General features: G+C 66.3%; 44 protein-coding genes and 1 other RNA gene (1 of these 45 cut by a window edge). 17 read left to right on the forward strand and 28 right to left on the reverse strand.

The window, feature by feature from the left end; genetic code table 11:
• From ftsW to mraZ, 9 genes are all read right to left on the reverse strand, one after another.
• Positions 1 to 563, reverse strand: partial view of a putative lipid II flippase FtsW gene (gene ftsW, locus AWJ14_RS05570; RefSeq protein WP_066176091.1) — the start only. It extends 592 nt beyond the left edge of the window; only the first 563 of its 1,155 coding nucleotides appear in the window; it begins with the start codon at positions 561 to 563; its stop codon lies off the left edge, out of view.
• On the reverse strand, positions 556 to 1,977 hold the full coding sequence (gene murD, locus AWJ14_RS05575) for a UDP-N-acetylmuramoyl-L-alanine--D-glutamate ligase (protein WP_066176093.1): 1,422 nt from the start codon (positions 1,975 to 1,977) through the stop codon (positions 556 to 558). Before murD ends, ftsW begins: the two co-directional genes overlap by 8 nt.
• Before the next feature lie 3 nt (positions 1,978 to 1,980).
• The gene (mraY, locus tag AWJ14_RS05580) at positions 1,981 to 3,084 is read right to left on the reverse strand and encodes a phospho-N-acetylmuramoyl-pentapeptide-transferase (protein WP_066176096.1); all 1,104 of its coding nucleotides are present in this window, start codon (positions 3,082 to 3,084) and stop codon (positions 1,981 to 1,983) included.
• A 23-nt stretch (positions 3,085 to 3,107) separates the two neighbouring features.
• Positions 3,108 to 4,544 (reverse strand): UDP-N-acetylmuramoylalanyl-D-glutamyl-2,6-diaminopimelate--D-alanyl-D-alanine ligase, encoded by a 1,437-nt coding sequence (locus tag AWJ14_RS05585; RefSeq protein WP_066176099.1) that lies wholly within the window; start codon positions 4,542 to 4,544, stop codon positions 3,108 to 3,110.
• A complete protein-coding gene (locus tag AWJ14_RS05590; protein ID WP_083220056.1) occupies positions 4,541 to 6,010 on the reverse strand; it encodes a UDP-N-acetylmuramoyl-L-alanyl-D-glutamate--2,6-diaminopimelate ligase in 1,470 nt (489 codons plus the stop codon). The genes AWJ14_RS05585 and AWJ14_RS05590 overlap by 4 nt, the downstream gene beginning before the upstream one ends.
• A 94-nt stretch (positions 6,011 to 6,104) precedes the next feature.
• Positions 6,105 to 7,850 (reverse strand): peptidoglycan D,D-transpeptidase FtsI family protein, encoded by a 1,746-nt coding sequence (locus AWJ14_RS05595; protein ID WP_066176101.1) that lies wholly within the window; start codon positions 7,848 to 7,850, stop codon positions 6,105 to 6,107.
• Positions 7,847 to 8,203 carry a cell division protein FtsL gene (gene ftsL / locus AWJ14_RS05600; RefSeq protein ID WP_066176103.1) on the reverse strand — a complete coding sequence of 119 codons (357 nt, stop codon included), beginning with the start codon at positions 8,201 to 8,203 and terminating at the stop codon, positions 7,847 to 7,849. The genes AWJ14_RS05595 and ftsL overlap by 4 nt, the downstream gene beginning before the upstream one ends.
• Before the next feature lie 3 nt (positions 8,204 to 8,206).
• Positions 8,207 to 9,232 (reverse strand): 16S rRNA (cytosine(1402)-N(4))-methyltransferase RsmH, encoded by a 1,026-nt coding sequence (rsmH, locus tag AWJ14_RS05605; protein ID WP_066176105.1) that lies wholly within the window; start codon positions 9,230 to 9,232, stop codon positions 8,207 to 8,209.
• A 26-nt stretch (positions 9,233 to 9,258) separates the two neighbouring features.
• Positions 9,259 to 9,687: a division/cell wall cluster transcriptional repressor MraZ gene (gene mraZ / locus AWJ14_RS05610; protein ID WP_066176108.1), complete on the reverse strand. Its 429-nt coding sequence runs from the start codon at positions 9,685 to 9,687 to the stop codon at positions 9,259 to 9,261.
• 364 nt (positions 9,688 to 10,051) lie between these two features.
• Between mraZ and AWJ14_RS05615 the strand changes: the two genes are divergently transcribed.
• Both AWJ14_RS05615 and AWJ14_RS05620 read left to right on the forward strand, forming a co-directional pair.
• Positions 10,052 to 11,098: a threonine aldolase family protein gene (locus AWJ14_RS05615; protein ID WP_066176111.1), complete on the forward strand. Its 1,047-nt coding sequence runs from the start codon at positions 10,052 to 10,054 to the stop codon at positions 11,096 to 11,098.
• A gap of 204 nt (positions 11,099 to 11,302) precedes the next feature.
• Complete coding sequence (locus AWJ14_RS05620) at positions 11,303 to 11,878, forward strand: DUF2087 domain-containing protein (RefSeq protein ID WP_066176113.1); 576 nt, start codon at positions 11,303 to 11,305, stop codon at positions 11,876 to 11,878.
• A gap of 12 nt (positions 11,879 to 11,890) precedes the next feature.
• On the opposite strand, the gene AWJ14_RS05625 is transcribed toward AWJ14_RS05620, so the two are convergent.
• On the reverse strand, positions 11,891 to 12,463 hold the full coding sequence (locus AWJ14_RS05625; RefSeq protein WP_066176117.1) for a TetR/AcrR family transcriptional regulator: 573 nt from the start codon (positions 12,461 to 12,463) through the stop codon (positions 11,891 to 11,893).
• Between the two features lie 138 nt (positions 12,464 to 12,601).
• Between AWJ14_RS05625 and AWJ14_RS05630 the strand changes: the two genes are divergently transcribed.
• Genes AWJ14_RS05630 through AWJ14_RS05645 form a run of 4 tightly spaced genes read left to right on the forward strand, consistent with a single transcriptional unit; the run spans position 12,602 to position 16,320 of the window.
• Positions 12,602 to 13,060, forward strand: a complete 459-nt coding sequence (locus AWJ14_RS05630; protein ID WP_066176119.1) for a (2Fe-2S)-binding protein — start codon at positions 12,602 to 12,604, stop codon at positions 13,058 to 13,060.
• A gap of 1 nt (position 13,061) precedes the next feature.
• On the forward strand, positions 13,062 to 15,305 hold the full coding sequence (locus tag AWJ14_RS05635; protein WP_066176121.1) for a xanthine dehydrogenase family protein molybdopterin-binding subunit: 2,244 nt from the start codon (positions 13,062 to 13,064) through the stop codon (positions 15,303 to 15,305).
• Between the two features lie 10 nt (positions 15,306 to 15,315).
• Positions 15,316 to 15,954, forward strand: a complete 639-nt coding sequence (locus tag AWJ14_RS05640) for a hypothetical protein (RefSeq protein ID WP_066176124.1) — start codon at positions 15,316 to 15,318, stop codon at positions 15,952 to 15,954.
• 9 nt (positions 15,955 to 15,963) lie between these two features.
• Positions 15,964 to 16,320, forward strand: a complete 357-nt coding sequence (locus AWJ14_RS05645; RefSeq protein ID WP_066176127.1) for a hypothetical protein — start codon at positions 15,964 to 15,966, stop codon at positions 16,318 to 16,320.
• Here AWJ14_RS05645 and AWJ14_RS05650 read toward each other — a convergent pair.
• Together AWJ14_RS05650 and rnpB are read right to left on the reverse strand one after the other, a co-directional pair.
• Positions 16,317 to 17,015: an SH3 domain-containing protein gene (locus tag AWJ14_RS05650; RefSeq protein ID WP_139112541.1), complete on the reverse strand. Its 699-nt coding sequence runs from the start codon at positions 17,013 to 17,015 to the stop codon at positions 16,317 to 16,319. The two genes, AWJ14_RS05645 and AWJ14_RS05650, sit on opposite strands and share 4 nt — an antisense overlap.
• Before the next feature lie 161 nt (positions 17,016 to 17,176).
• Positions 17,177 to 17,612: RNase P RNA component class A (gene rnpB / locus AWJ14_RS05655), an RNA gene on the reverse strand.
• 240 nt (positions 17,613 to 17,852) lie between these two features.
• Between rnpB and AWJ14_RS05660 the strand changes: the two genes are divergently transcribed.
• Together AWJ14_RS05660 and AWJ14_RS05665 are read left to right on the forward strand one after the other, a co-directional pair.
• The gene (locus AWJ14_RS05660) at positions 17,853 to 19,238 is read left to right on the forward strand and encodes an MATE family efflux transporter (RefSeq protein WP_066176136.1); all 1,386 of its coding nucleotides are present in this window, start codon (positions 17,853 to 17,855) and stop codon (positions 19,236 to 19,238) included.
• A 182-nt stretch (positions 19,239 to 19,420) separates the two neighbouring features.
• On the forward strand, positions 19,421 to 20,683 hold the full coding sequence (locus AWJ14_RS05665) for a pilus assembly protein TadG-related protein (protein WP_066176139.1): 1,263 nt from the start codon (positions 19,421 to 19,423) through the stop codon (positions 20,681 to 20,683).
• A gap of 21 nt (positions 20,684 to 20,704) precedes the next feature.
• On the opposite strand, the gene AWJ14_RS05670 is transcribed toward AWJ14_RS05665, so the two are convergent.
• The 3 genes from AWJ14_RS05670 to AWJ14_RS05680 form a co-directional block, all read right to left on the reverse strand.
• On the reverse strand, positions 20,705 to 21,217 hold the full coding sequence (locus tag AWJ14_RS05670) for a lytic transglycosylase domain-containing protein (protein ID WP_066176142.1): 513 nt from the start codon (positions 21,215 to 21,217) through the stop codon (positions 20,705 to 20,707).
• Between the two features lie 332 nt (positions 21,218 to 21,549).
• A complete protein-coding gene (locus AWJ14_RS05675; RefSeq protein ID WP_066176146.1) occupies positions 21,550 to 22,323 on the reverse strand; it encodes an N-acetylmuramoyl-L-alanine amidase in 774 nt (257 codons plus the stop codon).
• Positions 22,320 to 23,030 carry a J domain-containing protein gene (locus tag AWJ14_RS05680; RefSeq protein WP_066176149.1) on the reverse strand — a complete coding sequence of 237 codons (711 nt, stop codon included), beginning with the start codon at positions 23,028 to 23,030 and terminating at the stop codon, positions 22,320 to 22,322. Before AWJ14_RS05680 ends, AWJ14_RS05675 begins: the two co-directional genes overlap by 4 nt.
• Positions 23,031 to 23,169: 139 nt before the next feature.
• On the opposite strand from AWJ14_RS05680, the gene AWJ14_RS05685 reads away from it, so the two are divergent.
• Positions 23,170 to 24,108 carry a DMT family transporter gene (locus AWJ14_RS05685; protein WP_083220057.1) on the forward strand — a complete coding sequence of 313 codons (939 nt, stop codon included), beginning with the start codon at positions 23,170 to 23,172 and terminating at the stop codon, positions 24,106 to 24,108.
• A gap of 8 nt (positions 24,109 to 24,116) precedes the next feature.
• On the opposite strand, the gene AWJ14_RS05690 is transcribed toward AWJ14_RS05685, so the two are convergent.
• Positions 24,117 to 25,103: an aldo/keto reductase gene (locus AWJ14_RS05690; RefSeq protein WP_066176152.1), complete on the reverse strand. Its 987-nt coding sequence runs from the start codon at positions 25,101 to 25,103 to the stop codon at positions 24,117 to 24,119.
• Between the two features lie 58 nt (positions 25,104 to 25,161).
• On the reverse strand, positions 25,162 to 25,695 hold the full coding sequence (locus AWJ14_RS05695) for a winged helix DNA-binding protein (protein ID WP_066176155.1): 534 nt from the start codon (positions 25,693 to 25,695) through the stop codon (positions 25,162 to 25,164).
• A gap of 121 nt (positions 25,696 to 25,816) precedes the next feature.
• Between AWJ14_RS05695 and AWJ14_RS05700 the strand changes: the two genes are divergently transcribed.
• Positions 25,817 to 29,443, forward strand: a complete 3,627-nt coding sequence (locus tag AWJ14_RS05700; RefSeq protein ID WP_066176158.1) for a hydantoinase B/oxoprolinase family protein — start codon at positions 25,817 to 25,819, stop codon at positions 29,441 to 29,443.
• A gap of 20 nt (positions 29,444 to 29,463) precedes the next feature.
• Here the strand turns inward: AWJ14_RS05700 and AWJ14_RS05705 are convergent, their stop codons facing one another.
• Complete coding sequence (locus tag AWJ14_RS05705) at positions 29,464 to 30,993, reverse strand: putative bifunctional diguanylate cyclase/phosphodiesterase (protein WP_245304143.1); 1,530 nt, start codon at positions 30,991 to 30,993, stop codon at positions 29,464 to 29,466.
• A 331-nt stretch (positions 30,994 to 31,324) separates the two neighbouring features.
• Between AWJ14_RS05705 and AWJ14_RS05710 the strand changes: the two genes are divergently transcribed.
• Together AWJ14_RS05710 and AWJ14_RS05715 are read left to right on the forward strand one after the other, a co-directional pair.
• The gene (locus AWJ14_RS05710) at positions 31,325 to 32,266 is read left to right on the forward strand and encodes a glycoside hydrolase family 25 protein (protein ID WP_083220065.1); all 942 of its coding nucleotides are present in this window, start codon (positions 31,325 to 31,327) and stop codon (positions 32,264 to 32,266) included.
• Between the two features lie 171 nt (positions 32,267 to 32,437).
• On the forward strand, positions 32,438 to 33,625 hold the full coding sequence (locus tag AWJ14_RS05715; protein ID WP_066176163.1) for a lytic murein transglycosylase: 1,188 nt from the start codon (positions 32,438 to 32,440) through the stop codon (positions 33,623 to 33,625).
• Here the strand turns inward: AWJ14_RS05715 and AWJ14_RS05720 are convergent.
• Positions 33,612 to 35,222, reverse strand: coding sequence for a cation:proton antiporter (locus tag AWJ14_RS05720; protein ID WP_066176166.1), 1,611 nt, complete (start codon positions 35,220 to 35,222; stop codon positions 33,612 to 33,614). The genes AWJ14_RS05715 and AWJ14_RS05720 overlap by 14 nt on opposite strands.
• A gap of 401 nt (positions 35,223 to 35,623) precedes the next feature.
• Here AWJ14_RS05720 and AWJ14_RS05725 point away from each other — a divergent pair, with 401 nt between their 5' ends.
• From AWJ14_RS05725 to AWJ14_RS05735, 3 genes are all read left to right on the forward strand, one after another.
• Positions 35,624 to 36,604, forward strand: coding sequence for a sialic acid TRAP transporter substrate-binding protein SiaP (locus AWJ14_RS05725; protein ID WP_066176168.1), 981 nt, complete (start codon positions 35,624 to 35,626; stop codon positions 36,602 to 36,604).
• A gap of 74 nt (positions 36,605 to 36,678) precedes the next feature.
• Positions 36,679 to 37,245: a TRAP transporter small permease gene (locus AWJ14_RS05730; protein WP_066176173.1), complete on the forward strand. Its 567-nt coding sequence runs from the start codon at positions 36,679 to 36,681 to the stop codon at positions 37,243 to 37,245.
• Positions 37,246 to 37,258: 13 nt separating this feature from the next.
• Entirely contained in the window at positions 37,259 to 38,539 is a 1,281-nt protein-coding gene (locus tag AWJ14_RS05735; protein WP_066176176.1) for a TRAP transporter large permease, read from the forward strand.
• Positions 38,540 to 38,561: 22 nt separating this feature from the next.
• On the opposite strand, the gene AWJ14_RS05740 is transcribed toward AWJ14_RS05735, so the two are convergent.
• Both AWJ14_RS05740 and AWJ14_RS05745 read right to left on the reverse strand, forming a co-directional pair.
• The gene (locus tag AWJ14_RS05740) at positions 38,562 to 38,807 is read right to left on the reverse strand and encodes a hypothetical protein (RefSeq protein WP_066176178.1); all 246 of its coding nucleotides are present in this window, start codon (positions 38,805 to 38,807) and stop codon (positions 38,562 to 38,564) included.
• A 152-nt stretch (positions 38,808 to 38,959) separates the two neighbouring features.
• Complete coding sequence (locus AWJ14_RS05745) at positions 38,960 to 40,180, reverse strand: alanine racemase (RefSeq protein ID WP_066176180.1); 1,221 nt, start codon at positions 40,178 to 40,180, stop codon at positions 38,960 to 38,962.
• Positions 40,181 to 40,324: 144 nt separating this feature from the next.
• Here AWJ14_RS05745 and AWJ14_RS05750 point away from each other — a divergent pair, with 144 nt between their 5' ends.
• Positions 40,325 to 41,272: a DMT family transporter gene (locus tag AWJ14_RS05750; protein ID WP_245304140.1), complete on the forward strand. Its 948-nt coding sequence runs from the start codon at positions 40,325 to 40,327 to the stop codon at positions 41,270 to 41,272.
• A 507-nt stretch (positions 41,273 to 41,779) separates the two neighbouring features.
• Here the strand turns inward: AWJ14_RS05750 and metF are convergent.
• From metF to AWJ14_RS05775, 5 genes are all read right to left on the reverse strand, one after another.
• Complete coding sequence (metF, locus tag AWJ14_RS05755; protein WP_066176183.1) at positions 41,780 to 42,694, reverse strand: methylenetetrahydrofolate reductase [NAD(P)H]; 915 nt, start codon at positions 42,692 to 42,694, stop codon at positions 41,780 to 41,782.
• Position 42,695: 1 nt separating this feature from the next.
• Complete coding sequence (locus AWJ14_RS05760; protein ID WP_066176187.1) at positions 42,696 to 43,709, reverse strand: ArsR/SmtB family transcription factor; 1,014 nt, start codon at positions 43,707 to 43,709, stop codon at positions 42,696 to 42,698.
• Positions 43,710 to 43,902: 193 nt separating this feature from the next.
• On the reverse strand, positions 43,903 to 44,529 hold the full coding sequence (locus tag AWJ14_RS05765) for an MOSC domain-containing protein (protein ID WP_066176191.1): 627 nt from the start codon (positions 44,527 to 44,529) through the stop codon (positions 43,903 to 43,905).
• Positions 44,530 to 44,609: 80 nt separating this feature from the next.
• Complete coding sequence (locus AWJ14_RS05770; protein WP_083220066.1) at positions 44,610 to 46,367, reverse strand: ABC transporter permease; 1,758 nt, start codon at positions 46,365 to 46,367, stop codon at positions 44,610 to 44,612.
• 9 nt (positions 46,368 to 46,376) lie between these two features.
• The gene (locus tag AWJ14_RS05775; protein ID WP_066176196.1) at positions 46,377 to 47,363 is read right to left on the reverse strand and encodes an ABC transporter substrate-binding protein; all 987 of its coding nucleotides are present in this window, start codon (positions 47,361 to 47,363) and stop codon (positions 46,377 to 46,379) included.
• A gap of 183 nt (positions 47,364 to 47,546) precedes the next feature.
• Here AWJ14_RS05775 and AWJ14_RS05780 point away from each other — a divergent pair, with 183 nt between their 5' ends.
• Complete coding sequence (locus AWJ14_RS05780; RefSeq protein WP_245304141.1) at positions 47,547 to 47,981, forward strand: hypothetical protein; 435 nt, start codon at positions 47,547 to 47,549, stop codon at positions 47,979 to 47,981.
• A 7-nt stretch (positions 47,982 to 47,988) separates the two neighbouring features.
• On the opposite strand, the gene AWJ14_RS05785 is transcribed toward AWJ14_RS05780, so the two are convergent.
• Both AWJ14_RS05785 and AWJ14_RS05790 read right to left on the reverse strand, forming a co-directional pair.
• Positions 47,989 to 48,360, reverse strand: a complete 372-nt coding sequence (locus AWJ14_RS05785) for a response regulator (protein ID WP_083220067.1) — start codon at positions 48,358 to 48,360, stop codon at positions 47,989 to 47,991.
• Positions 48,357 to 49,191, reverse strand: an 835-nt coding sequence (locus AWJ14_RS05790; RefSeq protein ID WP_171904823.1) for a sensor histidine kinase, incomplete at its 5' end; no start/stop codon positions are given. The genes AWJ14_RS05790 and AWJ14_RS05785, both read right to left, overlap by 4 nt.

Here is a 49,191-nt window from a genome sequence, read left to right on the forward strand (position 1 = left end):
ATGCCGGCCATGAAGAACATTCCGCCCCAGATCGCGGTGGTCAGCATGGTCTGCCCGAAGTCGGGCTGCGCCACGAGAAGGGCTGCGACGATGCCGAACAGGATGATCGCGAACAGGTTTCCGGGGATTTCGGGATGCCGGGAGCGTTCCGAGAACAGCCAGGCGCAGATCACCACGAAAGCGGGCTTCATGAATTCCGACGGCTGGATCGAAATCCCGAGGATCGAGACCCAGCGCCGCGAGCCCTTGATCTCGACGCCGAAGAACAGCGCCAGCACCATCAGGAGGATCGATCCGGCGAGCAGCAGCAACGCCATCCGCCGCACCTGCCGCGGGCTCAGGAACGAAACCGCGAACATCACCACCAGCGCCGGAATGAGGAAGATGCCGTGGCGCGTGACGAAGTGGAAGCTGTCGAGACCGAGACGCTCGGCCACGGCCGGGCTGGCCGCGAACGAGAGCATCAGCCCGATGCCCATCAAGCCGATAAAGGCCGCCAGAAACAGGCGGTCGATGGTCCAGAACCAGTCGGCGACCGGTCCGCGCTCGACGCGGCTAACCATGCTGTTCTCCCTTGGGTTCGACATCGATGAGCATATCAATATCGTCTAAAGCAGACACCAGGCTTACGAAGGCGTCGCCGCGGACCTCGAAATTGCGGAACTGGTCGAAGCTTGCGCAGGCCGGCGACAACAGCACCACCGGCATGGCGTCGCCGTCGTGGGCCGCGTCCGCCGCCGCAGCAGTCACTGCGTTCTCGAGCGTGCCCGAGATCTCGTAGGGCAAATGCGTGCCGATGGTGGCCGCAAACCCCGCCGCCGCCTCGCCGATCAGATAGGCCTTGGCGATGCGTCCGAATTCCGGCTCGAGCGCGGTGATCCCGCCGTCCTTCGGCAGGCCGCCGGCGATCCAGTAGATGCGCTGGTAGCTCTTGAGCGCGGGCAGCGCGGCCTCGGCATTGGTGGCCTTGGAATCATTGACGAACACCACCCTGCCCCGGCGCGCGACCGGCTGCATCCGGTGCTTGAGGCCGGGAAAGCTCTCAAGCCCGGCGCGGATCTCCGCGTCGCTCAATCCGACGCTGCGGCAGGCGGCGATGGCGGCGGCCGCGTTCTGCGCATTGTGCGCGCCGCGCAGCGTGGCAACGCCCGAAAGGTCGGCGATATCCGTGACCACGCCATCGCGCGCCTCGCGGATCATCGCGCCGTCGGCGAACACCCCGTCCGCGAGCGCATGGTCCTTGGAGACCCGGACGACCCGGCGCCCGCCCGCCTCGATGCGTCGGGCGATGGTCCGGCAGAAGTCGTCGTCGTCGCCGACGATGGCGGTTTCGCTGCGGGCCACCAGCCGCGCCTTGACGTCGGCATAGTGCTCGAACGAGCCGTGCCGGTCGAGATGGTCCGGCGTCAGGTTGAGCAACAGGCCCGCACTCGGGTTGAGCGAGGGGGCGAGGTCGATCTGGTAGGACGAGCATTCGACCACATAGACACGGTCCGGCGCCGGGGGCGCGAGCGTGAGCACGGCGATGCCGATATTGCCGCCCAGCTGGGCGTCGCGGCCCGCATGGGCGACGAGATGGGCAATCAGCGCGGTGGTGGTCGACTTGCCGTTGGTGCCGGTAATCGCGATGAAGGGCGCATCCGGCGCCAGCGCCCGCCGCTCGCGCGCGAAAATCTCGACATCGCCGATGATCTCGACGCCGTTGGCGGTGGCAAGCTCCGCCGTCCAGTGCGGCTTGGGATGGGTCAGGGGAACGCCCGGCGAGAGCACCAGCGTGTCAATCGCGGTCCAGTCGAGCGCGCGCAGGTCGCCCACGGCGAGCCCTTCCGCGCGCGCCGCCTCCACCTGCGCGGGATTGTCGTCCCAGGAGACCACATCGGCGCCGCCGGCCGCCAGCGATCGGGCGGTGGCGAGCCCCGAACCGCCCAGACCGAACAAGGCCACGCGCTTGCCGCGAAAGGTGGATGCCGCGATCATGATTTACCTCAGCTTGAGCGTCGCGAGCCCGATCATCGCGAGGCCCACGGAAATGATCCAGAACCGCACCACGACCTGGCTTTCGGTCCAGCCCAGTTTTTCGAAATGGTGGTGGATCGGCGCCATCAGGAACACGCGCTTGCCGGTCAGCTTGAACGAGGCGACCTGGATGATCACCGACAGCGCTTCCATCACGAACAACCCGCCGATGATCGCCATGACGATCTCGTGCTTGGTGGCGACCGCCACCGTGCCGATCAGCCCGCCGAGCGCGAGCGACCCGGTGTCGCCCATGAAGATTGCCGCCGGCGGCGCGTTGAACCACAGGAAGCCGAGGCCGGCGCCGATCACCGCGCCCAGGATCACCGCGAGTTCACCGGTGCCGGGGACGAAATGGATCTGCAGGTAATTGGCGAAGACCGCGTTGCCGGCGAGATAGGCAATGGCGCCGAAGGAGGCGGCCGCGATCATCACCGGCACGATGGCGAGACCGTCGAGACCGTCGGTGAGATTGACCGCATTGCCCGCGGCCACGATCACGAAGGCGCCGAAGACGATGAAGAACCAGCCGAGATCGAGGAGCAGGTCCTTGAAGAACGGAAACGCCAGCGACGAGCCGAAGCTCGCGCCATTGGCGGGCGAGGCCGCCATCGAGGCCTGCATGATGAAGAACACGGCGATTCCGGCGATCAGGAATTCGAAGCCGAGCCGGGCGCGGCCGGAAAAGCCCTTGTGGCTCTGCTTGGTGACCTTGAGATAGTCGTCATAGAAACCGATCGCGCCGAAGCCGAGCGTGACCAACAGCGTGGTGACCACATAGACGCTCGACAGGTCCGCCCACAGCAGCGAGGAGCCGACAATGCCCGCCAGGATCATCAGCCCGCCCATGGTCGGCGTGCCGGCCTTGAGAAAATGGGTCTGCGGTCCATCGGCGCGGATCGGCTGTCCGCGCCCCTGGCGCACCCGAAGGGAGGCGATGATTCGTGGCCCGAACAGAAACACAATCAGCGCCGAGGTAAACATAGCTGCCCCGGTCCGGAAGGTTATATATCTGAAAAGATTGAAAAACTGGACTTGATCCGCCAGATCCACCAACCAGATGAGCATATTATGCGACCTCTTAGCGTCGTTTATTCTTGCGTGCTGCTGTCAGACACAGCCCGATACTTGTCAAGAAACGCCTTGACGATGCGCCCGAAGCCGATGCCGAGCGACGATTTGATCATGACGACGTCGCCGTCCTGGATGACGGTTGCGAGATGGCCGGCAAGCGCATCCGCATCGTCGCGGTGGACGGTTTCGATCTCCGAGCCGACCGCGGTGCGCAGCGCCTGCATCTCGGGACCGGCCAGGCACAGAAGATCCACCTTGGCCTCGCGCACCGGCGCGGCCAGGTCGCGATGCACGCGCTCGGAGAAGGCGCCCATCTCCAGCATGTCGCCGAGCACGGCGATGCGCCGTCCGCCGGGCCCCACCGGCGTGTCGCGCAGCATCTCCAGCGCGGCCCGCATCGAGACCGGGTTGGCATTGTAGCTTTCATCGATCAGCAGGAAGCTGCCGCCGTGGTCGAGCGCCAGCCGGTGGCGGGCGCCACGGCCCTTTTCTGCGGAGATGCCGGCAAGCGCATGCACCGCCTTGTCGAGGTCGGCGCCCAGCAGGTGCACGGCCCCCAGCACCGCCAGCGCGTTCTGCACCAGATGCCGCCCCGGTGCGCCGATCCTGACGGCCAGGTCGTTGCCACCGACGCGGGCGGTGATGGTCGAGCCATCGGGCTCCAGCTCGCAGTTGAGCAGCCGGTAACCGGATTTGGCGTTCTCGCCGAAGGAATGGACGTTTTTGATGCCGAGCTCGCCGGCGCGCTTCTTGAGCCAGGCGAATTTCTCGTTGTCGCGGTTCAGCAGCACATGGCCGCCCGCATCAAGCCCTTCCATGATTTCGGCCTTGGCCGCGGCGATCTCGCCCAGATTCTTGAAATTGCCCAGATGCGCGGCGGCAATGGTGGTGATGATCGCCACATGCGGACGCACCATCTTGACCAGCGGCCGGATCTCGTCGGGATGGTTCATGCCGATCTCGAACACGCCAAAGGCAGCGCTCTGCGGCATCCGGCCGAGCGTGAGCGGAACGCCCCAGTGATTGTTGAAGGAGGCCACCGAGGCATGCACCTCGCCGCTGCCTTCGAGCGCATGGCGCAGCATTTCCTTGGAGGAAGTCTTGCCCACCGACCCGGTGACCGCGACGATCCGGGCCTCGGAGCGGGCACGCGCGGCGCGGCCGAGGTCCTCGAGCGCGGCGAGCACGTCGTTGACCACGATCATCGGCGAGGTGACGCGGCCGAGCGCGGGCAGTTTGGCTTCCGAGACGACCAGCAGGCTTGCGCCATTGGCCACGGCGACGCTGGCGAAATCATGGCCGTCGAAGCGGTCGCCCTTGATGGCGAAGAAGGCGTCGCCTTCGCTCACGCTGCGGCTGTCGATCGAGATGCCTGTGACGCCCTCGGGCAGCATGCCCAGCGGACGCCCGTCCATGGCCTCGACCATGTCTTGAGAGGTCCACAGCAGGCTCATGCCGTGCGTTCCTTGAGAGCCTTGCGGATTTCCGCATGATCGGAAAACGGCAGCACGGTGGCGCCCACGGTCTGGCCCTGCTCGTGCCCCTTGCCGGCCACGATCAGCGTGTCGCCCGGCTTGAGCATCCCCACCGCGGTGGCGATCGCCTCGGCGCGGTCGCCGATTTCGGTGGCGCCGGGGGCCGCGGCAAGGATTTCGGCGCGGATCGCCGCGGGGTCTTCCGAGCGCGGATTGTCGTCGGTGACGATCGCCACATCGGCGAGGTCCGTCGCGATCGCGCCCATGATCGGCCGCTTGCCGCGATCGCGGTCGCCGCCGCAGCCGAACACCACGATCACGCGTCCGGTGGTGAACGGCCGCACCGCTTCGAGCACGTTGCGCAGCGCATCGGGCTTGTGGGCGTAATCGACATAGGCGGGCGCACCGTCGGGCGTCGAGCCGACCAGTTCGAGACGGCCCGAGGCGCCGGTGAGGCGGTCAAGCGCCGCCATCGCCTGGTCGGGCGAGGTGCCGGTGGCAATCGCCATGCCGGCGGCGACCAGCGCGTTGGCGATCTGGAAATCGCCGGCCAGCGGCAGCTCCACCTCGAAGATGCGACCGTCCAGATGCACTTCGGCGATCTGCTTGTGACGCAGGTGCTCGACCCGCTTGAGGCTCAGGAACCCGCCCTTGCGGCCGACGGTCATCACTTCCGCGCCGGCCCGCTCCGCCACCTCGACGGCGCGGCCTGACCAGGCGTCGTCGGCATAAATCACCGCCGGCGCGCCGCGGGGCAACAGCGTGTCGAACAGCCGCATCTTGGCGGCCATGTAGTCATCCATGTCGGGGTGGTAGTCGAGATGATCGCGACCGAGGTTGGTGAAGCCGGCGACGCTGAGCGCCACGCCATCGAGCCGGCGCTGGATCAGCCCGTGGCTCGAGGCTTCCATGGCCGCGTGGGTGACGCCGGAACTCGCGAGATCGGCGAGCAACTGGTGCAGCGCGACCGGATCGGGCGTGGTCAGCGAGCCGTAATCGACGCGCCCCGGAGCCACCACCCCGGTGGTGCCGATCATCGCCGCCTGCTCGCCGCTCGAAGCCCAGATCTGGCGCAGGAACGAGGCCACGGAGGTCTTGCCGGCGGTGCCGGTGACGGCGCCGATCACCCGCGGCTGCGGCCCGAAAAAGGCCGCCGCCATGCGCGCCAGCGCAAGCCGCGGATCGTCGGCCGTGATCACCGGAACCGACAGCCCGTGAAGACCGGCACCGGCGCCGGCCACAACCGCGCCGGCCCCGCGCGAAATCGCCTGCTCGACGAAAAGCGCGCCGTCCGTCTTCACACCCGCAAGCGCGAAGAACACATTGCCCGGCTCCACGATGCGGCTGTCGGCGGTCAGTCCGGTCACCGGCATGTCGAATTCGGTCGGCGCCGGCGTGACGATGGTCTTGGGCGGAAGAGCGGCAATCAACGCGGACAGTTTCATGAATTTCCCGGGTGTTTGGTTGTCTGAGCAAAGGCGAAATCAGGTGTGCGTGACGATCCCCTGCCTGTCACTTGTGTTATCAGTATGGCTCACGTCAGTAGGTCAATGACAATTCCTGTGTACCATTTCCGAATTCCGGCTTGACCCCAAGGAAGCCCGCCGAGCGACGAATGATCGCACCGACCGTGGGCGCGGCGTTGAGGCCGGCGGTGGCCGAGGATTTCCCTTCCTCGGGCTTCGGCTCGTCAATCACCACCAGCACCACATAGTCGGGATGATCGATCGGGAAGGAGGCCAGGAAGGCGTTGAAGCGCACCGACGAATTGTAGCGGCCGTTGACCACCTTTTCGGCCGTGCCGGTCTTGCCGCCGACACGGAAACCCTCGACTGCCGCGCGCGAACCGGAACCTCCGGTGCCCTTGGTGGCGTTGAGCTTCATCAGGTAGCGCATGCTGTCGCTGGTCGACGGCTCGATGACCCTGACCGCCAGCTTGTCGGCCTCTTCGGCGGTCCTCGGCAGGAAAGTGGGCTCGATCAGCTTGCCGCCGTTCATCAGTGCCGCCGCGGCGACCGCGGTCTGCAGCGGCGTGGTGGCAACGCCGTGGCCGAAGGAGATGGTGATCGAGTTGATCTTCTTCCATTCCGCCGGCTGGCTCGGCATGGCCACTTCCGGCAGTTCGGTCTGCATGCGCGTGAGCAGGCCGAGCCGCGTCAGGAACTCCTTGTGGCCTTCGATGCCGACGAGGTCGGCCATCCGGGCGGTACCGATATTGGACGAGTAGATGAAGATCTCGGGAACGGTGAGGACCCGGTTCTTGCCGTGGAAATCGCGGATGGTGAAGCCGCCGATGCGGATCGAGCCGCGCGCGTCGAACGAGTCGGTCATCTTCACCTTGCCCGAGTCGAGCGCCATCGCGGTGGTGAAAGCCTTGAAGGTCGAGCCCATTTCATAGGTGCCCGCCGACATCCGGTTGAGCCGGTCCTTCTGCAGCGCTTCGACCGGGTTGTTGGGGTCGTAATCCGGAAGCGAGGACATGCCGACGACCTCGCCGGTATGCACGTTGAGCACCACGCCGGCGGCCGCGATCGCCTTGTAGCGGTCCATGGCGGCGGCAAGCTCGTCGCGCAGCACATGCTGGACGCGAAGGTCGAGCGACAGCCGCACCGGCTTCAAATCCTCGTTGACGGTCATGCCCGCCGCGGCGAGATCGCCGAGCCCCTGGCCGTCGACATATTTTTCCATGCCGGCGATGCCGCGGTTGTCGATATTGACGTGGCCGACCACATGCGAGGCGGTGGGGCCGCCGGGATAGAACCGCCGGGTTTCCGGCCGGAAGCCGATGCCCGGGATGCCGAGCGCCAGGATCTGGCTCTGCTGCTTGGGGGTCAACTGGCGGCGGAGCCATTGGAATTTCGATTTCGACGACAGCTTGCGGTGGATGCCGCGCATGTCGAGATCGGGCAGCACGGTGGCGAGCAGCTCGACCGCCTCGTCGGCATCGATGATCTTGTTGGGCTCGGCAAACAGCGAGACGGTACGGATGTCGGTCGCCAGCACCTCGCCGTTGCGGTCGAGCAGGTCGGGACGCGAGACCAGCAACTGGTCGGGGCGCCCGATCGACGACACGGTTTCGGGCGAGCGCAGCCCGTATTCCACCAGCCGTCCGCCGAGCAGGGCGTAGAACACCCCGAAACAGGCGATGGCGATCACCATGCGGTTCTTGGCCTGGGCGTCCTGTGCCTTGCGCAGCCCTTCGAATTCACGCGGCCCCGGACCATAGCCGCCGCTGGGACGGGAAGTGGCGTGCCGACCGGGCAGGATGCGTCTCAACAGGCTCATGGCTGCACCGATCCCGTGGTGAGGGTGGCGTCGGTCTCGCCTTCGGCGATCTTCGGCGCGAAATCGCTGGCAAAGCCCGGCAATTCATCGGGCTGGGCCATCTGCGTGGCGTCGATCGGCTTCAATCCCAGCTCCGCCTCGAAGGCGGTCGACAGGCGCTGCAGCCGCGAGGGCTGGTTCAGGAGGCTCCAGTCGGCCTCCAGCAGATCGATGGTTTCTTCCTGCAGCTTGATCTTGGCCTGCAGGTCGGCGACTTCCTCAAGCTTGATCTCGGCGGCATGCTTGATCTGGTAGGTGACGGTGGCGGCTGCGATCATCGCGCCGACAAGCACCAAATCGAGTGTTCGCAGCATGGCTTAGCCTCCTAGCGCCGACAGCGCGGCAAGCGTGGGAACGGGAAGGATATCGTCGTCGGCCTTGCCGGCGGGGGCCGCGGTGCGCAGGCCGGCCCGGAGCTTGGCCGAGCGGGCGCGCGGATTGGCGGCGCATTCGGCCTCGCCCGCCGTCACCGGCTGCTTGCCGATCGGCGTGAAGCCGGCCGCGCGCTCCTCTGCCATCGGCAGGTGCCGCGAGCCGGTGGCCTTGCCGGCACGATCCTGGAAGAAGCGCTTGACGATGCGGTCCTCGAGCGAATGGAAGCTCACCACCACCAGCCGGCCGCCGGGCTTGAGCGCGCGCTCGGCTGAGAACAGCGTGCGCGCCAGCTCGCCCAGCTCGTCGTTGACATAGGTTCTGAGCGCCTGGAACACGCGCGTGGCCGGATGGATCTTGTCCTGCGGCCGGCGCGGCGAGACCTTCTCGATCAGGCCCGCCAGTTGCCGGGTGGTGGAGAACGGGGCCTTGGCGCGCTCGGCCTCGATCGCGCGGGCGATGCGGCCGGCATGGCGCTCCTCGCCGAGAATGCCGAAAATCCGCGTCAGGTCCGAGGCCTTGGCGCGGTTGACGACATCGGCGGCGCTGACGCCGGATTGCGCCATGCGCATGTCGAGCGGGCCGTCGCGCATGAAGGAGAAGCCGCGTTCGGCCTCGTCGATCTGCATCGAGGAGACGCCGATATCGAGCACCACGCCGTCGAGGCTCGCCTCCTCGACATGGTCGAGCAGTTGCGAAAAACGGGCATGGATCAGCGTGAGCTTGCCGCCGGAGGCGTCGACGAGTGCGGCGCCGGCGGCGATGGCGTCGGGATCGCGGTCGAAGGCGATGACGCGGGCCCCTGCACCGAGGATGGCCGTCGTGTAGCCGCCGGCTCCGAAGGTGCCGTCAACGATCGTCTCGCCCGGGGCGGGCGCAAGCGCATCGATGACCTCATGGAGAAGAACCGGAATGTGGCGGACAGGTCCGCCTTGGGCGTCAGTCGCACCGTCGCCCATGTCCGCCGCCATTCCGTTTCTCCATCCATTGCGAACGGTCAGGAAGCGGCCGTTCGTTCCTTCCGGGCCTGCGACTGCATTTCCTCGAATGCCGTCGGCTCCCAGAGCTGAAAATGATCCCCCCGCCCCGCGAACGTCACCCGGTCGGTGATGCCCGTGAAATCGCGGATGAAATCCGTCACCAGAAGCCGGCCCTCGCCATCCAGCTTCATGAACACGCCGCCGCCGTGAATGAGCAGCGACATCTTGTTGGCCTCGGGCGAAAACGGATCCTGCGACCCGATCATCCGCTCGAAGCGGTCGAGCACGTCCGGACCGGCCATCGAGACCGCCGGAAACACGAAATCCTGCCAGGCATAGAGCTCGTCCACCGCCGCGCGCGCCAGCACCGTGCGAAACATCGAGGGCACGGACACGCGCCCCTTCGCATCGATCCTGTTTGTCGCATGCGACAGGAACCGGTTCATCACGCTCTACCGCCGTTTCCGCCCGCTGACGCCATGCCATCCCTTCCCCGTCCTGCCGCCACATTTTCGCGCAAGGGCTCCCAAAGGCAGCGACAACCGCCTTTGCGGGTCCGGCGCGGAACCGCGGTCCAAAAGAAGATGAAACGGCGGATGCCCGCCTGCTGTTCTTGGGCATTTGGGATATCATGGGCCAATATGGGCGTCAATGGGAACAGCTCCCATCTCGACCGCGAGAATGCTCCGTTAATACCTCGTCAAGATTAACGAAGGGTTAGGAATGATGGATGAAAACTGAAGCTCTGGCGGTTGCGGCGCCCGGCCGGCGCATCCCAAACTCGGCCCGACGAATCGGAGCGCACCGCCCATGCAGAAGCTTTCCTTTGACGACGACCCCTCGCCCGCCGAGACCTTGCGCGCGCTTGCGGCCTTCGCGGGATCGTCCCCGGCCGACAAATACATGTCCGGAGAGCTGTTCGACCGGCTCCACGGAAGGCTCCGCGACCTGCTCGGCAAACCGGCCGCGCTGTTTGTTCCGAGCGGCAAGATGGCGCAGATGATGGCGTTGAAAACCCATGCCGAACGCGCCGGCTGCAGCCGCATCGCACTGCATCCGCGCTCCCACATGGAGGAATACGAGGCCCGCGCCTACCATGAGCTGTGGGGCCTGGGCGCGGTCCAGCTCGGCGGCTACGACCGGCTGCCGACCGCCGCCGATCTCGACGCGATCCGCGAGCCTCTGGGCGCGATCGTGGTGGAACTGCCGCTGCGGCGGCTCGGCTGCCTGCTGCCAGAATGGGAGGACCTGCGCGCGCTGGCCGGGCTTGCGCGCGAGCGCGGCATCGCGGTTCATCTCGACGGCGCGCGGATCTGGGAAAGCCAGCCCTTCTATGGGCGGCCGCTCGCCGAGATCGCGGCCCTGTTCGACAGCGTCTATGTGGCTTTCGACAAGGGCCTCGGCGGGCTTTCGGGCGGCGCGCTCTTGGGCGAAGCATCGGTCCTTGACCAGGCGACGATCTGGCAGCGGCGCGCGGGCGGCCGGGCGCTGCGCAGCTTCCCCACCCTGCTCTCGGCATTGAAGGGGCTTGAGGAGCGGCTGCCGCTGATGCCGGATTTTCACGGCAAGGCGGCTGAATTGGCCAACCGCTTCGCGGGCCTGCCCGGCGTCAGCGTCTCGCCGAACCCGCCGCATGCCAATGCGTTTTACGTGAGCGTCAATGGCGACCGCAGCAAGGCTTCCGGGGCCCGGGACGCGGCCGCCGCAGAGACCGGGCTCTGGCTGTTCGACGAGCTGATCGACAGCGTCGACCAGTCGGTCACCCGCTTCGAGGTGACCATCCGCGGTGCGGGCCTTGCGGTCTCTTCGGATCTGGCCGAGGCGGCCCTGCGCCGCTTTTTGGCGGGGCTGCGCTGACCGGTCGCTCGCCGCGCCGATTGCCGCGCGCGCCAGGCCGTGGTAAATCCCGCGTCACGGTCGGCAGTCACCGAGGCGTCGCTGTCCCTTCAAGGGAAGCTAAACCTGCCATCTGATCGGAACCCCTGGTTTGTTTTCATCCAGTGTCCGCATCGCCAAGCCAGCGACCAGCGATCTGTTTCGCGGACACGCCATGGATGTGACATGTCCAATGAAATGATTCCGCTTGTGGTGGAGGATGTCTCCCCCTTTGCCCGCGCGCTTGCCCGCCAGATCGGGTCGAGCAGCGAACCGCCGTCCCACCTCGCCCTCATGAACATGGTCTCCCGCGCCGCGGGTTTCCGCAATTTCCAGCACCTGCGCGCAGCCCGGCGCGCGGGCGAGCGGCTGGCCAACCAGCCGGAGGCCGCCCCCGTCGATCACCTCTTGGTCGAGCGCACGCTCCACCAGTTCGACAGTGACGGAAGGCTCAGGCAATGGCCGTCGCGCCGCACTGTCCAGGACCTGTGCCTGTGGGCGCTCTGGGCGGCGCTGCCGGCGCGGAAGCTGATGAATGAGCGCGAGGTCAACACGAGGCTGCGCGCGGCCCACCTGTTCGACGATCCCGCGATCCTGCGCCGGACCATGGTCACGCTCGGGATGCTCACCCGCAACCCCGACGGCACGGATTATTGCCGGCGCGAGCTCACCCCGCCGGCAGAGGCCCGGGCACTGATCGCCCTCATCGGAAAGCGCTGGCGCAGCCGCGACGCGGCTTCCGGCACCGGGGCGCCAGCCTGACGGCGGTCGTTCTCACGCCTCGCCGAGCATCTTCAGTGTGGCCTGTTTCAGCACCGCAAGCAGGCGACCCAAATGGTCGGAATCAAGGGCGGTGAACTTGAACCCGGTCGAGCTTCGATAGACGAACTCGGCCAGGTCCCGGGGCGTGGCTCCGGACGCGGACAGAACCTTTTCGTAGGGCGCGAACAGCCCCGCGAGAAGGTCGATCTTGCCTTGCTCGGCCGTCCCGCCACCGGCCTCCCCCGTCGCCGGGTTGCCGCCGAGCACTGCCATCAACTCTCCGGAATCGGGCATCTGCCGGGTCTGCTCGAAAAACTGCACGATGGCCCGGTCGAAAAAGATGTCGAGCCGGTCGCCGGTCGAGTCCGCCTTCTTCCAGGCCGCACTGACCTCGCCGACAACCTTTTCGGTGACCAGCCTGAGCGCAGCATCGATGATCTCCCCCTTGCCGGAATAGCGCGCATAGAGCGTCTGCCGGGAGACCCCTGCATGGTCGGCGATATCGCCCATGGTCGCCTTGCGCACGCCATAGCGGGCAAACACCGCGATGGCGGCCTCGAGAATGCGGTGGTCCTTGTCATCCATGTATGACAACTTGACAAATTATGTCATTTTGTCAATTCTTGAATTGCGCCCCGTGCGCGGTAGATGTCGTCGTCACGGCTCCGGCCAGGGACGGACGCCCATCCGGACGAACCCCGGAAATGCGGAAGAGGTATTTGCATGAGACTGACGGTCAACGGACAGACCCATGAGGTCGATGTCGAGCCCGAGATGCCGCTTCTCTGGGTGCTCCGCGACGAACTCGGCATCACCGGCGTCAAATATGGCTGCGGCATCGCCCAGTGCGGCGCCTGCACGGTGCATGTCGATGGCGCCGCGGTGCGCTCTTGCCAGCTTCCCGTGGGCGAACTGACCGGTGAGGTCACCACCATCGAGGGGCTCGGCCAGCCCGGTGCGCTGCATGCGGTGCAACAGGCCTGGATCGAGCACCAGGTGGCCCAGTGCGGCTATTGCCAGTCGGGCCAGATCATGGCGGCGGCTGCCTTTCTCGCTCTCAACCCCGAGCCCACCGACCAGGACATCGACGCCGTCATGAGCGCGAACCTCTGCCGCTGCGGCACCTATCCGCGCATCCGCGCGGCCATCAAGTCGGCCGCGGCAACGATGCGGAGCGCATGACATGGGACGTCTGAAAACCATCACCCGCCGCACCTTCCTGATCGGCTCGGTCGCGGTCGCCGGCGGCGTCGCCTTCGGCGCCTACACGGTCGCCAAGCCGCATGACAACCCTCTGCTCACAGGGCTCGGCGACGGCGAGGCGGCGATCACGCCCTATGTGCGCATCGACGCCGAGGGCGTGACGCTGATCACGCCGCGCGCCGATCTCGGCCAGGGCGCCTATTCGGTGCAGGCGGCGCTGATCGCCGAAGAACTCGATGTCGAACTCGACCAGATCCGCGTCGATCCCGGCCCGCCCTCGCCCGCCTACTGGAACACCGCCTTCGCCGACGAGGCCGCGGCCTTCATGGCGCCCGGCGGCGGGCTTGGCGAGTCGCTCGCCTATGGCGCGATCTCGGCGGCCATCAAGACCTTCGGCGTGCAGATCACCGGCGGTTCGACCACCGTGCCCGACGGCTTCGTCAAGCTGCGCGAGGCAGGCGCGGTGGCGCGCGAGACGCTGAAACTGGCGGCGGCGGAAAAATCCGGCATTGCGATAACTGACCTCAGGACCGAAGCCGGCCGGGTGCTGCTGCCAGACGGCACCGAGCTGAGCTACGCGGAACTGGCCCCGCTCGCAGCGCGCATCACCCCGCCGCAGGATGTGCCCTTGCGCGACCCGTCCGGGTGGCGGCTGATCGGCAAGCCGATGCAGCGCATCGACATCGTCGCCAAGTCGACCGGGGCGATGAAATACGGCATCGACATCGCCGTCGAGGGCATGCTGCATGCGGCGATCGTGCTCAACCCCGCGCAAGGCGGTGCCCTCAACGGCTTTGACGCCACGGAGGCGCTGAAGATGCGCGGCGTTAGCGACGTGGTCGAAGTCACCGGCGGCGTCGCCGTCGTCGCCGACAACACCTGGCGCGCCTTCGAGGCGGCCCGCAAGATCAGCTTCGACTGGGGGCCGGCGGCGTTTCCCGCGACCATGGACGAGCACTGGCAGGCGCTTGCCGACAGCTTTACCGAGGAGTTGCGCGACAGCCGCGTGCGCGACGACGGCAATGTCGAATTCGCCTTCGCGGAGATGCCGGGCCTGATCAAGGCGGAGTACCGCGCGCCCTATCTCGCGCATGCGCCGCTTGAGCCGATCAGCGCCATCGTCCGCGTCGATGACGACCGGGCCGAGGTGTGGACCGGAACCCAGATCCCGCGCTTCGTCCAGTCCAATGTCGCGCGGCTCGCGGGCCTCGACACCGAACGGGTCAAGGTCAATGTGCTCGTCATGGGCGGCAGCTTCGGCCACCGGCTCGAGGACGAGGTGGTCAAGCGCGCGACCGAGGTGGCGCTCCTGTTCAGGGGCACGCCGATAAAGCTCACCTATTCGCGCGAGCAGGACATGACCCATGATTTCCCGCGCCAGATCGCCATGGCGCGGATGCGCGGCACGGTCCGCAATGGCCAGGTCGACAGCTACGAGCTTGGCATCGCCATGCCGTCCGTGATCGCCTCGCAGATGGGACGCCAGAGCCTGCCCGGCACCGGTCCCGACAGCCAGATCGTCGCCGGCGCCTGGGACCAGCCCTTCGCCATCCCCAACCACCGCGTCACCGGCTACCGGGCGCGGGAACTGGCGCCGATCAGCTCCTGGCGCTCCGTCGGTGCCTCCTCGAACGGCTTCTTCTACAATCTCGGCCTCGACGAACTGATCCATGCCGCCGGCGCCGATCCGATGGCCGAACGCATCCGGCTCTGCAGCAACGACGAGGCGCGCAAGGTGCTCGAGACGGTGGCGGAGATGTCGAACTGGGGCAGCGATGCGGGCGAAGGCCGCGGCCGCGGCGTGGCCTTCACCCGCTCCTTCGGGGTGGAGTGCGCGATGGTGGTGGAAGTGGCCGCCACCGAGGGCGGTATCCGCATCGAGAAAGTGTTCGTCGCCGCCGAAGTCGGCACCGTGATCGACCCGGTCAATTTCGACAATCTGGTCAAGGGCGGCGTGATCTTCGGCCTCGGCCACGCCATGAATTGCGAGATCACCTACACCGACGGCATTGCCGACCAGGACAATTACCACGCCTTCGAGGGCATGCGGATGTACCAGTGCCCGGAGATAGAGGTGCGCGGGCTCGAAAACGGCGAGCGCGTGCGCGGCATCGGCGAACCGCCGGTGCCACCGACCGCACCCGCGCTTGCCGGCGCGATCTTTGCCGCAACCGGCAAGCGCCTGCGCGAGATGCCGTTCAACAAGCACGTCGATTTCGTCTGAGGAGCGCCCCATGATCCGATCACGCCTCATCGCAGCGGCCTTCCTTCTGGGCGTGGTGACCGCCGGACCGGTAGTGGCCCAAGACGTGGCGACAGGTGAAGCGGAAGCTCCGCCCGCCCCGCCCCCGTCGGTCGAGGAAGGGCTCGCGGGCTGGCAGCTGTTCTACGAGGTCGCGAGCCACCCGCGCTGCGCCAACTGCCACACCGGCGCCGACAACTGGCCGATGTGGTCCGGCCCGAGCTATGGCAAGCCACAGCGGCACGGCATGAACATCAATGCCGGCGACAGCCGCGTCGGCGCCGAGGCGCTGGTGTGCTCGACCTGCCATGTCACGCTGAGCGCGGCGGACGGCGGACCCGATCCGCTGCCGCATGCCGCCCCGCGCGCGGCCACGCCCTGGATGCTGGCGCCGGTCGAGACCGAATGGTTCGGTAAGTCCTCGGCCGAAATCTGCGCGCAGGTGAAGGATCCCGCGCGCAATGGCGAACGCACCATCGAGGAAGTGATCGCCCATGTCGAGGAAGGCGCGTTCCAGACCTGGGCCTGGAACCCGGGCGGCGGACGCGAGCCCGCGCCGCATTCGAAGCAGGAAGCGATCGACGCGCTGTCGACCTGGGCGGCGGCGGGCACGCCCTGCCCCGAGGAGTGAGGTATCCCGATGTTCAAGGCTTCGAAATCGCTGGGCTTTGCCGCATTGCTGATCTGGATCTCCGCGATCCTGCACATGTCCACCCCGGCGATCGCCGGCTTTTCGGAAGAGACCTTCCGGCTGGTGCCGCCGGCGCTGGTGCTGGCGGTGATGGGCTATCTGATGCTGCCCAACCGCCGCTTCATGGCCTGGCTCACCTTCTACGCGCTGCTTGCCGCGGCGATTGCCACACTGGCCCTTTCGGTGGGGCCGAGCAGCATCCGGCACGACTGGTGGATGCTGCTGCTGGCGGCTGACCTCTCGGCCGCGTTCTTCGTGTTCGTCTATCTTTGGTATCCGAAGCCGGTGATCAGGCGGGCCGCCTAGCCACCCGACAATGTGGCGGCACAGTCGCCGAACATGCCGTCGATCGGAACGCCGTCCCAGCATAGGATGCCGCCCCACTGGAAGGCCGTGCTCCCGGATTGCATGACCTCGAACCAGTCGTAACCGTTGAAGCGCATGCCGGCATTGCGGATCACCTTGACCGGCGTGCCTTCCGCGAGGCTGCCCGCGGCCGGATACTCCGTGCCCGGTCCGCTGCGCAACCGGCCGCCGAGCGAGCGCCCGGCCTGGTTGATCTCCGCGCCCTCCCCGGCCGCAACCTTTCGCGTGCAGCGAAACGGTGCACCATCGGGATAATCGCGAAAGCCGAGCTGGACATCCTCGCCCTTGCCGGAAAAGGTGAAGCCGGGGCTTGAGAAGCGGAAACCGCTCGCCACCGGCTCGGCCCGCGCGGTCTGCGTTTCCGCCGCCGACCGGGCGGCGGTGTGATAGGCGCTTTGCGGCACGATCCGGGCAATGGAACTGCCGTCTTCGGCCCGCTCGACCGTGACGCTGTAATGGACGTCGCTTTCGGACTCGCAGGTATAGACCGTGCTTTCCGCAGCGGCTGCCGCCGACACGCCACCCGCAAGCGGGGCGAGCGCCAGGAGGACGCGCGCTGCGGGGGCCGCCCGGCACATCTTCTTCATGCCGCGGCGCGGGTTTCTGGACGGGATGCCGGGAACGGGCTGGGACATGGTGCTGATCCGTCGCTTGCGTCAGAAGCGCCCAGTCTAGCGGTCCTGCATGCAGGACCGCAAGTCGGGCGGGTCCCGCGGCCCGACAGACGCCGCCATCGGCGCACCGCCAACCAGGACCGGAGACCGGGCCGCACCCGGCGGCCTGCACCGGGAAAACAATCGCCAGCCGGCCTGTAAGCCGGGTTCTGTATGGCCTTCGCCCGAGGACGAAAACGTGGCAGCCATTCCTCTGGGTCACGCGTTGCCGCGCGCCTCAAGCAACCTACCCGGATGACAACCCCGGAAAAGGGCCGGGCTTGCGCCCTGCGTCATCCCTATTCGGTTTTGCTCCCGGCGGGGTTTACCTTGCCGCTTCCGTTGCCGGTCGCGCGGTGGGCTCTTACCCCACCCTTTCACCCTTACCCCGCCGCCTCATGGCCGACAGACCCGTCATCGGGCGCCGGCAATCAGGTGGCGGGGCGGTTTGCTTTCTGTGGCACTTTCCCTGGGGTCGCCCCCGCCGGACGTTATCCGGCGCCGTTTTTCCGTGGAGCCCGGACTTTCCTCCCCCTGCTGTCTTTCGACGGTGCAAGGCGCGGCTGCCCGGCCGACTGGCGCGCCCTCCTTAGACCACCCGCCGAAAGATTACCAGCGCGCCGGGCGGCACAATCCGGTTGACACCGACAAGCGGCGCGCAGTAGCAAGCGCCCAGGGTGAAGGCCCCTGCCGCTCGCTGGCTCGTCCATGGTGAAGCCCTTCACGATTTTCTCTCATCCACCGATTTCAGTCGAATGCGGTCCGATGGCAATGCGAGCACCTTCCTGATCCGCATCCGAACGCTGAAAGAGGTTTGTGATGAGCGGAGTCTCCTCGCCCAATATCTATCTGAGCGGCTCGCTGCCGCGCCTGTTCGTCCGCACCGCCACACCGATCATCGCCGTCATGGGCGTGAGCGGCCTGTTCACGGTGGTCGATGCCTGGTTCCTTGGCGCCTATGTCGGTGCCGAGGCCCTGACCGCAGTCACCCTGATGTTTCCGCTCTACATGCTGCTGGTCGCGCTTTCGACGCTCGTGTCGAACGGGTTTGCCAGCATCTACGCCCGGTTCCTGGGCGGCGGGGAGCGTGAGCAGGCGCGCACGGTCCATCTCCAGGCAATGCAGCTCGCCCTTGTCGTTTCGGTCGCGCTGATGGCGCTGTTCCTGGCGTTCGGCCAGCGCCTGAGCCTGATGGCCGCCAATGGCGAGGCCGGGCTTGCAGCACTCGGCGACCGCTACATCTCGATCCTGGTCTTCTGCTCACCGGTGGTTTTCGTGCTCGCCATCGCCACAGCGGCGCTGCGCAGCGAGGGCCTGCTGGCGGCGCTGACGGCGATCTCGCTGCTCACGACGCTCCTCAATATCGGTTTCGACTACCTGTTCATCGTCCGGTTTGGTGCAGGCGTCGCGGGATCGGCCTGGGGTACCGTGCTGGCCCAGGTGCTGGCGCTTGCGGTGGTGGGGCTCCATCGCCGCCGCCACAAACACGCGGGTCCCGCCGGGGCCGGGTTCTGGTGCGGCGCCAACCATTGGCGCACGCTGATCGCACTCGGCCTGCCCTCGAGCCTGGGCTATATCGGGCTGTCGCTGTCGGCGGGACTGACGCTGGTCTGCCTGCAGATCTGGGCCGGCGAGAGCTATGCCACGACCGCGGGCGCCTATGGCATCATCACCCGGCTGATGACCTTTACCTTCCTGCCGCTGTTGGGGCTGAGCATGGCGTTCCAGACCATCGCCGGCAACAATTTCGGCGCGCGGCTCGGCGCCCGCACCGATCAGGCCACGCGCCTTGCGGTGCTTCTCGCGCTCGGCTATTGCGCCGCGGTCGAACTCACGCTCCTGCTCGCGCGCGACCGGATCGGTTTCGTCTTTGTCGAGGATCCCGCGATCGCGGCCGACATCGGCCGGATCCTGCCCTATGCGGTCATCGCCATGGTCCTGCTCGGTCCGCTGATGATGATCGGGGCCTATTTCCAGGCGATCGGCGACCCCGGGAGGGCGGCGCTGCTGGGGCTGTCGCGTACCTATCTGTTCGCACTGCCGCTGACCGCGTTGCTGCCGTTTCTCTTCGGCGAGCCGGGCATCTGGTATGCGGGCGCGGTCGCAGAACTGCTGATGCTGGGCCTCACCGTGGCGGTGCTGAGCCAACGGCGCATCTCAACCGGCCGGGCATGGGGGCTTTTCGAAACCCGCGCCGGGGCGTGATGCCGGCCCGCGCCGCCGCAAGCCTGGCGGCGCGGGCTCACGCCATCGCTTGCCCCGGATGCCGGAGAGCCAAACATTAAGAAAGAATGAGCCGGCATCGGCTGAATCTGACCGACCGCTTCACGGAAAATTTCGAAATATGCGCTAAAGCTCGCTTGGAATTGCGCCAGGAGCAGATGCGAATGACTTTCCGGCTTCAACCAGGCCTGCCCAGGGCTGTGATCACCCATCTTGCCGGCAATCGCTCCGGCAATTTCGGCATCATCATGGCACTATTGATCCCGCTCCTGCTCCTGGTGGCCGGAGGTGCGGTCGATGTGGTTCATGCGCTCGGCCAGAGGAGCATGTACCAGGACCAGCTCGATGCCGCAGTGCTTGCCGCGGTGCACGAGAGCGACGCCGAGGCGCAGCTCAGCACCGCGAGATCCTATATTCGCAGCCTGTCCGATTCCGGTCTCTCCGCCGCCCAGTTGCAGCAGGCCGGCATCTCGCTGGAACTCGCCACCAATCCCGACGGCAGCCTGACGGGGACGCTGCACATGCCGCATCCGACGGCGTTCCTGAAGCTCGTGCATCTCAACGCCATCCCGATCAGCGTGTCTGCGACCGCGATCAAGGCCGGCGGCGCCGCGCCGGCACCGGACTGCATCTACGTGCTCGGCAACAAGAGCCAGGCGGTGCTGATCAACTCGGGCGCCAGGCTCGACGCCAAAGCCTGCGAGGTCAATGTCCATTCGACCGCCTCGCCCGCCTTCATCATGAATGCAGGGGCTTCGATCGAGACGGCGAAATTCTGCGTCAAGGGCGGCAGCTATATCCAGAACGGCGGTGCGCTGAGCAACCTGAAGACCAATTGCGCGGCGGAGGCCGACCCCTATGCCGGCAAGATCCCGGAACCGGCGGTGAGTTCAAGCTGCACCACCCAGGGCGCGCTCAGCGGCTCAAGCTTCACGCTCGAGCCCGGGGTGCACTGCGCCACCACCTTCAACGGCAACCCGAAGGTCACCTTCAAGCCGGGCCTGCACATCATCAAGGGCCGCATGATCCTCAATTCGGGCTCGACCGTGATCGCCGAGGGCGTGACCTTCTATTTTCCGGATGTCGACAGCGAGATCCGCGCCAATGGCGGCCTCAGGTTCACCGCCTCCGCACCCGCCACCGGCGCCTATGCCGGCGTGCTGATGTTCGAGAAGACCTCGGATCCGGCCAACAACGCCCGCAAGCAGCAATATGTCTTCAACGGCTCGGTGGGCGAGACCCTGACCGGTATCATCCACCTGCCCAACCGCGACGCCGTCTACAATTCGACCACCAACCAGACGAACCGTCTGTCGCTCGTGGTCAACACCCTGATCATGAATTCGGCCAACTGGAAGCTCGACCCCTATCAGGGTCCGGGTCCCGGCGGCAGCGGGGCTACCGGCGATGTCCGCCTGGTCGATTGACCCCCGGCAGCGGCAGCCCCCCTATTTCATCAGCCGCGTGACCTTGCCGCAATAGCGCTTGGATACCGGGTTCATGCGCTTGGCGGCATGGCCGGCATTGTATTTCAGGATCGTGCCGCAGGTCGAACCGCCACCGAGCTTGTGCGCCATGGCGAGATATTTCATGCCGTATTTGATATTGGTTTCGGGATCGTAGAGCCCCTTGGTCGAGCCGCTATAGCCCATCATCCGTGCGGTCCCGGGCTTGATCTGCATCAGGCCGATCTCGCCTGCCGAGCCGCGGGCATTGGGTCGATAGTTGCTCTCGACCGAAATCACCGCATGGGCAAGCGACTCCGGCACGCCCTGCTGCTTGGCGTAGGACGAGATCAGCTTGCCATAGGGGCGGGCCGCATAGCCCATGTTCAGACTGGATGGTTTGATCGTGCTGGAGGAAATGGAACCGGTGGTTTCGCCGGATACGCCGGTGGTTTCGCATCCCGAGAGCGCAAAGCACAGCAGGGCCGCCGCGGCAGCCGTAAAAGTCAAACGCATATTGTGGTCGTCTCCAATGGCGCCATGTCCATCCGCAAGAAGGATGGAACCGGATCGTTGCTGGCGCGTTTCAAGTCGGTACGGGTTGCGGTGAACTGTGCGCTCTTCCGCTCTGCCCGTACGTTGGAGCCGTCTCAATCAGGGCTCAGGCTGGCAGTTTTGTGACCCGGCAAGAAAAAAATGCCGCGCCGCAATAAACTTCCATGTCAAACTGTAACATTTCGTCCGCGCCCGGCCCGTGCTGCACCCTGTCCAGCCCCGCATGCAGCCAGGTCGGCACGGGCGTCCGGTCCAGCCAGATCCTCCGGCCAGACCAACATCAACGGGCAAGATCAAACGGCGGGAGGCAGGTCGGTCAGCAACCGGTGCAGGGTGCCGATGGTCGATGCATCGGCAATGCCGTCGATCCGCTCCGGCCGGAAATGGCGCTGGAAGGCGGCGATCACGGCGGTGGTCTGCGCATCATAGGAGCCATCCACCCGCACACCGTAGCCATAGAGCGCGAGCATGGTCTGCAAGGCCTCGACCGGCTGGCCGGCATCGCCCTCTTGGAAGAAGCGCCCGCCGCCGACCGGCAGCGGCGCGACCCAGTGGCCGATCCCGGCGCGATGCAGCCGCTCCCAGGGAAAGGCCTCGCCCGGGTCCTGCTTGCGCATCGGCGCGATATCGGAATGCGCAAGCACCCGCTCGGGCAAGAGCGCGTGGCGGGCGACGATGTCGCGGCACAGCCCGATCACCGCCTCGATCTGCGCCTCATGGAACGGCGGCGAGCCCGCCGCATGGCCGGGATTGGCGATCTCGATGCCGATCGAGGCCGAATTGAGGTCGGTCTCGCCCTTCCATTCACTCTGGCCGGCATGCCAGGCGCGCCGGCTTTCGGGCACCATCTGCACGATCCGACCGTCCTCATGGACGAAATAATGCGAGGAAACCTGGCTTTCCTCCGCACACAGCCAGTCGAGCGCCGCCTCGCCGCTCGGCATGCCGGTATAGTGCAGGATCAGCATGTCGGGCTTGCGCCCCTCGCGGCGTTCGCCGTGATTGGGCGAAGGGCGCACGGAGGCTCCAGCGAAGTCGGGCGAAAAACCGGCGCACAAATCGGTCATGCGGCGACGCGGGCCTTCTCGATCACAGAATAGGCCTCGTTGAGCGCGGCCATCCGGTCATTGGCCAGCCTCAGGAACTCCTCGGGCACGCCGCGGGCGCGCAGCCGGTCGGGATGGCTTTCCGAGGCAAGCTCGCGATAGCGCTTCTTGACTTCGTCGAACGGCGTCGCCGGGGCAAGGCCCAGCACCGCGTAGGGGTCGATCCCGTCGGGATGGACATGGCGCGCGAGAATGCGGGCGAAATGGGTTTCGTCGATGCGGAAGATCTCCGCCACATGGGCGATGAAATCGAGTTCCTTCTCGTGAATGACACCATCGGCCTTGGCGATATGGAACAGCCCGTCGAGCACGTCCTCGAGCATGGCGCAATTGGCATGGCCCGAGCCGCACATGCCGGCCACCCGCTGCGCATAGACGTCGTAGCCCGCGACGTCCTGCTTGGCGAGATTGTAGAGCCGGGCGACATTCTGCGCCTCGGCCTCGGGAATCGTGAAGATATCCTGGAAGGCGCGCACCTCTTCGGGCGCGACGATGCCGTCTGCTTTCGCCATCTTCGCGCTGAGCGCGATCACGGCCACCGAAAACGCCACATTGCGCCGCGTCTCGGGATCCCCCGCAAACACGGTGTAGACGGCTTCGACAACCCCCGAAAAGGCTGTGGAGGCGGTCTCCCCGATAAAATCGAACAGGCGGCTGAACAAGGACATGATTTGTCTTTAGCCGATCCGGCCTCGAAAATCGAGCGTGATGCACGGCACAATCGCAAGCTCATCCATCACACCGGACGATCCGAGCCATTTCCCGAATTGACTGGACCGGCCCCGGGCCGGCGGCTATGGCGGGTGAATGCCCCACAGCTCCGACCACCACACGCCCGACCGGACCGCGACCGCCAGTCCCCTGCCCCCGGCACTCCCCAAACCGGCGCATCCGCTGGCGGGGTTGGCGATCGGTTTCGTCGGGGTGGTGATCTTCGGCGCCACCCTGCCCGCCACCCGGATCGCGCTCGAAGGCTTTTCGCCCGCCTTCATCACCTTCGGCCGCGCCACCATTGCGGCAGTGGTCGCGGCGATCGCGCTCGTGATGAGGCGCAAGCGGTTTCCCCGCCGCCACGCGCTCACCCTGCTGGGCGCCGGCGTGCTGCTGGTCTACGGCTTTCCGCTGTTTTCAAGTGTCGCCATGCAGACCGTGCCCGCGTCCCATGGCGGCGTGGTGCTCGGCGTGTTGCCCTTGATGACGGCCACCTTCGCAGCGCTGTTCGGCGGCGAGCGGCCGGGCCTCGCCTTCTGGGCCTGGAGCATCGCCGGCGCGTGCCTGGTCACCGCCTTCTCGCTGTCGGGTGCCGATATCGCCCCCGGCATCGGCGATCTGTGGCTTGCCTGCGCGGCCCTCTCGGCCTCCTGCGGCTATGTGATGTCCGCCAAGCTCGCCCGCATCCTGCCCGGTTGGGAAGTGATCAGCTGGGCGCTGGTGCTGACGGCCCCGGTCTCGCTCGCAGGCACGCTCCTGTGCTGGCGCACCGGAATCACGACGCCGCAAGCCCCCGAACTAGCCGCCCTCGCCTATCTGTCATTGGGCTCGATGTTCCTGGGCTTCGTGTTCTGGAACTGGGGCCTCGCCATCGGCGGCATCGCCCGCGTGGGCCAGGTGCAACTGCTGCAGAGCTTCGTGACCCTCGGCGTCTCGGCGCTGCTGCTGGGCGAAACGATCACGCCGGTGATGCTCGGCTTCGCCGTCGCTGTCGGCGTCGTCGTCTGGTGCGGCCGCAAGGCCAAGGTCGGCTGAGAGCCGGCTTAGCTGTGGCCGGTCACGGCGCGCGGCTTGTAGGCCTGCTCCAGCGACCGGATCGAGGCCGCATCGAGCTTGACGTCGAGTGCCCCGATTGCCTCTTCGAGCTGGCGGAGTTTGGTTGCGCCGACGATCGGCGAAGTCACGAAAGGCTTCGACAGCACCCAGGCATAGGCCACCTGCGCCGCACTCACGCCGAGCTTCGCCGCCACTTTTTCCACCCGCGCCAGGATCGCATAATCCTGCGGCGAGCCGAAATAGCCCTGCGCCATCTTGTCGGTCGCGGCGCGCTTCGTCGCCTGGCCGTCCTTCGGGCGGTTGCCGGCCAGAAACCCGCGCGCGATCGGCGACCAAGGCACCACGCCCACGCCTTCGGAGGCGCAATAAGGCATCATCTCGCGCTCTTCCTCGCGATAGGCGAGATTGTAGAAATTCTGCATGGCGGCAAAGGGCTGGTAGCCGCGCGCCTTCTGCATTTCCCTGAGCTTCGCGAATTGCCAGGTCCACATCGAGGACGCGGCGACATAGCGGGTCTTGCCGGACTGCACCACGGTTTCGAGCGCGTCGAGCATTTCGTCGAATTCGGTGTCCGGATCGAGCCGGTGGACATAGAGAATGTCGACGTAATCCATGCCGAGCCGGGTGAGCGACTGGTCGATCTGGTCGAGAATGTGCTTGCGCGACAGCCCGCGGTCGTTGGGCCGGTCGTCGCCCATGCGGAGCCCCACCTTGGTGGCCACCACGATCTCGTCGCGCTTCGCGTAAGTCCTGAGCGCCTTGCCGGTGATCCGTTCGGAATCGCCGTAATTGTAGTGGTTCGCCGTGTCGAAGAAATTGATGCCCGCCTCCACCGCGGTGCGGAAGAACGGCTGCGCCTCGTCTTCGGGGAGCACCCAGGGATGGGTCGGCCCGCCGGGCGTGCCGAAGCTCATGCAGCCCAGGCACAGCCGCGACACCTTGAGGCCAGTCTTGCCAAGCCGGACATACTGCATTGCGATCTCTCCCGAATTGCATGCGCGGGGCGACGATAGGCAGCCGCCCCCCGTGCGGTCAATAGCTTGCGGCCGAGCGCGATGCCTGATCATACTGGCCCGACATCACCCGCATCAGGCCTGCAAGCTCGGAGATGCGGGCCTCGTCGAGCCCGAGCGTGGCCACCGACTCGATCAGCAGCTTCTCCCTCAGGTCGCGATAGGTGAGGCAGAGTTCAGCGCCCGCCCGGGTGATGCGCGCGGTCTTTTCCTTGCCGCGCCGGCCCGGTTCGACCAGCCCCAGCCCCTCGAGCTTCTTGAGCGCATAGGCCACCACATGGGTGTCCTCGATGTTGAACATCATGCACAGTTCCGCCTGGCTCTTGTCGCGTTCGCGGTGATTGACCGCGTGCAGGATCTGCACCTCGACGCTCGACAACCCGGCCCCACCTGCTGCCGCCGTGCAGCGCGTGATCCAGCGCTGGAAGGCGTTGGACAGGATCACCAGCGCGAATTCCATTTCCGACAGCGCCGGCAGGCCGCCATCGGCCAGATGCGAGGCGGAGACGACCGGACCGAGGGATTGGGCGGGCTTGGAGGGTTTGGGCGCCATCGGCAACACTCACATTTTATCAACATAATGTTGACGTAATGCCAACAATCGGCATTATACGCGGACAAACACGACTGTCCATGGCAAGCTGCCGGGACGCGCACCGACGGGAGATTTGATCATGGCACAGGCTTGGGATTTCTGGATCGACCGCGGCGGCACCTTCACCGACGTCATCGGCCGCGCGCCGGACGGCACGTTGCACCAGCGCAAGCTCTTGTCCGAAAACCCGGAAGCCTATCCCGATGCCGCGATCCAGGGCATCCGCGACCTGCTCGGCCTTAGCGCCGACGAGCAGATCCCGCCCGCCCGCATCGGCCATGTGAAGATGGGCACCACGGTCGCCACCAACGCGCTGCTCGAGCGCAAGGGCGACCGCACGCTGCTCGTCATCACCAAAGGCTTCCGCGACGCGCTCAGGATCGCCTATCAGGCCCGCCCCGACATCTTCGCCAAGGAAATCATCCTGCCGGAACAGCTCTATGAGCGCGTGATCGAGGTCGACGAGCGCGTCATGGCCGACGGCAAGGCGGTGCGCGGCCCCGATCTCGCCGCCCTCGAGCCCGCGCTCGCGGCGGCCCGCGCGGACGGCATCGAGTCCGTTGCCGTGGTGCTGATGCATGCCTGGCAGAACCCGATCCACGAGGCGATCGTCGAAGGCGCCTGCGAGCGCGCGGGCTTTGCGCAAATTTCGGTGAGCCACCAGGTCTCGCCGCTCGCCAAGCTCGTCGGCCGTGGCGATACCACCGTGGTCGACGCCTATCTCTCGCCGATCCTCAAGCGCTATGTCGACCGGGTGGCGAGCGTGCTCGGCGCCACGCCGTCCGGCGAACCCGGCCCGACGCTGCAGTTCATGATGTCCTCGGGCGGGCTGACCGCGGCCGACATGTTCCGCGGCAAGGACGCGATCCTGTCGGGTCCGGCCGGCGGCGTGGTCGGCATGGTCGAGACGGCGAAGCTCGCCGGCTTCGACAAGGTGATCGGCTTCGACATGGGCGGCACCTCCACCGATGTCGCCCATTATGACGGCGACTATGAGCGCGCCTTCGACACAGAAGTCGCAGGCGTCCGCATCCGCGCGCCGATGATGCGCATCCACACGGTCGCCGCCGGCGGCGGCTCGATCCTGCATGCAGACGAGGGTCGCTTCCGCGCAGGCCCTGACAGTGCCGGCGCCAATCCCGGCCCCGCCTGCTACCGCCGCGGCGGCCCGCTCACCGTCACCGATGCGAACGTGATGATCGGCAAGCTGCAGCCCGATTTCTTCCCCTCGATCTTCGGCCCCGGCCAGGACCAGCCGCTCGACACCGAGGCCGTGCGCCAGTCCTTTGCGGAACTCGCCGCGCAAGAACCCGGCAAGAGCGCCGAAGACATCGCCGAGGGCTTCGTCACCATCGCCGTCGAGAACATGGCCAACGCCATCAAGAAGATCTCGGTGCAGCGCGGCTATGACGTGACCAAATATCTCTTGAATTGCTTCGGCGGCGCCGGCGGCCAGCATGCCTGCCTGGTGGCCGATGCTTTGGGCATGGAATCGATCCTGATCCACCCGTTTTCCGGGCTTCTGTCGGCCTATGGCATCGGGCTTGCGAGCGTGTTCGCGAGCCGCCAGCAGGCGCTGATCAAGCCGCTCGGCGAGGACAGCCGCACCGACGTGAAGATGCTCGTCGACGAACTCCGGAAGGGCGTGTTCGAGGAACTCGCCGCCCAGGGCGTGCCCGATGACGCGATCGGCTGGCGGCCGCTGTTGCAGCTGCGCTATGACGGCACCGACACCACCATTCCCGTGGCCTTTTCCGATTTCGACTTCGACGCCGCCCGCGCCGAATTCGAGGCCTCGCACAAGGCCCAGTTCGGCTTCATCTACGACAACAAGACCGTCATCATCGAGGCGATCTCGGTCGAGGGCGTCGACGACCGCCAGGACGGGCGCACCGAAGCCGAGCATGCGCTCGCGGACACGGCTCCGGACGCGGGCGAAACCCGGAAATTCTATTCCGGCGGCGCCTGGCGCGAGGCGCGGGTGTTCCGCCGCGAGGGCCTCAAGCCCGGCCAGCGCCTCAAGGGCCCGGCGCTGGTGATCGAACCCAACCAGACCATCGTCGTCGAGCCGGGCTGGGAAGCCACGATCAACGCCCGCGACCATGTGGTGCTGACCCGCTTCGAGAAGCTCGACCGGGCGCTTGCCATCGGCGCCGACGCAGCCGACCCGATCCTGCTCGAAGTGTTCAACAACCTGTTCATGTCGATCGCCGAACAGATGGGCGTGACGCTGCAGAACACCGCCTATTCGGTCAACATCAAGGAACGGCTCGACTTCTCCTGCGCGGTGTTCGACCGCGAGGGAAGGCTGGTCGCCAACGCGCCGCACATGCCGGTGCATCTGGGCTCGATGGACCGGTCGGTGGAAACCATCATCCGCCTCAACGAAGGCGACATCCATCCCGGCGACGTGTTTGCGCTCAACGCGCCCTACAATGGCGGCACCCACCTGCCCGACATCACCGTGGTCACCCCGGTGTTCTCCAATGACGGTTCGGAAATCCTGTTCTGGGCGGCCTCGCGCGGCCACCATGCCGATGTCGGCGGTTCCGCGCCGGGCTCGATGACGCCACTTGCCACCACGGTGGACGAGGAAGGCGTGCTGATCGACAATTTCCGCATGGTCGAGCGCGGCCGCTTCCGCGAGAAGGAGCTGGTCGAGCTTCTCACCAACCACCCCTACCCGGTCCGCAACGTCGTCCAGAACGTGGCCGACCTGAAGGCCCAGATCGCCGCCAACGAAAAGGGCGTGGCCGACTTGCGCAAGATGGTCGCCGACTTCGGGCTCGACGTGGTCGAGGCCTATATGGGCCATGTCCAGGACAACGCCGCCGAGAGCGTCGCGCGCGTGATCGAGACCCTGTCGGACTGCGAGTACGAATACCCGACCGACACCGGCCAGGTGATCCGCGTGAAGATCTCGGTCGACCGCGAGCGGCGCGAGGCGACCGTCGACTTCACCGGCACCTCGGACGCGATGGAAAACAACTTCAACGCGCCCGAACCGGTGGCCCGCGCGGCCGTGCTCTACTGCTTCCGGGTAATGGTGGAAAAGCCGATCCCGATGAATGCCGGCTGCCTGAGGCCGATCCGCATCGTCATCCCCGAGGGTTCGATGCTCAAGCCCGCCTATCCGCGCGCGGTGGTGGCCGGCAATGTCGAGACCTCGCAGCACGTGACCAATGCCATCTTCGGCGCGCTCGGCGCGCTCGCCAACAGCCAGGGCACGATGAACAACCTGACCTTCGGCAACGCCACCTACCAGTATTACGAGACCATCTGCTCGGGCTCACCGGCAGGCTTCGAGAATTCGGGCCGCGGCTTCAATGGCACCTCGGGCGTCCACACCCACATGACCAATTCGCGGCTGACCGATCCCGAGATCCTGGAAATGCGCTTTCCGGTTCTGCTCGAGGATTTCCACATCCGCGACGGCTCTGGCGGCAAGGGCCGGTATAGCGCGGGCAACGGCACGCGGCGCACCATCCGCTTCCTCGAGCGCATGGATCTGGCCATTCTCTCATCGCACCGCAACCGCCCGCCGCTCGGCATTGCCGGCGGCGGCGAGGGTGAGGTCGGCAAGACCGAGGTCCGGCGCAAGGACGGCCGCATCGAGACGCTGAAGGCCTGCGACCAGACGGTGCTGGAGGCCGGCGACGCGGTGATCCTGACCACGCCGACGGCAGGCGGCGCGGGCAAGGGCTGACAGACCGGAGCGGACTCCCCTCAGCAGGCCTTGAGAAAGCCGAAATGGGCCAGGGCGCGGGGGCCGGAACCGGTGACCTGCGCACGCTCCTGATCCATCGAGGTGAAGAGGCAGCGCGCCTGCGCGGCCGAAAGCGGCTTGCCGCAGAACCCGCCCTGCACTTCGGCGGGCTGCATTTCGCATGCCAGTTGCAGGTCTTCCTCCGTGTCCACGCCGGTCAGGGTGACGGGGGTTCCAACGGTGGCGGCCAGCTGCAGGAACAGTTTGAGCATCTGCGACATCCGCCGTTCGCCCGCGATCGCGCGGACGCGCACGAGGTCGATGCGCACCCGGTCCACTTCGTGCAGCCGCGTCATCGACAGGCCCGCCACGCTGGCGGCGATCTCGCTCACCGCGACCAGCACCCCGCCGGCGCGCAGGCTGGCGATGTTTTCGAGCGAGGCAGCGCAGTCGCCGACGCCCGCGGTCGAGGGCACCTCGAGCACCAGCCGTCCGGGAGCGACGCCGGTTTCGTCGAGAAGCGCCAGCACCAGCGCCGCAAAGCACGGGTCGCGGAACTGCAGCGTGGCCACCGGCACGGTGAGCTCCGCGTCAACGCCCCAGGAGGCCGCATCCATCAGCGCCCGCCGCAGCATCCACTTGCCCAGGATCACGATCAGGCCGCTGTCTTCGGCCATCGGCATGAACACGTCATGGGCGACATCGCCATGACCCGAACGGTGCCAGTTGAGCCGCGCCTTGAAGCCGGACGGCGTCAGCGTGTCCGTCCGGATCACCGGCAGATACTCGATCCCGAAGGCGTCGCGGGCAATGCCGTCACGCATCGCCACTTCGAGCTCACGGCGCATCCGGTATTCGACATCCATGTCCTCGGAAAAGAAGCAGTGGCTGATGCCGGGCAGCGATTTGGCGCGGTAGAGCGCAAGGTCGGCCTGCTTGAGCAGGTCCGCCAGTTGCGCCTCCGGCGCGTACGCCGTGGCGATGCCGATGCTGCCAGCGGTGCTGATCGACCCGGTGCCGTGCAGCACCGGCTGAAACACGGTTTCGGACAGCATGGCGCAAAAGGCGGAAATCTCCGCGTCGTCGCGCACCCCGTCCCACAGCACCACGAATTCGTCGCCGCCGAGCCGGTACACCCGCCGCCGCGCGCTGGCATGGCGCTGCAGGCGTTGGGCAAGCGACCTGAGCACGGCGTCGCCCACCGCATGGCCGAGCGTGTCGTTGATGAACTTGAAGCGATCGAGGTCGAACAGCAGCAAGGCCAGCCGTTTCGCCCCTGCGTCGCTGCCGGCAAGGATCTCATCGACATCGGCGTTCAGGGCGTGGCGATTGCGCAGTTCGGTCAGGTTGTCGTGATAGGCCGCGTAATGCAGGCGGTCGGCCTTGATCCGTTCGCTCTCAAGGCGCTGCGCGAGCCGGACGTGGCGCCGTTCGAGCCCGATCACCAGGGCGAGGAAACAAAGGGGGACGGCGGCCAGGGCAAGGTTCACCGGGGTGGCCATCGCCCACAGGCTGCCACCGGCTTCCGCCAGCAAGGCCCGGATGAACACGGCCAAGGGCAGAATGGAAACGGCGCACATCCCCGCGAAAGCATATCGCGCGAACGGGCCAGGCACAAAAGAACTAGGCTTCATGCATAGGCTCCTGACAACAGAACATCATGTTCCGCCGCCGATCATGCGCGCCCAGGTTTTAACAAATGGTCACCTGCATCTTTTGTGGTGAACATTTGCTTTACGATGTTTCTCAAACTTTAAGCTTTTGCCGCTAGAAGAGTGGATTCGAAGCCCTTCACCTCCGTGCCGCCAGACGGGACTCCGTCCGGTGGGCCCAAGCTGCAGCGCCTTGATGTCCCATCTCCCAACCGCCCCGAGCCGAGCCATGCCCCGCCCTTCCACGCCCCTCGACAGGACGCCCTCACGCCCGGACGCACCGCGCCGCGAGCCGCCGCAGACACAGCCCCGCTTCGGTCCGCGCCGGGGCCTGGCCGTGCTGCTCGCGGTCGCGGCCCTGGGTCTGTCGGCCTGCACCTCCTCGAACCTGACCGACGGGCTCGAGCCGATCGGCAGCGGCAAGCAGACCGCGCGCGCCCAGAAGGCCGCGGTGCCGGAAGTCAAGAAGCTCAAGGCGCCGGGCAACGGCCGCTATGGCGACCGCAAGCCGGTCGATTTCGGCAAGCGCCACCCCGACCGCTATCCGGTGCACGGCATCGATGTGTCGAAATGGCAGGGCGACATCGACTGGCAGGAGGTGCGCAAGGCCGGCATCGCCTTCGCCTTCATGAAGGCCACCGAAGGCGGCGACCACACCGACGACCGTTTCGACAGCTACTGGCGCGGCGCGCGCGCGGCCGGCATCGCCCATGCGCCCTATCACTTCTATTACTTCTGCCGCCCCGCGCGCGAGCAGGCCGAATGGTTCATCGCCAATGTGCCGCGCACCGCCGTGCAGATGCCGCCGGTGCTCGACGTCGAATGGAACCATGCGTCCAAGACCTGCCGGCACCGGCCCGATCCGGAAACCGTGCGCGCGGAGATGAAGATCTGGATGGACATCGTCGGTCGCCATTACGGCAAGCGGCCGATCATCTACACGCCGGTGGATTTCCACCGCGAAAACCTCGACGGCCATTTCGAAGGCTACCAGTTCTGGCTGCGCTCGGTCGCCGCCCACCCGCAGGACATCTATCCCGACCATCCCTGGACGATGTGGCAATACACCGGCACCGGAATGGTCCCGGGCATCCGCGGCGACACCGACATCAACGCCTTCGCCGGCACCCACCAGCAATGGCGCGAATGGCTGCAGAAATACGCGCGGTAACGTGGGCGGGCTTCGCTCCGCCCGTCGCCACACGAGAGCCCTGAGAAAGAGCTGTGTTCGACGGGCATCCGGGTCCGTCGACCGCACTATACTTGGCGCATCCGGTGAATCACCTCATCATCGCCACAAATCTGCGCTGGGTTCGCCGCCCCATCAGGAGTTGACGCCATCATGACACGCACGATCCCCTTCGCCCTTCTGCTCGCAAGCCTCATGGCAGGACCGGCGCTTGCCCAGGCGCCTGCCTGCGGCGGCGATTTCGGGCCGTTTCTCGAGGGCGTCAAAGCCGAGGCGATCGCCAAGGGCGTGAGCCCTGAAGTGGCCGACCGGGCCGTGCGCAATGCCGCGATCGACAAGAAGGTGCTGTCGCGCGACCGGGCGCAGGGCGTGTTCCGCCAGACCTTCCTCGAATTCTCCAAGCGCTCGGTCAGCTCGAACCGCATGCAGATCGGCGCCAAGAAGATGCAGCAGTATGCCGACACCTTCGCCCGTGCCGAGGCCGAATATGGCGTGCCTGCCGCCGTGATCACCGCGTTCTGGGGGCTCGAGACCGATTTCGGCGCGGTCCAGGGCGACTTCAACACCATGAACGCGCTCGCCACGCTCGCCCATGACTGCCGCCGGCCGGAGCTGTTCCGGCCGCAGCTGATCGCCGCCATCGAGATGGTCGGCCATGGAGATCTCGACCCCGCCGGCACCACCGGCGCCTGGGCCGGCGAAATCGGCCAGGTGCAGATGCTGCCGCGCGACATCATCGAATTCGGCGTCGATGGCGACGGCGACGGCCACGTCAACCTCAAGACCTCCGCGCCCGATGCGATCATGACCGCGGCGAAATTCATCAAGTCGCTTGGCTGGCGCGCGGGAGAACCCTGGCTTGCGGAAGTCTCGCTGCCCCAGGGCTCCTTCCCCTTCGACAAGTCCGGCCTCAACAGCGGCATGAAGCTCAATGACTGGATTTCCGCCGGCGTGACCTTCCGAAACGGCGCGCCGACCTCCGAAAACCTTGCCGCCGACCTACTGCTGCCGCAGGGCCGCCATGGCCCGGCCTTCCTGGCCTTTCCGAACTTCGCGATCTATCTCGAATGGAACCAGAGCTTCATCTACACCACCTCGGCCGCCTATTTCGCGACCCGGCTCGCCGGCGCCAAGCCCTATGACGCGGGCAATCCGGGCGAAGGCCTCGGCGACGCGGCGATGAAGCAGCTGCAGCAGAAGCTCGCAGCCCTCGGCCACGATGTCGGCGACATCGACGGCATTCTCGGCGGCGGCACCCGCGCCGCGGTCCGCGCCGAGCAACTCCGCCTCGGCCTGCCCGCCGACGGCTGGCCGGATCAGGACCTGCTCAACCGCCTGTAACCGGCTTGCCGGGCTCCGCTGGTCGGGTTTCCTGCGGATCGGCCGCCTCCGGCCTGCCCGCTGCCCCGGGCGAGGCCTCGGGGTGCGCGATGGATGCGGCGGCGGCGGCCTCGGGGCTCACACCGCTGTCGTGCGCGTCGGCATCCGCCTCGCGCTTTGCGGCCTGCCGGCGCATGCGGCGCTGGTAGAGCGCAAATCGCAGGGCGCGGTAGCGCGCGCGGACCGCCCACATCACATTCTCCACGCCGTCGAGTTCGTCCTCATAGGCGCGCGACAGCGCCTGCTTGTAGGAGACCAGCCCTTCGCTCGCGAGATCGCCCACGCGCTGCATCAGGTTGAACCAGATCGGCGAGACCAGAAGCGAGATCGCGGTAACCGCGATCGCCAGCCGGTAGATATCGGCACCGAGTGCGCCCGAGGCAAAGCCCGCCGCCGCCAGCACGAAGGAGAATTCGCCGATCTGCGCCATCGACAATCCGCCGATCAGCGCGGTCTTGGGGTCCGAGCCAGTCAGTCTCAAAAGCAAGATGTTGAGGATGGTCTTCATGCCGATCACCAGGAACGCCGCGGCGAGCACCAGCCAGATATTGGCGAAGATGAAGTCGAGATCGATCAGCAGCCCGATCGAGAGGAAGAACACCACCAGCAGAATGCTCTGGATCGGCTCGACCACCGGGATCACCCGGCTTCGCAGCGTCGAATTGCCAACCGCGATGCCCGCCAGGAACGCGCCATAGACCGGCGACAATCCGGCCAGCCCCGACAGCGCCGCCGCCGTGAAGCACAGTGCCAGCGAGCCGATGGCGAGCAGGTCGACATTGCTTTCGATCGCCTCGAGAACGGAGAGATCAAGCGCGAGGATGCTTTCGATCGCCTCGGCAAAGGGCAGCTTGAGCTTGGGATGACGACCGAACCACCACAGCAGCCCTGCCAGCAGCAGCACCGCCACCACCACCTTGAAGGCCACGCCGCCATAATCGATGGCCTCGCCGCCGAGGCTCGAAACCATGATCAGCATCGGCACCACGGCGATGTCCTGGGCAATCAGCACGCCGACGGCGACCCGGCCCGCGGCATGCCGCAACTCGCCCATTTCCTCGAGCATCTTCATCGCCACCACCGTGCTCGACAGCGCGATGATGAAGCCGAGAATGAGCACTTCCGAGGGGCTGGCATCGAGCACGTAGGCCAGCGCCGCCGCAAGCACCATGGAGACCACGAGCTGGCCGCTTGCCACCAGCGCCGCCTGCCTGAGGCTGAGCACGAAGGCCTTGATCGACAATTCCATGCCGATGAAGAACAGCAGCACCACCACACCCAACTCGGCGAGCAGCGACACATTTTCCGAAGTCGAGATCACCCCGAGCCCGGTGGGCCCCAGCGCCAGCCCGGCCAGAATAAAGCCCACCAGCGGCGGTTGCCTCAGCCGCATGAAGCCGAGGCCCAGCAGCGCCGCCACGGCCACCGCAATGGCGATCGCCACCATCGCCTCGCCGTGATGGCCGCCATGATCGGCAGCCTGTTCCACCACCTGCGCGACCGCCTGTTCGACAACCTCGCCCACGGCTTCGACCGCGCCGGAGATCTGTTCTTCCATTCACGACTCCTTCTTGACGCCAGCCTAATACATGCCGGCGGCGATTGGGAGCGTTTCGGTTTGCCCGGGCTGTCAGAGCCACGCCGTGCGGTCAAACCCGTCATTCGCCGGGCAATTGCGCCCCCCGCCACCGGGCCAAGAGTGAGACTTCAAAAGTCGGGAGACCGCCGGGCGAGCGTCGCGGCAGGGAGGCCCGGCCGCATCCTCTGGCCGGCCGGCCGGCCGACCGCCCGCGCCTGCAGCCTTTTGGCGGGCGCTCTCGGGCCGGTACAGCTATGCCTTGTGATTATGCTAGAATGTTAGTATGAAAACCAAATCATATGGTTCACTGTCCGTATGGTACCGAGGAGGATTTCAGTACGGCCTTGAGTGGGTCATCTTAGTTTTGGGAGGAACTATCCATGAAAAATAATAAGCTGGCGCTGGCAGCGCTCGCGTCGACCATGCTGGTTGCCGTTTCCGGGCCGGCCTTTTCCGCACCGCAAACCCTCAAATGGGCGCATGTCTACGAGGCCAGCGAGCCCTATCACACCTGTGCGGTCGCAGCGTCCGATCTGCTCTCCGAGGCCACCGACGGGCGCTACAACATCGAGGTCTTCCCGGCCTCGTCGCTCGGCAAGGAAGTCGACATCAACGAAGGCCTGGGCCTCGGCACCGTCGACATCATCTATACCGGCCAGCTGTTTGCCGGCCGCTCCTACGGTCCGATCGCCATCGGCGGCGCGCCCTACATGTTCCGCGACTACGATCACTGGGACAAATACCGCAAGTCCGACCTCTTCAACGAAATGGCGAAGGCCTACGAGGACGCCTCGGGCAACCACATCACCTCGATGACCTATTATGGCCAGCGCCATGCCACCTCCAATGTCGAGATCAAGACGCCGGAGGACATGAAGGGCCTGAAGATCCGCGTGCCGAACGCACCGCTCTACATGATGTTCCCGCGGGCCGTGGGCGCGAACCCTACGCCGATCGCCTTCGCCGAGGTCTACCTGGCGCTGCAGCAGGGCACGGTCGACGCCCAGGAGAACCCGCTGCCGACCATCCAGGCCAAGAAATTCTACGAAGTACAGAAATACATCACGCTCACCGGCCATATCAGCGACGCGCTGATGACCATCGTCGGCGGCCCCACCTGGGGATCGCTCAGCGCGGAGGACCAGACCGCGCTCGAAGGCGTGCTCGACCAGACCGCCGAATGCGCCAGCGAGCAGATCATCCAGAAGGAAAAGGAGCTTGTGCAGTGGTTCAGGGACAATGGCGTCACCGTCAACGAGGTTGACCGCACGCCGTTCCGCGAAGCCACGATGAAGCTGCACAACGGCGCCGATGCCACCTGGGATCAGGCCACCTACGACAGGCTTCAGGCCATCGAGTAACCGGACACGCCGGATAACTGCGTTGCGCGGCGGCTTCCGGGCCGTCGCGTGTCCTTTGCTTCGGAGGTTGCCCGATGTCGCCCGACGACAACACCAAGAATTCCGCCTCGATCGCCGACCTGATCCATGAGGAAGACGAAGACCTGACCGGATTCCAGTGGGACGACGGCCTCGTGCTGGTTGTCTTCTGGGCGCTGGCTTTCGTGGTCTTCCTGCAGTTCTTCACCCGCTACGTGCTCAACGATTCGCTCGGCTGGACCGAGGAGATCGCCCGCTTCCTTTTGATCGCGGTGACCTTTCTCGGCGCCGTCATGGCGGTCCGGCGCGAAAGCCAGATCGCCATGGAGCTTGCCTTCCGCTGGCTGTCGCGGCCGGTGCGCCAGGCGCTGCAATATTTCATCGATATCGTCGCGGTCGTCTTTTACGGGTTCATGGGATATCTGTGCTCCCAGGTGGCGGCCCGGACCCAGCAGAAGATGGTGTCCATCGATTTCCCGAAATCCTCGATCTACTGGTTCATCTGCGCCTGTTTCGCGGTCATGACCCTCTATGGGCTGATGGTGCTCTGGCGCCACCTGCGCACCGGCAGCAGCCGGCTGATCGACCCCGAAACCGCCAGGTCCCAGGGCCCGTCGCTGTAATCGAAGGCATGCCATGCTCCTGACTCTTCTCTTCGTCCTGGTGTTCGCACTGATCGCACTCGGCGTCCCGGTGGCCATCGCGCTGGCCGGCTCGTCGCTGGTCTTCATCCTGCTCGACGGCCATGTCCCCGGCCTCGTCGTCGCCCACCGGATGATCAACGGCGTCGATTCCTTTCCGCTGCTCGCCGTCCCCTTCTTCATCCTGGCCGGCAACCTGATGAACACCTCGGGCATCACCGAACGCATCTTCGATTTCGCCAAGGCGCTGATCGGCTGGCTTCCCGGCGGGCTCGGTCACGTCAATATCGGCGCCTCGGTGATCTTCGCGGGCATGTCGGGCGCGGCCGTTGCCGATGCCGGAGGCCTCGGCGCCATCGAGATCAAGGCGATGCGGGACGCCAAATACGATCCCGGCTTCGCGGTCGGCATCACCGCCGCCTCCTCCACCATCGGCCCGATCATCCCGCCCTCGCTGCCGATCGTCATCTACGGCGTCGTCGCCGGCGCCTCCATCGGCCAGCTGTTCGCCGCCGGCCTGATCCCCGGGCTGATGATGGCCGCGGCGCTGATGCTGATGGTCGCCTTCTATGCCCATCGCTACAAATATCCGCGCGACCAGGCCTTCCGGCTGCGGATCCTGGGCCATGCCTTCCTGCGCGCCTTCCTGTCGCTGCTCACGCCGGTGATCATCGTCGGCGGCATTCTCACCGGCGCGTTCACGCCCACCGAGGCTGCGATCGCGGCCTGCGTCTGGGCGCTGATCCTCGGCCTCTTCGTCTACCGCACGCTGACGCTGCGCCGCTTCCTCAAGGTGTCAATGGACACGATCGAGACCACCGCCGTGGTGCTGTTCATCGTCGCCGCCGCCTCGATCTTCGCCTGGATCCTGACCTCGAACCGGGTGCCCGAACATTTCGCCGCCCTGATCCTCAGCGTCTCGGAAAACCCGATCATCATCCTGCTGCTGATCAACCTGATCCTGCTGGTGGTCGGCTGCTTCATGGAAACGGTGGCGGCCATCACCATCCTGGTGCCGGTGCTGCTGCCGATCGCGCTGCATGTCGGCATCGATCCGGTCCATTTCGGCGTGATCCTGGTGCTCAACCTGATGATCGGGCTGCTGACGCCACCGGTGGGCATGGTGCTCTACGTGCTTTCGCGGGTGGCGAAGGTGCCGTTCGAGCGCTGTGTTTCGGCCACGGCCCCCTTCCTGGTGCCGCTGTTCGCGGTGCTGTTGCTGGTGACGTTCTTCCCGGTCTTCACCATGTGGCTGCCGACGCTGATCTACCGGTGAGCGGGGAGACCCGGCGGCCCGGTCAGAGCTTGTCGAACTCGTCCTTGTCGACAGGCATCAGCATGACCGCGGTCGCCATCACCGCGAAGCCGAAGGTCGAGCCGAACGAGACCAGCAGGATGAACAGGCCGGCCACGCGGCTCGAGGAATGCAGGATCAGGTCGCCGAAGCCGTTGATGTTGAAATAGACCACGCCCGCGGCGACGAACCAGCCGATCAGCACGCCGAGCGCCGAGTTGATGAGCACGAAACGGATCAGTTTGGGCATGGTCTAAACTCCGCTGCAGCCCTGCGGCTGCGGTTGTGCGCCCATCCTATCCCAAACCGGGCGCGGGGTCGCGTGAAAGATGCGCGCAGCCCCGTTCGGCGTTCGGCGGTCGGCGGTCGGCGGTCGGACAGATCCGTGGCCAGGCCCGCGCGTCAGGTCGCCATGGTCTCGAGGCTCGCATAGCCGTCGGGCGCGCCCTCGTCGCCGAACGGGGTCGTCACTTCCACGAAATCGTCGGGATAGAAGCCGTTGAAGCGGGTCCTGAGCGACAGCGAATAGGCGCCGATATGGCCGATCTCGATCCAGTCACCGGTGTCGACCGTCTCGGGCAGCCAGAACGGCCGCGAGAGGATGTCGACCGAATCGCAGGTCGCCCCGCAGACCCGGAACGGCACCACGTTTTCGGCGTCGCCCTTGCGGATCCGGCGTGCCGGATCGGGAATGAACCGCGCCGGCAGGGTGATCTTGCCGGTCCAGCTGTCCGACAGAGAGGCCCAGATGCCGTCATTGATGTAGAGCCGACGGCCTTTCCGGAGCAGCACCCGCACGATCAGTGAGAAGGCGCGCGCCACCACCACGCGTCCGGGCTCGGCGACCAGCGGCATGTCGTCGAAGGCCCATTCGGTGATGTTGTCCTTCAATTTGCCCATCAGCTCCTCGAGCGGCGGCACCGGCCGGACCTTGCGGTTGGGATCGTGGCCGTAGACCGCCGGAAAGCCGCCGCCGACATCGAGCCCGACCAGTTGCACGCCCGCGCGGTTGCGCACCCAGTCGGCGGACTTGAGCGCCTGCTCGTAGGAGTCCGCTTCCTCGACCTGGCTGCCGACGTGAAAGCACAGGCCCACCTTGAAGCCGATCTTGTCGAGCCGCTGCACCAGTTCCACCGCATGGCCCGGCGCGGCGCCGAATTTCTTCGACAGCTCATACATCGCATGGCCCTTGGTCTGCAGCCGCACGAAAATGGTGATCGAGGCCGGATCGAGATCGAGCGCGCGCACGATGCGGAGCACCTTGGCGATCTCGTCCTCATGGTCGAGCGACATCACCCGGATGCCATAGGTTTCGAGCGCGAGCCGGATGTCGGACTGCGCCTTGACCGGATGCATATAGAGCATTTCCGCTGTCGGCGACGCCGCGCGCACGGCCTCGAACTCGCCGGGAGAGGCGACGTCGAAGATCTTCACCCCCGCCTCGACCAGGGCCTTGAGCACCATCGGCTCGCCATTGGTCTTGACCGCATAGGCCGTCTCACCGGGGAACAACCGCATGAAATCGAGCGCATCCTGCCGGAGCACGGCGGGCCGGAAACAATAGAGCGGATGGTCCGGCCTGAGCTTGAGTGCTGCGTCCGTTCCCGTGGCGAATCGTTGCATAAGTGATCCCTCAATTGACCTCCGACCCTATCAACCCACCACATGACCGGCAAATGCGGCGGCTTTGCGCGGGCGCGTCCACTTTCGGGTGGCGTTCGGCGCGGCCGCGTGGCACTGAGCAAGTCCCGCCACCGGAGCTTCCCGATGACCACCGCCGCACCGCCCCGCGCCCCCGCCGCCTCGATGTCCGCCGCCACCTGGGGTTTCCTGATGCTGCTGGGGCTGATCTGGGGCGGATCGTTCTTCTTTGCCCGCATCGCCGTCCAGCACGTGCCGCCGATGACGCTGGTGCTGGTGCGGGTGAGCCTGGCGGCCCTTGCGCTGCACCTGATCTTCTTCCGCCTGCCGGACTTCTACCGCACCCTCGCCGCGAACTGGCGGCAATTGCTGGTTCTGGGCCTGATCAACAATGCCATTCCCTTCACGCTGATCTTTCTGGGCCAGACCCGGATCGGCGCCGGCCTCGCCTCCATCCTCAATGCCACCACGCCGCTGTGGACCGTGATCGTCGCCCAGATGCTCACCACCGACGAGAAGATCTCGGCCGCCAAGCTGATCGGCTGCGCGCTCGGCCTTGCCGGCATGGTGCTGCTGATCGGCCCCGCCGCGCTCGGCATCGCCGACTCCCCGCTCTGGGCCAAGCTCGCCGTGGTGGGCGCAGCGATTTCCTACGGTTTCGCCGCCTCCTTCGGCAAGCGCTTCAAGGGCGTCTCCCCGCGCGTGACCGCCACCGGACAGCTGACCGCCTCGAGCCTGATCATGCTGCCGCTGGCCCTTGCCGTGGACCAACCCTGGACGCTGCCCGTCCCGCCCGTCGACGTGATCGCCGCCATCCTGGCGCTGGCGCTGGTGTCCACCGCCTTCGCCTATGTGCTCTATTTCCGCATCCTGAGCCAGGCCGGCGCCACCTCCGCCTCGCTGGTGACGCTGCTGGTGCCGCCCTCGGCGATCCTGCTCGGCATCCTCTTTCTGGGCGAAACGCTCTCGTTCACCGAGGCGATGGGCCTCGTCTTGATCGCCCTGGGATTGATGTCGCTCGACAACCGGCTGGGCTGGAAAGGCCGCTCGAAAGGCGCACCGCCAGCACCCTGAAACGAGGCCCCGTGGGGCCTCCCGCAACCGGGTGCAGCCCGCAAATGGACACGCACAGGCTGCAAGCGGCAGTTTGTTAACAAATAATGAATACAAATTTAACCTTTGAAATTCAAAGGCTTAAATTGGGAATTGCGACAATTCGCCCCGCTCTTAGCTGCACTGCAGCAACGATTTCGCTTTTCATGGAGCCACAGGCGTGACTATCATTTGATGGTAAACGCGATGGAGGACCACCATGGGATTTACGCAATCGCTCAACGCCCTTGTGATCTGTGCAGCGTTCATTTTTGTTGGTGCAATGCTCTTTATCTGACCTCGACGAGCATTGAATAACAGTCAAAAGTTTGAAGACGGGAGCGCACAGGCGTTCCCGTTTTCGTTTGGGCAAGGGCCATCGCCGCTCCGCCGCGGGCCCGGTCGAAAAAGGGCGCTGCCCCTGCCCAAGGAAGGGGAGCGCCCTGTCGGGGCCGGGCCCCGCTTCAAGGATATGCGTCGGGGATTGGCTCAGGCCGCCGCGCCCACGGCCGTCCGCTCCTGGCCGCGCAGGCCCAGGATGTGGCAGATCGCATAGACCAGTTGCGCCCGGTTCATGGTGTAGAAGTGGAAATCGTCGATGCCGCGCTCGACCAGGTCGTTGACCTGTTCGGCCGCCACCGCCGCGGCCACCAGCGCCCGCGTCTCCGGGTCCTTTTCCAGGCCGTCGAACCGCCGCGCAAACCGCTCGGGCACGCTCGCGCCACACAGTTTCGAGAACCGCGCCACTTGCGCGAAATTGTGCACCGGCAGGATGCCCGGCACGATCGGCACATAGATGCCGGCACGCCGCACCCGCTCGACATAGCGCTCGTAGACGTCGTTGTCGAAGAAGAACTGGGTGATGGCGCGGGTGGCCCCGGCATCGACCTTGCGCTTGAGCATGTCGATGTCGGTGGCGAAATCCGGGCTTTCGGGATGGCGTTCGGGATAGGCCGACACGGAAATCTCGAAATCCGAAATCGCCCGCAGCCCCGCCACCAGTTCCGCCGCATTGGCATAGCCGCCCGGATGCGGCCTGTAGGCCGCGCCCACGCCCTCCGGCGGATCGCCGCGCAGCGCCACGAAATGGTTGACGCCGACCGCCTGGAACTCGCGCGCCACCGCATCGACGTCGGTCTTGTCGGATCCCACGCAGGTCAGGTGCGCGGCCGGCGCAAGCGCAGTCTCCCGGCTGATCCGCGCCACCGTGTTGAGCGTGGGCTTCTTGGTGGAGCCGCCCGCGCCATAGGTGACGGACACGAAATCCGGCTGGAACGGGGCAAGACGGGTGATGCTGTCCCAGAGCTGGCTTTCCATGTCGCCGTTCTTGGGCGGAAAGAACTCGAAGGACACCTTGATCCGCTGGGCGGAGCCGGCCGCGTTGGCGCGGGATGAACTGTTCATGTCAGGCTGTTCCTGTGCTTGGAAGGGTCGGGTCCGCGGCAATCAGCAGCCGCGGGTCGCGCGCCAGCCAGATCGTCACGGTAAGGGCCCGGTCATTGTCGGAACCCGCGGGAAGGTCGACGATCTCTTCCACCGTCAATCCGCAGGTCTTGAGCCATTCGGCCATCTGATCGTGGCTGAAGCCGAGGCGCGCATGGGCATGTTCGGTGCGCAGTTCCTCGTGGTCGTGCGGCGCGAAATCGACCACCACCACGCGGCCGCCCGGACGCAGCATGCGCGCCGCCTCGGCGATCGCCGGCCGCGGGTCGTGCAGGAAATGCAGCACCTGGTGAATGGTCACCACGTCGAAGCTTTCGCGGTCGAGCGGCAGGTTCAAGATGTCGCCCTGGCGCACCGAGGCATGGGTGATGCCGGCCTCGTCGAGCTGGGCGCGGGCGATCGAGAGCATGTTGCGGCTCGAATCGATGCCGATCGCGCGCCGGTAGCGGTCGGCGAGCAGTTCGAGCATGCGGCCGGTGCCGGTGCCGAGATCGAGAAGCCCGTCAAACGGTGTCCGGCCGATCAGCGCGAGGATTTCCGCCTCCACCTTCTCGTCGGCGACATGGCGGTTTCTCAGATCGTTCCAGCTTTCCGCATTGGCGGAGAAATAGGCTTCCGCACGGCTCGCCCGCGCCTGCTTGACGCTCGCCAGCCGTTCGCCATCGCGTGCAAGCGAGGGGTCCGAGGGTGCGGCGGCATTGAGCGCCTGCTGCACCAGCCGGGCGCGCACGCCGTCGCGCGTCATCCGGAAATAGGCCCAGGCGCCCTCCTGATAGCGTTCCACCAGTCCCGCCTCGCCCAGAAGCTTGAGATGGCGCGAAATTCGCGGCTGTGACTGGCCCAGCACTTCCGTCATTTCGCTGACCGTCAGGTCGCCCTGGCTCAGAAGCGCGATCAGGCGCAGCCGCGTGGGCTCGCCCGCGGCCTTCAAGACCTCGACGCATTCCTCCAGGGACAGGGGAGACAGAGACAACATGAAAACCCTCGGAAATGATATAAAGATATGTTTATGTCATTTCCGAACGTGATGCAAGCCCCATGTCGTCTGCGCGCCAGAAAATGTCGCTTCCCGCCTTCACACGGCAGCCGCCGGCACCCGGACCGAGGGGATCCGGGCTTCGGCGGCAAGATGCGCCGTTTGAGGATTGAAGTCGGAGCGCCTTGGCGGATCACCCGGCCGGATAGATCCACTGTTCCCAGACATGGGCGGTGACGGCCTCGCCCGGCGCGATCACGCCCGGCTTTTCCACCCAGGCGACGAGGCCGCGGCGGCGCTTGGCGGCCTTGACGAAGGCAAGCGCCAGCTGGGTCTTGTCCATGTCGGGAAAATTCTTGGCGATCGAGCCACCCGCAAGCCGGCAGGGCGCGTTGTCGCCATCGACCCTGAGCGTCACCCCGCCCTCGAAGAACAGCTGCGTGCGCGGCGGCAGCATCGACAGCATCGGAATGCCGGTGATGACCAGATTGGCGCCGATCCAGGCCGGATCGATCCGCTCGATCCCCATCTCGCCTGCCGCCAGGGCCAGCTCGTCCGGCGCCACGATCGAGATCTGCCGCTCGTTGCGGATTTCCGTGCCGCGCGGATACCAGGGCTCGCGGCTGCCGGACTTGCGCGTGGGACCGGCGTGGTAATCGCCCGGGATGCCGTCGAACCCGGTTTCGAGCCGCGCCACCTCGCCGGTTGGAAAATCCCCGCCAAGCGCCGCAAGCACCTGCGAGACGCTGCCCTTGATCCGCCGCGCCGGACGGATTTCCGGCAGGACGGGCGCGGCATCGGGAAACAGCGGCAGACTCATCGGTGGCTCCGGGCAACAGGGGTCGGGACCCCAGACTTAGCGGGTCGTCCGCGAATGGGCCAATCAAAATCCGTGAACGCTCACGACCGGCGTTGGCCGCGTCCGGCGAGCGCCTGCCAGGGCAAGGCGTCGGGGGGCAACCGCCGCGCCAGCGCCTGCATCGCCAGCATAAGCGCGAGCACCATCAGCGTTGCCGACACCGCCACCGCCGCAGCTTCCGAACCGAGCCCCGAATCCTCGAGGCTCAGGAGCGCCACGCCCAGCGTCTCCGTCCCCGCCGACCACAACAGGGCCGACACGGTCAGTTCGTTGAAGGCGAGCAGGAACACCATCAGCATGCCCGCGAACACGGCGGGAAACACGAGCGGCAGCACGATGTGACGCAGCCTGTGGCGCAGCCCAGCCCCGTCGCAGACCGCCGCCTCCTGCACCGCCTCGTCCAGCGTCGCCATCGCCGCCAGCACCGGTTTCAGGGCAATGGCGTAGAAGCGGGCGTGATAGGCAAACAGGATGATCCAGGGCGTGGCATAGATCGAGATGCCGATCAGCGGCAGCGGCTTGATGAACAACAGGATGCAGGCGATCGCCAGCACGATGCCCGGAACCGCATAGGGAAGCTCGATCAGCGCGAAAGCCAGTGTCCGCGGCTTGGGCTTGAGACGGTCGAGCACATGCGCCGAAACCAGCGTGATGACCGCGAGACTCAGCGCCGTCCCGCCTGCCAGGAGGGTCGAATTGCGGAACGCCCTGACGGTCAGGTCCTGCCGGAACAGGACCTCGGCATATTGCGCGAAGGTCAGGCTCGCCCAGGAGAGCCGGACCCCATAGGCCGGCACCAGCGACGTCGCCAGGAGCGAGGCGAGCGGCAACAGGATGGTGAGCGCGACAAAGGCCCAGACCGCGAACTCGACAACGGGGCGCCAGCGGCCAAGCTCCCAGAACGGCTCCAGCCGGTGATCGGCTTCGAGCCGGTTGGTGGCGCGCGCCAGTACCGCCCCTGCGGCAAGAACGCCTGCGCAAGCGATCGCCGCAATCAGCACGGAGATCGCCGCCGCGTCATTGATCCCGCCAGGCCCGAAGCTCGCGAGCTTGCGAAACAGCAGCGTCGGCAACGTGACATATCCGACCGGCAATCCGAGCATGGCCGGGATCCCGAAATTGCCCGCGCCGGCGACGAAGACCAGAAGCGCCGCGGTGAGCAGGAACGGCCTGAGCAGCGGCAGGAGGATCCAGGCCACCACCTGACGGGGGTGGGCGCCCTCAAGCCGCGCCGCCTCGATCAGCGGCCGGGGGATCGACGCGAGCCCGGAGGCGAGCGTGATGGCAACCAGCGGCGCATGGTGCAGGCCCATCACCAGGATGATGCCGAACTGGCCGAGCATCGGGTTCGGCGTGCCGGGCGCCGGCGCCAGACCGGCAAGCTTGAGCAGCGGCGACGCCGGGCCGAACAGCGTCTTGAACGCCAGCGCCGAAATCTGCGGCGCGATCATCAGCGACAGCACCATGAGAAAGGCGAGCGCGGTGGCCGCACGGATCGTCGTCACCGACAGCACCAGCGCAAAGCCGGTGCCGACCAGCATCGCCAGACCGCCCGACCCGAGCGCGACGACCAGGGTGTTGCGGGTGGCGCGCCAGACATCGGGCGCATCGATCACCTGCCAGAACCCGGCGAGGCCGTCGTCGAAGGCGGCCAGGAGCAGCCGCCCCACCGGCAACACCGAGAACAGCACGATGAAAACCACAAGCGCCAGCGTGAGGCCACGTCCCTCGCGCTGGCGCCATCCGGTGGATGCTCCGAACCGCCGAAGGCGCGGAGCCTGTTCTGCCTGGGCCGTCACGGGCTGCCCTTACTGGCCGAAGATCTCGGCGAAACGTTTGGTGTTGGCGTCAGCCTCGCCGAGCGCCCTGGCGGCGTCGAACGGCATCACCTTGATGCTGGCGCGATCCGGAAAGCCTGCAGGCACGGCCACGTCGGGATGGGCCGGCAGATACCCCTGGCTCAGCGCCAGTTCCTGGCCTTCGCGCGAAATCAGGAAGTCGACAAAGGCCTTGGCCGCCTCGGGATTCTGGGTCGAAGCCAGGATCGCCACCGGCTCGGAGATCGTCGACACGCCCTCTTCCGGGAACACGAATTCGACCGGCGCGCCCTTGGCCTTCTCGCGGATCGGCAGGAAGTCGACCACCATGCCATAGAGCTTCTCGCCGCCGGCCACCTGCTTGAGCACGCCGCCATTGCCGCCCGAGGCCTGCGCGCCATTGGCGGCGAGCGCTTCGTAATAGCCCCAGCCGGCGTCGAGATTGTCGACCAGCGTCGCGGTATGGATCAGCGCCGCGCCCGAAGTCAGCGGCGACGGCATGGCGACCTGCCCCTTGGCCTCGTCTTTGAGCAGGTCTTCCCAGGAGGACGGGACCATGGTGGCGGCGGTATTGTAGATGATGCCGGTGGTGATCAGCTTGGTGCCGAACCAGGTCTTGTCCGGGTCATGAATGCCCTCGGCATAGGCCGCTGTGTCCGCTTCCGGGTGGGCCATCAGGAGATCGCGCGCCTTCAGCCCTTCCATGGTGACGCTGTCGGCGATCAGCAGCACATCGGCAGGGGTCGAGCCCGCGGCCAGCTCGGCCTCAAGCTTGGCCATGATCTTGGTGGTGCCGTCGCGCACGAAGGTCACCGTGACATCCGGATAGGCCGCCATGAAGGCATCGACGGACTGCTGGGCATCGGTGTTGGGCTGGCTGGTGTAGAGCGTCAGCGTGCCCTCGACGGCGCGCGCGGGGCCGGCAAGAAGGGCGAGCGACAGCGCGAGGCCAAGCGAAAGCGGGATCGATCTGGTCATGGGAAACTCCGGTCGTGGTCGGGACAAGGACGGCCGAGCCATAGCGACGCTTGATAACAGTCCCATGACAGCCCCGCAACCGGCGCCGCAACCCCGGATGGCGATGGCAATTCACCAATCCTGCCGAGTGTGGTAGGGTCGGCAGCTCGACTACCGCGCAGACGCCGGACAGGGAGAGCGCTGATGATGTCTGCCCGTCGTGTCAACCGGATACCCGCCAGCGCTCTCTGCCTCTCGCTCGGGCTGACGCTCGGGCATGCCACCGCGGCGCCTGCGGCCGATCTGTCCTGCAACGGGCTGCTCGAGCCCGGGCAGACCATGATCTGCTCCGGCTTCGAGCCCAACTGGGCGCTCAAGCTCGAATGCAATGGCAGCATGAGCTCAAGCTTCATCGACGCGTTTTCCGGCGACGGCATCCAGACGACGCCGGGCAGCGTCGGTTTCGCGACCGAAAATCCCTGGCGGCTCGAAACCAGCCATCCGGTGACCGGTTCCCTTGCCTATACGCCGGGAGGCTGCACCGACGAGAGCGACGCCGTGCGCGACTTCACCTTCACCCCCACCGGCGCGCCGGGGCTATCCGAACCATTCTATCCGTTCTGCTGCCGGATCGAGTAGCCCCCCCTCACGCGGGGCAGATGCGTCCGAGCATGCCGGCGATGTCCTGTTCGGTATAGGGCTTGGCGACCACCGGGTGGTGGGCCAGATCGTCGCTGAGGCCGCTTGCGCCGTAGCCGCTCGCGAAGACGAGCGGGATGCCGAGTTGATCGAGCCGGCGGGCGTAGGGAAAGATGCGCTCGCCGGCGATGTTGACATCGAGGATCGCCGCATCCGCCCGGAAGTCGCCGCTGAGCATCTTGTCCAGGTCCCGCAGCGTCATCACCGGGCCGATCACCGCATAGCCGAGATCCTCCAGGATCATTTCGAGATTGATCGCGATCAGGCTTTCGTCCTCGACGATGAGAACGGACATCGGTTTCGGCGTGTCGGACATCATGGCTGGGCTTTCTCGCCGCGCAACACGGCAGCTTCGAGGGTGACGATGCAGGAGAACCTCTGGTCGCGGAACGAGGGGGCGTAGGAGCCGCCGAACTCGCCCGCCACGATGCTCTCGATCAGGCGGGTGCCGAAGCCCTTCCTGTCCGGCTGAACGGCGGGCGGACCGCCCGATTCCCGCCAGGCAAGCGTGAGGTGTCCTTCCGGCTCCTCGCGCCAGACGATGGCGACGGTTCCGGTTTCGCTGCTCAGGGCGCCGTATTTGACGGCATTGGTGGCAAGCTCGTGCACCAACATGGCCAGCGAAATCGAGGCCCGGGGCGAGAGCGTGAAGCGCGGCCCGTCGAGGCTGATGCGCTCCGGGTCGAAAACAGCGACTTCCTGGCCGATGATCTCGCCGAGATCGGCGCTGGTCCATTCCTGCGCGCTCAACAGATTGTGCGCCTTGGACAGCGCCGCGAGCCGGGCGCCGATGGCCTGCTTCGCCGAGGCCGGATCGGCGGCCGACCGCAGCGTCTGGGCGACGATCGACTGCACGGATGCGAGCGTGTTCTTGACCCGGTGGTTGAGTTCCTCCAGCAGCAGGCGCTGCCGGTGCTGCCGCTTGACGTCCTCGCTGCGGTCGCTGCCCTGGACGAACACGCCGGTGATGGTGCCGTCGGTGTCGCGGATCGCATCATAGGAGAAATCGAGATAAGTCTCCTGCAAGTCGTCGGATCCAGGCTTGCGGATCATCACCCGTCGCGCCTCGGCCTGGTATTGCCGCCCGGTGCGGTAGACCTCGTCGAGAAGATCGAGAATGCCCTGCTCGCGGACCTCGGGAATCGCCACG

This window comes from Parahoeflea olei (assembly GCF_001703635.1).
GTDB classification, from domain to species: Bacteria; Pseudomonadota; Alphaproteobacteria; order Rhizobiales; family Rhizobiaceae; genus Hoeflea; species Hoeflea olei.

Excerpts from the sequence above, each read along its gene's own strand:
- murD (WP_066176093.1), bottom strand. The coding sequence starts at position 1,977 with ATGATCGCGGCATCCACCTTTCGCGGCAAGCGCGTGGCCTTGTTCGGT.
- mraY (WP_066176096.1), bottom strand. The coding sequence starts at position 3,084 with ATGCTCATCTGGTTGGTGGATCTGGCGGATCAAGTCCAGTTTTTCAAT.
- AWJ14_RS05585 (WP_066176099.1), bottom strand. The coding sequence starts at position 4,544 with ATGAGCCTGCTGTGGACCTCTCAAGACATGGTCGAGGCCATGGACGGG.
- AWJ14_RS05590 (WP_083220056.1), bottom strand. The coding sequence starts at position 6,010 with ATGAAACTGTCCGCGTTGATTGCCGCTCTTCCGCCCAAGACCATCGTC.
- AWJ14_RS05595 (WP_066176101.1), bottom strand. The coding sequence starts at position 7,850 with ATGAGCCTGTTGAGACGCATCCTGCCCGGTCGGCACGCCACTTCCCGT.
- ftsL (WP_066176103.1), bottom strand. The coding sequence starts at position 8,203 with ATGCTGCGAACACTCGATTTGGTGCTTGTCGGCGCGATGATCGCAGCC.
- rsmH (WP_066176105.1), bottom strand. The coding sequence starts at position 9,232 with ATGGCGGCGGACATGGGCGACGGTGCGACTGACGCCCAAGGCGGACCT.
- mraZ (WP_066176108.1), bottom strand. The coding sequence starts at position 9,687 with ATGAACCGGTTCCTGTCGCATGCGACAAACAGGATCGATGCGAAGGGG.
- AWJ14_RS05615 (WP_066176111.1), top strand. The coding sequence starts at position 10,052 with ATGCAGAAGCTTTCCTTTGACGACGACCCCTCGCCCGCCGAGACCTTG.
- AWJ14_RS05620 (WP_066176113.1), top strand. The coding sequence starts at position 11,303 with ATGTCCAATGAAATGATTCCGCTTGTGGTGGAGGATGTCTCCCCCTTT.
- AWJ14_RS05625 (WP_066176117.1), bottom strand. The coding sequence starts at position 12,463 with ATGGATGACAAGGACCACCGCATTCTCGAGGCCGCCATCGCGGTGTTT.
- AWJ14_RS05630 (WP_066176119.1), top strand. The coding sequence starts at position 12,602 with ATGAGACTGACGGTCAACGGACAGACCCATGAGGTCGATGTCGAGCCC.
- AWJ14_RS05635 (WP_066176121.1), top strand. The coding sequence starts at position 13,062 with ATGGGACGTCTGAAAACCATCACCCGCCGCACCTTCCTGATCGGCTCG.
- AWJ14_RS05640 (WP_066176124.1), top strand. The coding sequence starts at position 15,316 with ATGATCCGATCACGCCTCATCGCAGCGGCCTTCCTTCTGGGCGTGGTG.
- AWJ14_RS05645 (WP_066176127.1), top strand. The coding sequence starts at position 15,964 with ATGTTCAAGGCTTCGAAATCGCTGGGCTTTGCCGCATTGCTGATCTGG.
- AWJ14_RS05650 (WP_139112541.1), bottom strand. The coding sequence starts at position 17,015 with ATGTCCCAGCCCGTTCCCGGCATCCCGTCCAGAAACCCGCGCCGCGGC.
- AWJ14_RS05660 (WP_066176136.1), top strand. The coding sequence starts at position 17,853 with ATGAGCGGAGTCTCCTCGCCCAATATCTATCTGAGCGGCTCGCTGCCG.
- AWJ14_RS05665 (WP_066176139.1), top strand. The coding sequence starts at position 19,421 with ATGACTTTCCGGCTTCAACCAGGCCTGCCCAGGGCTGTGATCACCCAT.
- AWJ14_RS05670 (WP_066176142.1), bottom strand. The coding sequence starts at position 21,217 with ATGCGTTTGACTTTTACGGCTGCCGCGGCGGCCCTGCTGTGCTTTGCG.
- AWJ14_RS05675 (WP_066176146.1), bottom strand. The coding sequence starts at position 22,323 with ATGACCGATTTGTGCGCCGGTTTTTCGCCCGACTTCGCTGGAGCCTCC.
- AWJ14_RS05680 (WP_066176149.1), bottom strand. The coding sequence starts at position 23,030 with ATGTCCTTGTTCAGCCGCCTGTTCGATTTTATCGGGGAGACCGCCTCC.
- AWJ14_RS05685 (WP_083220057.1), top strand. The coding sequence starts at position 23,170 with ATGCCCCACAGCTCCGACCACCACACGCCCGACCGGACCGCGACCGCC.
- AWJ14_RS05690 (WP_066176152.1), bottom strand. The coding sequence starts at position 25,103 with ATGCAGTATGTCCGGCTTGGCAAGACTGGCCTCAAGGTGTCGCGGCTG.
- AWJ14_RS05695 (WP_066176155.1), bottom strand. The coding sequence starts at position 25,695 with ATGGCGCCCAAACCCTCCAAGCCCGCCCAATCCCTCGGTCCGGTCGTC.
- AWJ14_RS05700 (WP_066176158.1), top strand. The coding sequence starts at position 25,817 with ATGGCACAGGCTTGGGATTTCTGGATCGACCGCGGCGGCACCTTCACC.
- AWJ14_RS05710 (WP_083220065.1), top strand. The coding sequence starts at position 31,325 with ATGCCCCGCCCTTCCACGCCCCTCGACAGGACGCCCTCACGCCCGGAC.
- AWJ14_RS05715 (WP_066176163.1), top strand. The coding sequence starts at position 32,438 with ATGACACGCACGATCCCCTTCGCCCTTCTGCTCGCAAGCCTCATGGCA.
- AWJ14_RS05720 (WP_066176166.1), bottom strand. The coding sequence starts at position 35,222 with ATGGAAGAACAGATCTCCGGCGCGGTCGAAGCCGTGGGCGAGGTTGTC.
- AWJ14_RS05725 (WP_066176168.1), top strand. The coding sequence starts at position 35,624 with ATGAAAAATAATAAGCTGGCGCTGGCAGCGCTCGCGTCGACCATGCTG.
- AWJ14_RS05730 (WP_066176173.1), top strand. The coding sequence starts at position 36,679 with ATGTCGCCCGACGACAACACCAAGAATTCCGCCTCGATCGCCGACCTG.
- AWJ14_RS05735 (WP_066176176.1), top strand. The coding sequence starts at position 37,259 with ATGCTCCTGACTCTTCTCTTCGTCCTGGTGTTCGCACTGATCGCACTC.
- AWJ14_RS05740 (WP_066176178.1), bottom strand. The coding sequence starts at position 38,807 with ATGCCCAAACTGATCCGTTTCGTGCTCATCAACTCGGCGCTCGGCGTG.
- AWJ14_RS05745 (WP_066176180.1), bottom strand. The coding sequence starts at position 40,180 with ATGCAACGATTCGCCACGGGAACGGACGCAGCACTCAAGCTCAGGCCG.
- AWJ14_RS05750 (WP_245304140.1), top strand. The coding sequence starts at position 40,325 with ATGACCACCGCCGCACCGCCCCGCGCCCCCGCCGCCTCGATGTCCGCC.
- metF (WP_066176183.1), bottom strand. The coding sequence starts at position 42,694 with ATGAACAGTTCATCCCGCGCCAACGCGGCCGGCTCCGCCCAGCGGATC.
- AWJ14_RS05760 (WP_066176187.1), bottom strand. The coding sequence starts at position 43,709 with ATGTTGTCTCTGTCTCCCCTGTCCCTGGAGGAATGCGTCGAGGTCTTG.
- AWJ14_RS05765 (WP_066176191.1), bottom strand. The coding sequence starts at position 44,529 with ATGAGTCTGCCGCTGTTTCCCGATGCCGCGCCCGTCCTGCCGGAAATC.
- AWJ14_RS05775 (WP_066176196.1), bottom strand. The coding sequence starts at position 47,363 with ATGACCAGATCGATCCCGCTTTCGCTTGGCCTCGCGCTGTCGCTCGCC.
- AWJ14_RS05780 (WP_245304141.1), top strand. The coding sequence starts at position 47,547 with ATGATGTCTGCCCGTCGTGTCAACCGGATACCCGCCAGCGCTCTCTGC.
- AWJ14_RS05785 (WP_083220067.1), bottom strand. The coding sequence starts at position 48,360 with ATGATGTCCGACACGCCGAAACCGATGTCCGTTCTCATCGTCGAGGAC.